The following is a 56,127-nucleotide window of genomic DNA, read 5'->3' as shown; positions in this document are numbered from 1 at the left end:
CTGGGTTGGGTTGGGTTGGGTTGGGCAGGGCAGGGTTGGATTGGGTTGGATTGGGTTGGACTGGGTTGGACTGGGCAGGGCAGGGCAGGGGAGGGCAGGGGAGGGCAGGGGAGGGCAGGGCAGGGTTGGGTTGGCCGTGCCATGTGGCGTCGTGCAATGCCGTGTCGTGTCGTGTCGTGTCGTGTCGTGTCGTGCCGTGCCGTGCCGGGCGTGTCGTGTCGTGTCGTGCCGAGCGTGCCGTGCCGTGCCGAGCCAAGCCGGGCGTGCCGTGCCGAGCCGAGCCGAGCGTGCCGAGCTGTGTCGTGCGAGCGGTGCTATGCCGCCCCCTGTCATTAGAGCAGCATTCCGGGAGATTGGAATTTACTCCTGACCTTGGAAAAATTCGGGACTCTGCGGGTCTCGAATGTCGGTGGTCCCCGGTTGACTGGGGGTATGAACAGCACTGCGGAGCTTCTGGATCGGGTCGTCGCCGACCTCGACGCGGTGCTGTCCGACGACGGGCTGGCGGGGTTGTCGGATGCGGACCGGGTCGCGGTGTTGCAGGGTGCGGGGGCGGCGTTCCGGCGTGCCGAGGCGGTGATCGTGGAGACGATCGCGACGGGGGATCCGGGCGACTTTCCGCATTCGGCGGGCTGCCGGGGGCTGAATGAGCTGTTGCAGCGGACGGTCGGTGTGGATGTGCGGGGTGCGACCCGGGTCGACAGGGTCGTCGATCTGGTGCGGCGGCCGATGAGTCTGGCGGGGGAGAGGATGCCGGCACGGTGGGCGGAGATGCGGCTCGCCCTGCTGGACGGGGTGGTCGGGGTCGCGGGGTTTCTCGCCGCGACGGCGCCGATCGAGAAGGTGTGGGATCGGCTCACGGTCGATCAGCGGTTGGCGGCGGATGTCGCGTTGGCGGGGTGCGCCCGCGGTCACGGCCTCGAGGCGGATACGGATACGGATACGGATGCGGATGTCGATGAGGTCCCGGATGCGGATGACGACACGGCGGGTCCGTCGCCGACGGCGCAGGATCTGAAGGCTCTGGCGGAGGATCTCGCGTCGATGTTCGATCCGGATGGTGAGGAACCGAAAGACGAGGACGCGCGGCGTCGTCGGGGGATCACGATCGGCCGGGTGAAGGACGGCATGCATGCGATCCGCGGCTACCTGACCCCGGACGCCGCGGCCCAGTTGCAGCTCATCCTGGACGCGATCCTCAACCCCAAGGGCGACGGGCCGCCGATGCCCGGGGTGTTCTTCGCCCCGACCGGGGGCACCGATGCCGACACCGATTCTCCCGACGCCGACTCTTCTCCTGGTCCTGGTCCTGGTCCTGGTGCTGGTGCGAGCTCGAACGCTGACACGGATGCGGGGGAGGACCCGTTCAACTCCGACCCGCGGTCTGTGCTCGACGACCGCACCGCGGCCCAGAAACGCCACGACGCCCTGACCGCAGCGCTCGGGATCGCGGCCCGGCACAAGGACATGCCCACCCTCGGCGGTGCATCACCGGTCGTCGTCGTCACCGTCGACGCGAACGACCTCGCCACCCACTCCACTCATGCCCCCGGCCCCACAGGCGCCGCGTTCGGAGGAGCCGCCTTCGGGGGTGCCGCTTCCGAAGGTGTCGCCGCCGGGGGCGCTGGGTCTGGAGCGAGTGGCAATGGTGGGTGGGCGACGATCCCAGGATCCGGCGCCCATGTTCCCGTCTCTGTCGCCGCGCAGATCGCATGCTCAGGAGCGATCCAGCGCGTGCTCATGGACGAGGGGCGGATCATCGGGATCACGACCACGGATCGGATCTTCACCGTGCACCAACGGCGGGCGATCATCGCCCGCGACAAGGAGTGCCTGATCCCCGGATGCCACGTCCCCGCCTCATGGTGCGAGATCCACCACGTCACCGAGCACGCCAGGGGCGGCCCCACGCACACCGATAACGGTGTGCCGTTGTGCTGGTGGCACCACCGCTCCCTCGGCACCTCCGGATGGGAGATCCGGATGAACGACGGCCTCCCACAGGTCCGCGGCCCGGCATGGTGGGACCCCGGCCAGCGATGGCGCACCCCACGACTCAGTGCAGCGCAATTCAAAGTTCCCGCGCGCTTCGCCCGCGCCGGATGACATGGGAGAAATCAACCACACCGCCACGAACGGTCAGAGCACGCCTCAACGGTGCTCCGCCGAGGAGCTACTCGCGCGCCTCCGACGTGTCGGGTCTCAGCGCGTCGTCGGAGCGGCGTCACGCCGCACTGCCGATGCGATGATCTCCCGATGCGATGGTCTCGCCGCAGCGCCGCAGCGCCGCAGCGCCGCAGCGCCGCAGGCCGCAGCGCCGCAGCGCCGCAGTCCGGCAGTCCGGCAGTCCCGCAGTCCTGCACTCGCCGCAGCAGCGTCAGCGGGTCACTGCGTCACCGCCGTGCCCACGCCACCGCATCATCGAACGGTGAGCTCGAACCCGTCAGCGGTCGGAACCACGGCCACCTGCGTGAGATCGTCGACGTGGAAGGTCGGCTGGTGAGACGTCGCGTGAGAGCCCACGCCGACGACTCGCATCCCTGCAGCATGGGCGGCCTGGATACCCGCGCCGGAGTCCTCGAACACGACGCAGTCGGCGGGGTCGATGCCGAGCAGCTTCGCACCCAGCAGGAAGCCTTCAGGGTCCGGCTTCGATGCCGACACGCTCTCTGCGGTCACGGTCAGCGAGGGCACCGTGAGCCCCGCCTGGCCCATGCGGGCGTTCATCAGCGTCACGTCGGCGGACGTCACGATCGCATGCGGATAGGGGCGCAGAGCATCGAGCAGCACGTCGGCGCCCTCGATCGCGATGACGCCATCGACGTCCTTGCTCTCGTTCGCCAGCATCACGGCGTTCTCTCGGATGTTGATCTCGTGATCCCGCTCCGGAAGCATGATCGCCATGCTCTGATGTCCCTGGCGACCGTGCACGACATGCAGCACCGTCGCCGGGTCGATTCCGTGCGGCGCGGCCCACTCCAGCCACAGCCGTTCCACGACGGCGGTCGAATCGACGAGAGTGCCGTCCATGTCGAGCAGGACGGCGCGGGCGCTGATGGTCTCAGTCATCCCCTCAGGCTACTGCGCAGCAGCCGGAGTCCGAGGCGACCGACCATCACCCTCCGAGGTACGCGCGATGCAGCAGTTGCGAGTCCTCTTTCAACTCCTCGGCGGTGCCCTGGAAAGAGACGCGGCCGCCGGCGACCACGACGGCCTCCCGAGCGAGCCCGAGGGCGAGCTGCGTGAACTGTTCCACGAGCAGCACGCCGACGCCGGATTCGGCGATCGACTTCACGATCGGCATGAGCCGCATGAAGACCACCGGCGCGAGCCCGAGCGACATCTCATCGATCAACAGGATCCGGGGCTTCGCGGCGAACGCACGGGCGAGCACCACCATCTGCTGCTCGCCACCGGACAGCAGAGCGGTGGGGGAGTCGATGCGCTTCTCGAGTTCGGGGAACTGCGCGAGCGCAGCATCCAGTTCCGCAGGCGTCCGCGCAGTGAGCGAGATGTTCTCGCGCACCGTCAGCGACGGGAACACGGCTCGCCCCTGCTCGATGTGCACGATGCCGCGGCGCGCCCTCGACACCCGGGACAGCTTGTCGATCGGCTCGCCGTCGAGCATCAGCGACCCCGAGGAGTGCGGGGTCACGCCGGACACCGATTCGATCAGGCTCGTCTTGCCCGCTCCGTTCGGTCCGACCAGGGCCAGCACCTCTCCACCTCTGACCGTCAGGCTCACGTCCGAGATCACGGGTCCTGCGCCGCGACTCACGGTCACCGAATTCAGCACGAGTTCGCTCACTTCAGCAGCTCCGTCTCTCCCATGTAGGCCTTCACGACCTCGGGGTTCGCGAGCACTTCGGCCTGCGGCCCACTCGCGAGCACTCGACCGAAGTCGAGCACGGTGAGCGTCGGGCACACCGAGCGCACCAGATCCAGGTCGTGCTCGATGATGATCAGCGCCACGCCGTAGCGAGCGGGCAGCTCACGCAGTCTCGCGGCGAGAGCGAGGTGCTCATCGTGCGACAGGCCGGCCGCCGGCTCGTCGAGGATCAGCAGTCGCGGCCGCGATATCACGTTCGCCGCCACCTCGACGAGCCGTCTGGTGCCGACATCGACGCTCGAGAGACGCGCACGCGCCGGGGGGCATCCGAAGAACTCCAGCACCTCGTCGATGTCGGAGGCAGCCAGTCGTCGCCGCGCCACGAACCTGACGTATGCGCCGACGGTGAGCGCCGGCGGCACCCTGTCCTGCTGGAAGGTGCGGCGCAGACCGAGTCGTGCGCGACGCGTGGGCGAAAGGCCGGCCAGGTCTCGATCTCCGAGCAGCACCCGCCCTCCGTGCTTCGGCAGGAATCCGCTGATCGCATCCACGAAGGTCGACTTGCCCGCTCCGTTCGGGCCGATGAGTCCCATGATCGACGCCGCGGGCACCTGGAACGACACGTCGTCGAGTGCCTTGAGCGCGCCGAACTGCACCGTGAGCCCCTCGACCGTCAGCACGGGTGCGCCGTCCAGCGCACGCTCGTCGACGGTCGCGGTGGTCGTGGTCGTGATGACCGTGTCGCCCGCCTCGGCATCCGGAGGCAGCGCCGTCAGGGTCGCCGACGCCGTCTTGCGATCCGCGCGTTTCCAGAGGAGGGTGCGGATGCCCTGCCCGAGGTTGGTTCCGCTGGTGATCGCCTGCACGCCGAGCACTCCGAAGACGACGAATGCCCAGTCCTGCGGCACTCCCCAGCGCTTCAGAAGTTCGGGGACCAGCACCCAGAGGATGCCGCCGAGGATCGCCATGTCGATCAGATGCGCTCCCGACATGACGGCGAGCACGTAGAGGGCGAGTGACTGCAGCGGGGTGAAGCTCGATGCGAACGGAAGCTGCACCTGACCGGCGAGCAGCCCGCCGGCGATGCCGCCGAGTGCGGCCGAGACAGCGAACGCGGTGAGCTTCGCGCTCTGCACGCTCTGGCCGGCAGCCGCGGTGCCGCGTTCCGAGAAGGCGACGGCCTTCCAGCTCGAGCCCCAGCGTCCGCGCTGCAGGAAGAACACGCCCAATGCGCAGACGGCGAGCACCACCACCGAGAGGAAGAAGAACTCTCGGTCGTTCGAGAACAACGTGGGGCGCTCGACGGCCGTGCCGTCGGCGGAGCCGGGGAACTGGATCTGCACGAGGGTGACGTCTGCGGCAGCGGCGAAGCCCAGGGTGACGACGGCGAGGTTGACACCGCGCAGCCGCAGCGCCGGAAGACCGACGAGGATGCCGACGAGGCCCGCCGCGATGCCGCCCACCACGAGCCAGACGACGAAACCGCCCGGGGCCTGCATGACGTTCAGCAGGGACACGATCCAGGCGCCCACCGCGGCGAAGGTGAGTTGGCACAGCGCGATCATTCCGGCAGACCCGGTGACGATGCCGAGTCCCAGGATCGCGATGGCCGCGACGACCGCGCTGATCGCGAGGAAGACGAAGTAGCCGGGAAGCGCCGTGCTCAGGACGGCACCCGCCCCGACCGCGACGGCGGCGACGGCGAGAGGCCAGGACAGACGGAACCAGGGATGATCAGCGAGCGGCATCCCACACCTCCTTGCGCTGCGTCCACAGAAGCAGGACGACGATGAACAGGAACGGGAGGAAGTTGCGCACGAGCGCGACCTCGTCGATCTGCGCGACGAGACCGCCGAGCACACCGAGCACGACTCCGCCGACGACGGCGAGATCGAGTCGGCGGAAACCCCCGAGCAGCGCGGCGGCTGCGGCAGGGACGATGAGCATCGCGAGGCTGGTCGCGTCGTTCGACTGCGACGGCGCGACGATCATGATCGCGATCGCGCTGATCACGCCGGTGACGAACCACACGGCGATCGACAGCGGGCGCGATCGGATGCCGAGGAGTTCGGCGGTCGTCGGGCGTTCCGACAGCGCGCGCAGCTGCGTGCCGACCCTCGTTCGGCGCAGGACGATCCGCACCGCGACCGCCGTCACGATCGCCATGACGACTGTGGCGATCGTCACCTGACTGATCACGACCCCGCCGAAGGAGAACGCAGGACCGGCGATGATCGGCGTGAAGGGCTGCGGCTTGTTGCCGAACAGGATGAACGACATCGAGATCAGCAGCAGCAGGGGACCGACGGTCATCGCCGATCGCGTGGTGGTGGAGGCCTCGGAGAGCCAGGTCGCGGCGATCCATCCGATCGCGGCGGAGAGCACCCCGCCGATGAGCACGCCGAGCACGGAGCCGAGCCAGATCGGCAGCCCCAGTTCGCTGACGAACCATACGGCGCTGAAGGCGCCGAACATCCCGGTCGCGGCCTGGGCGAAGTTGACGACACGAACGAGGCGTGACATCAGGGTCAGGCACACTCCGAGGACCGCGTAGAGACCGCCGGCGGCGAGACCGGCGATGGCGCCTTGCAGCATGAGGCGTCCTTTCTGGTGTGAGGGGGAGGAGGACCTGCCGCCGAGAATGCGCTCGGCGGCAGGCGAAGGGCGGCTACTCGCCGATGCGGAGCCAGTCGTCGGCGACCTTCTCCCAGGCGTTCGTGCCGGATTCGAGGATGATCGGCCAGCCGGCGGTGTTCTGCGTGCCGAAGGCATAGGGCGTTCCGACCATGGGGTTCTCGATCGGTTCCATCCCTCGCAGCGCCTCGGTGACGGTCTCGCGTGTGATGTCGCCGTCGATGCCCTCGAGCACCTCGATGAAGTAGGTCGCCGCGAGGTATCCGCCCTGACTGAACGAGGTGAGGGGGATGTCGTTCGCTTCCATCAGCTCTCGCCAGTCGGCGTTGATCTCGTCGTCGTCCGTGAACGGGTAGAACTCGGCGGGGACGTAGATGCCGGCGCCCGCATCGTCGATCGCGTCGGCGAAGTTCTCGCTGTAGACGCTGGTCAGGTAGAGCCAGGTCACGTCGTCCCATCCCTGGGCGTTCGCAGCCTTGACCTGGCCGATCGCGTCGGGTTCGACCGGATTGATCGCGAGTGCCTTGCACCCCTGCTCGCGGGCCTTCACGATGTAGGGCGTGTAGTCCGATGCGCCGTAGGGCACGGTGTCGTCGACGTACTTCGGCTCTTTGCCGGTGATCTCGGTCCATCTGTCGATCGCGGCCTGGTAGGTCGGGCGCGTGGAACCTGCGATCTCCAGCAGGATGCAGATGTCATCGAGCCCGAGCACCTCGGAGCCGTACTGCAGGGTGAGGGTCATGTCGTTGAACGGGCCGACGTTCGCGGGCGAGATGTTGTCGCTGGCGAAGCAGCCGGTGTCCACCCCGATGCCGGGAAGCGACAGGATGTCCTCCTGCTCGTAGTACTTCGCGTTGATCTCGCACTCGATCAGGCTCGCCGATCCGACCAGGGCGACGGCCCCGTCGCTGCCGACGAGCTCGCGGGCGGATGCCGTGGCGGTCGCCGGGTCTCCCTTGTCATCGAGGGTCTTGTACTCGATGGTGCGTCCGTCGAGGCCGCCGGCCTCGTTGAACGCGTCGAACACGGCGGCGGCCGCGAGGGATGCCTCGGGGAACGTCGCCGGGCCGCTGATCGTGTTCACGGAGCCGACGACGATGGGGGAGCCCTCGCCGCCCCCGCTGCCGTCTCCGCCGGCGCAGCCGGCCAGGGTGAGGGCCGCCACGGCGATGAGCGCCGCAGTGCCGGATACTCGCTTGTTCATGTGATTCCTGCCTCTCGTGTGCTTCGGGACTGCTGCGGTCAGTCGCGCAGCGCGCGGTTGACCAGTTCGGTGTCGGTGAACTGCTCGAAAGCGACGACCCTGTGATCGATCAGGCGCCAGACGTGCGCGACGCGGGCGGCGAAGAATCGGCCGGTCGCTCGGTACGTACCCGAGTAGGTGCCGATGCCCACGACCACGTCTCCGCCGTCGATGACCTCGTCGATGGCGACCGTGTAGTCGTCCCACTCGTCTTGGATGCGCTGGAAGACACCCGCAGCCACCGCATCCGGTCCCAGGTATGTGCCGGCGTAGGGGAAGCCGGCGGCCTCGGTCCAGCTCACGTCGTCGGCGAGCGGTGCGAGCATGCCGTCGAGGTCGCCGCGGTCGCTCGCCGCGTAGTGCGCGGTGATGATGTCTGCGTTGCTCATCGGAGTCCTTCCTGAAAGTCGTCGGTCAGACGGGCTGAGCGTCGGGGTACTCGACGGACCCGAGCGGATAGATGTGGCCGCCGCCTCGTGAGTGCTCGGCGTCGCCGTCGCCGTTCAGGCCGAGGAAGATCCCGGTCGTCATCAGCTGGTAGCCGAGGTCGTGCAGCCAGACACTCGCGACCGCGATGCGGAACTCACGGAAGCAGAACAGGTAGAGCCCGTCGGCGAACTTCCAGACCGTCGAGAGGTCCATGTCGCCGTGCCCGCGCTGCACACCCTCCAGGCACTGCCATGCATAGCGGCGGCTCGAGATGTACACGTGCTCGTAGAGGTGGTGCGGGCTGTATCGGTAGACGTTGCGCTTGCCGATGAGGTCTCGGCTCGGCCCGGGCACTGAGCCCGTCGCGGTGCCGCCGTCGGTGGTCGCCGCCCAGAAGTCCTGCCCGACCTGCGGGATGCCCTCGACGGCCTCGGCCGCGATCCGCGACCGCACGACGGTCGCCCGGTGCGTCGTCGTCGAGTACACGACGGTGATGGCCTCGCGCTCGCGGCTCTCGAGCGGGATGTTCACGAACACCACATCGTCGCGCACGGCCACGGCGTCGTACGGGTCGGTGCCGTCTGCTCCCAGGCCCGACCAGGTGACGGCGATCGCGTCGAACGTCAACGAGAGCGTCGAGCCGTCATCGAGGGCGAGCGCCAGCGCGGTGCCCGACAGCGAGGCGTTCGGCAGTCGGAAGGTGTCGATGCCCGCGGCGAACTCGTCGTAGGTGCGCCATTCGTCGACGGCGGAATCGGTCGTGACAGGGGCGATCATGGGGGTCCTGACGTCGCATCCAGCGGAGCATCGTCGCTCCGGGCATCGCGTCATCGCGGTGCGCTTGCCCCATGCTCCGGCCGGGCACGGCATCCGCTCAAGAGAGGCGGCCCCATCGCGCGCCGACAGTCAACCGGCGTGCCCTGCAGAGCAAGGATGAGGCGGGAGTCTGCCGTGCCGTCGTCCTCGCCGCGCTCTCGGCTGTCAGGATGAGGCATGCGAACAGAACCTCGGCCGGCCCTGTCGCCGGCGGTCAAGGCAGTCGCCTGGACGGCATCCGTCTTCTTCGCTCTGCTCCTCTTCGCCGTGGCGTGGGCGTGGTGCGGAATGTCCTACGAGGAGCAGTTCAGCGAGCAGTCCAAGGCCGTCAGCGCCGGGTCGACGATGGAGGGCTGGGGATTCACCGTCGGCCTCGTGCCGGTGCTGGTGTTCCATGCCCTGGTCGCGATCGGAGCGTTCTTCGCCGTCCACGACGGTGGACGGCGCGGAGTGCCGGCAAGTCTGGCGCTGGCGGTGGTGCTCGTCATTGCGGTATCGCTGCCGGGTTTCGTCGCGGTGCAGCTGCTCTACGGAGGCACGATGTTCGCACCGCCGGTCTACGTTCCCTGACAGGCCGTACGCCGAGCGCCGTTCGCCGGGCCGAACGGTGCCGGGTCAGTGCGCGGCGCGGTACTCGCTGGGGGAGATGCCGAAGGCGGTTTTGAATGCGCGACTGAAGTGCGCCGCATCGACGAAGCCCCACCGGGCGGCGATCGCGGCGACGGGACGATCGGCGAGCATCGGGTCGAGCAGATCACGACGGCACTGCTCGAGGCGGCGCGTGCGGATCCACGTCGAGACGGTCACGCCCTGCTCCTGGAACAGTCCGTGCAGGTGGCGGGTCGAGATGAAATGCGCCGACGCGATGGTCGCAGGTCCGAGGTCGGTCGAGGCGAGGTTGCGGTCGATGTACGAGCGGATGCGCTGCACGAGAGCGCGATGAGGATCGGCCGACACTTCGTCGAGGCCGAGCTCGCGGGTGAACACCGTCGTGACGAGGTCCAGCGCGCTGTGCGCCAGCCGGGCTCCCGTCGTTCCGGCGAGCTGATCGAGGTTGCCGGCGAGCTGCGTGAGATAGGGCACGACCATCCCGCCGAGACCGCCCTGACCCGAGATCCGCACAGCGGTGAGCTGCCCGATCATGTCGGAGGGGAGGCTGATCAGATGCTTCGGGAACATGACGACCATCGTGCGGAAGTCGTCGTCGAAGACCAGGGAGTAGGGGCGATCGGTGTCGTACACGGCGAGATCCCCGGCCTGGAGCACGGCTTCCCGTTCGTCCTGGATCAGCATCCCGGTGCCTGCGAGCATGAGGCTGAGCTTGAAGTACGACCGGTCGCTGCGCGCGATGAGCTCGGGCGTCCGCTCCACGACGTGGGACGTGGCGCGCACCTCGTTCACGTGCACCTCATCGACCGACGCGCCGCGGATGATCCCGCGGAAGTGGTCGGGCCCGGCGGTCGAGACCTGCAGCGGCACGAAGGACTCCGAGACGGCGGCGCGGAATTCGCTGATGTTGCGCGCGACGAGCGTCGACACCGATTCGGCGGGGGCGGCGAGTGCACCGTTCATGACTGATCACCTCGGGTGGTGGAACGACGACGTTGTATACGATCCGTGCCGTGATGTTATCACCGGCACCGTCCAGAGGGCGAGGCTTCTATGATGTGGGCGGAGGCCAGCGATGCGATATCTCGGCGACAAGGTCATGCAGGTCCTGCGTCAGCTGCGGGGACCCGACACGGCGGATGCGGTGTTCGAAGCCACCGCGCTGATCGTCGGGGCGGTGTTCTTCGTGCTCGGGTTCGCGATCGGGTGGCCGGTCTTCTGGGGCCAGGAGATGGCGATCAGCGGCACCGGCTCGATCGGAGCGTTCGCAGCCTATGGGGGTGCGATCACCGCGGTGCTCGCCTTCGCGCTCGGCCGCCTCGTCGTCAGGCCCGCGACGATCGCGCCGGACGGCACCCGCGACGGATTCAGCGTCCCGGGGGATCGGTTGCGCTGGTACGACCTGGCCGCGATCGCCTTCGCGCATGCAGCCATCGCCTACCTGGGGTGGCTCGGCATCGCCGAGCTGCTCGAGCGCAGCTTCACCGACGCCCCGGTCTTCGCGTTTCCGGGCGCGGTCCTGGTGGCTGTGGCGTTCGCCCTCACCGCCTATGTGACATTCCTCAGCGCCGTGGCGCTGACGCCGACAGTGCTGTCGCTCGTGCTCGCGGTGTTCCTCGTGGTCGGCGCATTCGCCGCGATGCTCGCCTCCAGCGATGTGCACTGGTGGCAGGACAACCTCTCGGCGCTCGGTATGAGCACCAACAGTGCTTCGGCCGCCTTCAACATCACACTGATCATCGCCGGCGTCATGGTCACGACGATCGCGCGCTACGCCACGGCGGGGCTGCCGGTGGACGACCCGATCGATCGGCGCGGCCGCTTCATCGTGCGCGGCGGTCTGATCCTGATGGGCATCTTCCTCGCGTGCGTCGGGATCTTCCCCGTCGACGAGTTCTTCCTCGTGCACAACACGGTGGCCACCGGCATGGTCGTCGTGTTCGCGGTCGTCGTGGTGGGTCTGCCGTGGTTCCTGCGCACGATCCCTCGGGTCTTCGTGGCGTTCGGCTGGGCCTACGTGCTGGTGATCATCCTGCTCGCGTCGTTCTTCGCCGTCGGCTACTACAACCTCACAGCGGTCGAGCTGATCGCCGCCGTGCTCATCTTCAGCTGGATCATCGTGTTCCTGCGGACGGCTGGATCGGTCGATCCGGAGCGTCGGCACGAGCCGGTTCCGGCCTGAGAGCCGGCTCTTCAGCGCAACGGCTGCGTGGCGTCGGCGGTGCGCTGGAGGGCGTGGATCGTATGCGCATGTCGGCGCTGCGCGACGCCGACGAACAGGCAGTCGACGACGGCGAGCTGCGCGATCCGGCTGACCATCGCCCCGGCGCGGAGTCGCGGCTCGCGGGCACGAGTCAGCAGGGCGTGATCACAGCTCTCGGTGACGGGTGACGATGATCCTCCCGTGACACCGATCGTGACGCCGGCCGCGGCGCGCGCGGTCTGCAGGAAGTGCACGGTCTCGCGGGTCGTCCCCGAGTGCGAGAAGCCGATGGCGACCGTCTTCCTCGCTCCGAGCGATGCGGCGGCGCTCGCCTCGTCAGAGTCGGTGAGCACTATCGCCGCGTGTCCGATGCGGAGCAGCTTGCGGCCGAGGTCGGCTGCTGCCTGCCCGCTCGCTCCGATGCCGAAGAGCAGCACGCGATCGGCGTCGTCGATCGCCTCGACCGCAGCGGCGAGGCTGTCGTAATCGAGGTTCGCGATCGTCTCCTCGATGGCCAGCAGCTCCAGCGCCGCGAGCTTCGCCGTCGCTTCGCGCAGCGTGTCGGCCGCGGAGATCTCGGAACCGAAACCGGATGCCGCAGGGAACTGCACCGACTCGCGGCCGAGCTCGGTGGCCAGCGCCATTCTCAACGCGGCGTAGCCGTTCACCCCGATCGTGCGGCAGAAGCGGACGACCGAGGCCACCGAGGTGTCGCACCTCGCAGCGATCTCGGTGATCGTGCTGTCGACGACGAGGGTGGGATCGTCGGCGATCGTCCGAGCGATGCGCGCCAGCGACGGCGGCAGCTTCTCGGCCGCTGTCGCGATGGTCGTCTGGATGCTCATGGCTCTCCTGGCGGGGGGCGGGTTTCGGTCGTGTGAACAATTCTTTCATGCCGGACAGCTGGTGCGTAGACTATTTCCATGTCTTCTTCGCGAGCCCATGTCGCCGTCGACCTCGGCAAATCGCGATGCCGTGCGGTGATCTCGGGGCCGTGGGGCGCGAACGATCTCCGCCCTCAGCGCCGGCCCGTGTACGACGGCATCGGGGCACCCGGTCTTGCGGCCGCAGACGGCGTCGCTGCAGCACTCGCCGCGATCCTCCCGTTGAGAGAGCGACTCGATGAGCCGATCTCAGACGTCTCGGTGGGCGCTGCGGGAGCCTGGGCGGCCCCCGAGGCCGCATCCGAGCTCGCACACGGGCTCGCCCGAGCGATGCGGGTGCCGGTGTCCGTGACCTCTGACGTCGTGTCCGCCCACGCAGGAGCGCTCGGTGGCGGGGCAGGCGTGCTCCTGATCGCCGGGACCGGCGCAGCGGCCCTCGGCATCGACGGCGAGGTGGCCACCCTCGTCGACGGGTGGGGACCCGAGCTGGGGGATTTCGGCAGCGGATCCTGGTTCGGGCGAGAGGCGCTGCGCGCTGTCCTGCGTGCCTCGGTCGGCCTCGCACCCACGACAGTGCTCACGGATGCCGTGGGCGCGACGATCGGCGGCCCTGCGGCGATCCCCGCCTGGCTCGCGACCGATGGCCCGCTGCCCCGTCGCCTCGCGGCACTCGCGCCGCTGGTGCTCGATGCGGCAGAGAGCGGCGACCCCGTCTCGGTGGAGATCGTCGCCGAGGGCGTCCGTCTCCTGGTCGCATCGGCGGTCGCCGCGTCTGCGGACAGCCGAGATGTCGCCCTCCACGGCGGACTCACCGCACATGTCTGGTTCCGCTCGGCACTCGACCGGGCGCTGGGCGCCGCGGGCCGCGCTGTCGCCGCCTCAGCCGGTGACGCCATCGACGGAGCGCTCCTGCTCGCGGAGCGCACTGATCTTCCCCATGAAAGGTTCGTGCATCGTGCCGAATGAACACGCCAGACTGACCGCCCTCCTCGACGTCCTCTCGACGCTCGGCACGGAGGCGTCGACGACGGAGCGGGGCGATCTCGACCTGCTCGAGACCGCCGAGCTCGTGCGGCGCATGAACGCCGAGGATCACCGTGTCCCGACGGCGGTCGGAGAGCGCAGCGCGGAGATCGCTGCAGCCGTCGACGGCATCACCGAACGCTTCCGCGCCGGCGGGCGCCTCATCTACCTCGGGGCGGGCACCGCGGGACGCGTCGGAGTGCTCGACGCCAGCGAATGCCCGCCGACCTTCGGTACGGACCCCTCGATGGTCGTGGGGTTGATCGCCGGCGGGGAGACGGCTATCCGCGCTGCGGTCGAGAACGCCGAGGACGACGACGAAGCCGCGGCGGCCTCGCTGCAGGAGCTCGGGCTCACCGAGCGCGACACGGTCGTCGGCATCTCGGCGTCCGGTCGCACCCCCTACGTCGTGGGCGGCCTCGAGTTCGCGCGGAAAGTCGGCGCGCTCACCGTCGCGATCGCCTCGAACCCGGCATCCGAGATCGGGGCTGTCGCCGAGATCGCGATCGAGGTCGTCACCGGGCCGGAGTTCATCTCGGGGTCGACGCGTCTGAAGTCGGGAACCGCGCAGAAGCTCGTCGTGAACATGCTCACCACCCTGTCGATGATCAAGCTCGGCAAGACGCACCACGGCGTGATGGTCGACTTGCTGGCCACGAACGAGAAGCTGCACGCGCGCTCGATCCGCACGGTGACCGAGCTCACCGGCGCCGGGGTCGACGAAGCCTCGGCCGCGCTGGACGCGGCCGGCGGCTCCGTCAAGCTGGCGATCCTGATGATCTCCACGGGGGCATCGGCAGATGACTCGGCTCAGGCGCTCGACGAGGCTGACGGAATCCTGCGCGTCGCGATCGCCCGACTCTCTTGAGGGGCACGTTCGCCGCGTGCTTCCGCCAGGGGCTGCCGGATGACGACGACGCGCTGACCTCCGACGACGACGCGCTGACCTACGACAGCGACGCCGAGGGTCAGTGGTCGCAGGTGCAGGATCCGCCGCCTCCGCAGCATCCTGCATCCGCAGAGACGTGCGCCTGAGACGACTCCGGGACGTCCATCGCGGGGTTCTGATCGAGGAACCCGTTGGGCTTGAACCAGAATCCGGCGTAGTCGACGGGCATGATCGGCCAGTCCTCGGGGCGAGGGAAGTGCGTCAGGCCGAACGTGTGCCACAGCACGATGTCCTCGCCGTCGAGCGATCGGTCTCCGGCGGTGTATTCGGGCAGGCCGGAGCCGCCCTGATGCGCGTTCGGATACCGGCCGGCGGGCCAGATCTGCCCCTGCTCGTGCTGCGTCGCCCACAGGTGCCTGGTCGCGAAGGCTGCTCGCGCCGCCACGGATGACTCGGGGTCGGCCATCAGCAGTGCGGTCGGCTGGGGGATCAGGTGATACGCGGTCGGGCGTCCGACGTGGTTCGTGCGCGACGTGCTCTGCACCTCCCAGGCGCGCGCGACGGACGAGTCGGCATCGCGCTGAGCGGCGGACTCGGTGGAGAGCTGAGTCTCCGACCAGGTGAACGCGTTGCCGAACGGGTTGTCGGGCCCCATGGGGATGCGCTGAGCGTCGATCTCGAACAGGCGGTTCTCGTCGCCGTCGATCGCGACGTCGAGTCGAGCGCAGAACAGGTGCTGGTGCACGGGCGCGAACACCCCTGGGGCGAGCTCGGTGGCGTGCTTCTGCCGCACGCCGGGTTCGCCGGCACCTGCGAACACGATTCCCGTCGCCTTGGCCACGACCTCGATCGAGCCGTCGAGATAGAAGTGCCAGTAGAAGCCGTAGTCGTAGTTGCCGATCGTCGAGAAGTACGACACCACGAAGCGTCGCGAGCGGCGCACATCCGAGCGTCCCGCGAGGTCGGTGTGCTTCCAGAGGATGCCGTAGTCCTCCTCGTGCATGCAGACGACGTTGGGGATGCGCACGGGGTGGCCGTGGTCATCGGCGACGTAGCCGTCGAGGTAGCGGATCACGCCCAGGCAGTCGCAACCCAGCTCGAGGTGGTTCGCGTTCTTGCCGAGCAGGTACTCGCCGGCATCGAAGTAGCTGATCCAGAAGCGACCCGGCGCGGTGTCGCCGTAGGGCACGACCATCTCGGGCACGCTCGCTCTGCTGAGCACCGAGCGTCCGTCGAAAGCGACGTCGTGCAGCACGAGCCCCTCGCGCGCGTTGAAGCTGACCCTCATTGACCAGTTCTCCCACTCGACCAGAGATCCGGTGACGGCGAAGCTCGGACCCTCCGGCTGGGTGATCTCGATGGGCTTGAGCGTCGTGCGCGCCGCGCCCTGCACCTCGGGGTAGTAGTTGCCGTGACCCGCGGGCACCGGCACATCGCCCTCGTCGTCGATGCGGATGACGCTGCCCGCGGTCAGATCGATGTGCACCACGAGGCCTTCGACCGGATGCGCCCAGGGGGAGTCGTTCTCGTCGTACTTCAGGAACGTGAGGGAGCGGATGACCCGGCGACCCACCTCGTCGGCACGGCCGGTGTAGCCCGGGGCGAGCGGGCCGCAGAACGCGAGGTCCATGTGATCAGCGAGTCCGCGGCGCGTCATCGCCGCCTGCCACTCGGGCGAGGCCTTCGCGATCGCCTCCGCGCGCTCGTACTCCTCGAAGAGGTACTGCGGCTGGCCGTAAGGGGGCGCGTCGTTGGGAACCCTTTCGTTGCGCAGGACCTCGCCGCGGGTGATTGAGACGACCACCTCGGTGGCGACCCCGGTCGCGGTGTCGAGCAGGGTCGCGTCGACCCGCCGGTCGATGGGGGAGCCGGGCGTCCACGCGGCGAGCTCCTGCTTGGTGGGCTCGTCCGGCAGGAGCATCGGCACGCGAACCGTCTCGCCGAGCAGCCCGGCGGATTCGAGCACGGCGCGGGCTGCGGCGATCTCGGCGCCGGTGAGCGGGTCGAGCGGATGCGGCGTCGTGATCCGGTCGATGGAGACGGGCTGGGGGTGGGACATCGTCGTACCTCACTATTTCGAGCGAGCGCTCAATAAACGGATTGGCTCGATGGTACGACGGTGTGGCGGGGTGCACAAGAGCCTGCTGGCGATCGACTCTGCGCAGGGTGCGAGCGCGAGCGCGAGCGCGGGGTGCGGGGTGGGCGCGAGGGGTTCAGGCGCGCCAGGGCGAGAGGATGCTGTCGAGCACTGCGAGATGCGCCTCGGCGCCGCGGGGCTCGGTGACCTCGAGCACCTGCTGCCCGTACGTGATCGATCGGAGCAGCGACATCACCGCCTGCTTCGGCGTGGCATCCGACAGCTCGCCGTCGACGATCGCCTCATCGATGGCCTCGCTGATGCGGTCCTGCCAGGTCGCGAGCGTGGGGGAGCCGGCGTCCGGGGAGGACGCGAGCGTCGCGAGGCGTCCCCAGAATCCGACGACCACGTACGCCTCGGTGCGTGTCTCCGCCTCGACGGGAAGGACTTCCCGCATCAGGGCGTCGAGTCTGGTCAGCCCGCGGAGCCCCGCGGTCACCGATCGGATGCGCTCGTCCGTGCGCCGGGTGATCTCCGCCGCCGCCGCGCGGATCACGTCGTCGAATCCGTCGAAGTAGTGCCAGAGTGAGCCGGTCGCGACGCCGAGCTCCTTGGCCACGGCGCGAGACGACACCGCCTCGTGCCCGTCGCGGGCGGCCACGGCGAGCAGCGCCTCGGCGATCTGCCGGCGGCGCTCATCGTGGTCTACGACGCGGGGCACACGCCCATCCTGGCGCATCCGACGCAGGTATCGCTATTTTGAGCGGTTGATCAATATGATGCGTGTGTGGATCACCTCCTCCCCGCAGCACCGTGGCTGATGGCGCTCGCCGCCGTCGTCTCGGCCGCGGCGTGCGTCGCGGTCTGGCGGGCCGTGCCGTGGCAGGGGAGGCAGAGCGCGCTGATCATGGCCGGCGCGATGATCGTCATCGCAGTGAGCGGCGGCGACGCGATGGTCGGTCTCGTGCTCGGGATGGTCCTTCTCGCGTCTGCGATGCTCGGCACGGCAGGCGTGCGGGGAACGCCGGCGGCGGCCACCTGCTGCCACCGAGCGCTGGTGTCGCTTGTGATGGCGATCTGCTCGTTCGAGAGCCTGTCGACGGGCGAGGCGCTGGTCGAGTCGGGCGGCCACGGCGGCCACGGTCTCGACGGAGTCCTCTCGGTGCTCGTGGTGGCGGGGGTCATCGGAGTGGTGCTCTGGACGGTCGTCTCCGAGTGGGTGATCGTGCCCGTGCATCAGGGTCGGACCGCCCGCCTGCTCACGGTCGAGTCGTGGGCGATGGCGGCGGGAGTCAGTGTGATGTGCGTGGGGTTCTGAATTCGATCGCCGCCTCGATGAGCAGGGCCGCAGGCGGGACGCGTCAGTGCGATCCCCCGAACTCGATCAGCATGACCCCCAGAGCGATCAGGGCGACGCCGATCGCCATGAGCACCGAGAAGTGGTCCTTGAAGATCACACGGCCGAGGATCGCCGTGATGGCGACGCCGGCCGCTGACCACACGCCGTAGGCGACGCCCACAGGCATGCCCATGGCGAGGATGGTTCCGAGCAGGGTGAAGGCGGCGAGGTAGCCGACGACGATCACGGGGATCCACCGCCTGCGACGGAGACCCTCCGATGCCCGCAAGCTGAGAGTCGCGGTCACCTCGCTCGCGATCGCGAGGGCGAGGAGCAGCCAGGTCATGCTCCGACCTCCGCAGACGTCTCGCGCTTGTGCGACCCGAGCTCGACGAGCAGCACGCCGACCACGATCGCGCCGATTCCGACGATCTGCACCGGCCCGAGCAGCTCGCCGAACAGCACCGTGCCCATCACGGCGGTGAGGACGACGCCGATCGCCGCCCAGATGCCGTATGCCACGCCTACCGGCATCCCTCGATCGAGCACGATCGACAGCAGCCAGAGGGACCCGGTGTAGCCGATGACCACGGGGATGAGCCACAGCGGGTGAGTGAATCCCTCCGCGGCGCGCAGCGACAGTGTGGCCGTCACCTCGAGGACGATGGCGATCAGCAGCGGTGGCCACGCCGACGGGTGGGAGGGGGCGGTCATCTGGAGCCTTTCGACGCGGGGCATGCCGGGGGAGAACGCATCGCATGCTCGCAGGATTCCCTGTCGCGCAGGTGAACGGCGGGCGGAGGCCGCGATTTCTGAACCCCGCAGCGCGGCGCGTACCCTGGAGGCATCCCCCGAAGCTCACCCGGCAATCTCGCGCGCCGGCGACCTCGGCGCGCTCACACATGCAAGGACGCAGATGAACGTAACCGCCGCACCCCATGACGACTGGACGGCGAGAGAAGAGCTGGCCGAGCGGATGATCCCGCTCATCGGCGCACTCAAGCGCGAGCGTGACGTGGTCACCTCGCTCCACGGACACCGACTGCTGGGACTCTCCGCCACCGGCATCGTCGAGGTGCACGACCGAGTGGCGCAGCTCGGGCACGAACGGCTCGCAGTGGATGAGACCCTCGCGGTGCTCGAGGGCGTTCATGACCTCGCCCCGGGTGCATCGTCGCTCGACCTGGCGCGCCTCGTCGCAGGTCACGCCGACAGCGACCTGCCTCTCGACGTCTATCTGGCCGACGCCCTCGCGCCCGCGGTCGGTGCGGTCGCCGCGGCGCCCACCGATGTCGTGCTCTACGGCTTCGGACGCATCGGGCGCCTGCTCGCCCGCATCCTCATCGCGCACAACGGCGGTGGCAGCGGTCTGCGGCTGCGTGCCATCGTCGTGCGCCGAGGCTCGGAGAACGACCTCGTCAAGCGCGCATCGCTGCTGCTGCGCGACTCCGTGCACGGCCGCTTCGCCGGTTCCGTCACGGTCGACGAGGACGCCGACCAGATCATCGCGAACGGCACCCGCATCCAGGTGATCTACTCCGACGACCCCGCGACGATCGACTACACGGCATACGACATCCACGACGCGATCGTCGTCGACAACACCGGGCGCTGGCGCGACGAGGCGGGTCTCAGCCGCCACCTCGAATCCACGGGCGTCGCACGCGTGCTGCTCACCGCCCCGGGCAAGGGCGCACTGAAGAACATCGTGCACGGCATCAACGACGGCACGATCGAGCCCGACGACCGCATCATCACGGCGGCCTCGTGCACGACGAACGCGATCACGCCCGTGCTCAAGGCCGTCGACGAGGCGTACGGGATCGTCCGGGGGCATGTCGAGACGGTGCACTCGTTCACCAACGATCAGAACCTGATCGACAACTTCCACAGCGGTGATCGCCGGGGTCGCTCTGCGGTGCTGAACATGGTGATCACCGAGACCGGAGCAGCGAAAGCCGTCGCACGGGCGCTCCCCGAGCTCGAGGGCAAGCTCACCGGTTCCGCGATCCGGGTGCCTACGCCCGACGTCTCGCTGGCCGTGCTGCACCTGAGCCTCGAGCGCCCTGCAGTCAAGGACGAGCTCAACGACTACCTGCGTCGGGTCTCGCTGCACTCGAAGCTGCGTCAGCAGATCGACTACGTCGAGAGCCCGGAGGTCGTGTCGACGGACTTCGTCGGCTCGCACCGCGCGGGCATCGTCGACGGCCTCGCGACCATCGCCAACGAGACGGACGTCGTCCTCTACGTCTGGTACGACAACGAGTACGGATACTCGTGCCAGGTGATCCGCGTGCTCGAGGTCATGGCCGGCTCGCATCCGATCGTGCTCCCCGAGCGCCGAGAGGTGACGCTGCACGGGTGACGGCGCTGTCGGCGGCACCGGGCATGATGAGGGCATGAAGTCCGCATCCCTTCTGTCCGAGCGTCTGCGCTCGCATCGACTCACGGCTCCCGCGGCCTCGGTGACCGACGCCGCGGCGCACATGCTCGCGGTGCAGAGCCAGGACTTCACCGCCGGACGCTGGGCGCTCGCTGCGCGCACACACAGAGAGCCCACGCTGCACCTGGTCGATCGCGCCTTCGACAGGGGAGACCTGGTGCGTGCGTGGACGATGCGCGGAACCCTGCACATCATCCCGGCCCGCGATCTGCGCTGGGTGCTGTCGGTGACCGGCGACCGACAGCGCCAGCAGGCGGCAGGCAGGCGACGCGATCTCGGGATCGACCGGACGATGGTCGACGCCGCCGTGGCTGCAGTGGTGCCGCGGCTGAGCGACGGCGGCCTCACGCGCGCCGAGATGTTCGAGGTCTTCTCCGGTATCGGCATCGACCCGAGCGGGCAGCGCGGCATCCACCTGCTGAGCGAACTGACCCTCGACGGCCTGATCTGCCAGGGACCGGTCGTCACTCGAGAGCGGGTGAGCCGCGAGCAGCGCTTCGTGCTCGTCGAACAGCACATCCGCGAGCATGCGGCGCCGGACGACCCACTCGCCGAGCTCTTCGTGCGTTACGTCGACGGGCACGGGCCGGTCGGGGTCGCCGACTTCGCGTGGTGGTCGGGGCTCACGCTCGGCCGGTCGCGAGAAGCGCGCGACAGAGCCGCGGGCAGGGTGGTCGAGATCGAGGAGGGCCTGTTCGTGTCGGGCGCTCGCCCCCGTCGCTCGCCCTCTGTCGCCGACGTGCTCGCGCTCGGAGCCTTCGACGAGTACTACATCTCGTATGCCGACCGCACGGCGGTCTGCGCGCCCGAGCATCTCGCGCTGGTCGGACCGGGCAAGAACGGCATGGTGCGGGCGACGATCATCGCTGACGGTCGGGTGATCGGATGCTGGACGCACGCGAGTGCCTCGCTCGGCTCGGCCCCCGAACTCTTCGTGGCGGACGCCGACGACGAAGCGGTGCGCAGCGCTCTCGCGCGATTCACCCGATTCCTCGGCGGCTGATCCGGCCTGCCGTGGCTCAGCTCACTCGCTCGCGTGGCGCCCGAGGAAGTTGTAGACCTCGTTGTCGTCGACGCCGGGGAACGCCCCACGGGGCAGCGGCGAGAACATGTGCGTGTGCACGCGGGCGCTGGGCCAGGCCTTGCCGTTCCACCGGTCGGTGAGGTCGGCGGAGGGGCGGCGGCAGCATGCCTCGTCAGGGCAGGTGGAGACCGCGCGGTCGGCGGTCTCGCGCCCGCGCCACCAGCGGGCGTCATCGAAGGGCACGCCCACCGTGATCGAGAACTCGCCGTCGGTCGATGCGCCGGTCTGCGTCGAGCACCAGAACGTGCCGGAGGGCGTGTCGGTGTACTGGTGGTGCTCGTTCGTGCGGTTCTGCTGCGTGAACGCCGCCCGTGCCTGGAACTTGCGACACACCCGCTGCCCCTCGACGGCGCCGGTGACATCCATCGGCAGGGGCAGATCGTCGTTCTCGTAGACGCGTGTGATCGCGCCGGTGGCATCGACGCGGAGGAAGTGCAGCGACATCCCCAGGTGCTGCGTGAGCAGGTTGGTCATTCGCATCCCGGCGGCTTCATGGGTCACGCCGAACGCATCGCGGAAGTCCTCGACTGCGAGGTTGCGGTCCTTCTTCGCCTGCTGCAGGAAGGCGACCGAGGCCGTCTCGGGCATCAGGCACGAGGCGGCGAAGTAGTTGATCTCGAGCCGCTGCTGCAGGAAGTCGGCGTAGTCGGTCGGCGGCGTGTGGCCGAGCAGGCGGTGCGCCATGGCCTGCAGCGCCATGGAGCGCAGGCCGTGGCCCCCCGGGATCGATGCCGGAGGCAGGTAGATCCGCCCGTTCTCGAGGTCGGTGACCGATCGCGTCGAGTGCGGCAGGTCGTTGACGTAGATCAGCTCGAAGCCGAGCTTCTCGGCCATGATGCTCACCGTGCGGTGGGTGAGGGCCCCCTGCACGTGACCGGCCGACCGCAGCTGCTTCTCAGCGAGCCTCTCGATGTCTGCGAGGTAGTTGTTCTGCGCGCGCATTCGCAGGCGCAGTTCGGTGTTCGCGCGCCTGGCCTCTTCGGGAGTCGCGATCGCCTCGCGCTCTCGGCGCTGCAGCTCGCGGTGCAGGCCGAGCAGCGACTCGATCGTCTCGTCGCTCATCCCCTTGGTGACGCGCACCGGGGCGATGCCGAGCTGCCGGAACACCGGGCTCTCCTGCGCGCGCTCGAGCTCGATCTCGAGAGCGGCGCGTCGGTTCGGCGGCTCGCCGGAGATGAGATCGGTGACCTCGGTGCCCGTGGCCAGCGCGATGGCCTGCAGCAGAGAGAGCTTCGGCTCTCGCTTGCCGTTCTCGATCAGGCTCAGCTGCGATCCCGCGACGCCGACGAGCGCGCCCAGCTCATCGAGCGTGAACCCCTTGTCGAGGCGGTGGTGCCTGATTCGGTGGCCGAGGGTCGCGAGGTGGATGCCGGAAGGAGCCATTCCTTGATCCTATCGAAAGAACTGCGATTCTTATCGCATGAAATGACGAAAAGTCGGGTATGAACCAGAAGAAGATGGAGGAAACGCCCCTCACTTCAAAGGAGTAGTCATGGCGATCGCCGAAGTCTTCACCCCCCGAGCATCATCTGTCGCACCTGTGCGCACCTTCGGGACGGCTCCGACGTATGACACCCCTGCGATGGCTGAGCTCGCCGCCTGGGTCGATGAGATCGCCGCTCTCACACAGCCGGCGTCCATCCACTGGGTCGACGGCTCGCGAGCCGAGAACGACTGGCTGCTGCGGGGGCTCGTCGACGAGGGCAAGCTGATCAAGCTCAACCCCGAGTGGCGTCCCGGTTCGTACCTCGCCCGCTCGCACCCCAGCGACGTCGCGCGCACCGAAGGCCGCACCTACATCTCGTCGGAGAACGAGGAGGATGCCGGTCCGACCAACAACTGGGCGCCTCCTGCGCAGATGCGCGAGAAGATGACCGAGATCTTCGAGGGCTCGATGCGAGGCCGGACGATGTTCGTCGTGCCGTTCTCGATGGGGCCGGTCGGCGGGCCGCTCTCGCACATCGGCGTCCAGGTTACCGACAGCGCCTACGCAGTGGCATCCATCGGCATCATGACTCGCGTCGGTGACGCGGTGACCCGTCAGATCGCCGAGGGCGCGCCCTGGGTCAAGACCGTGCACTCGGTCGGCGCACCGCTCGCCGAGGGAGAGCCCGATGTCGAGTGGCCGTGCAACGACGACAAATACATCGTGCACTTCCCCGAGACGCTCGAGGTCTACTCGTTCGGCTCCGGCTACGGCGGCAATGCGATCCTCGCCAAGAAGTGCTTCGCATTGCGCATCGCCTCGGTCATCGCCCGTGACGAGGGCTGGCTGGCCGAGCACATGCTGCTCATCCGCGTGATCGATCCGGCGGGCAAGGCCTACCACGTGGCTGCGGCGTTCCCGTCGGCGTGCGGCAAGACGAATCTCGCCATGCTGCGCCCGACCATTCCGGGGTGGCGCGTCGAGACCCTCGGAGACGACATCGCGTGGATCCGACCGGGCGAAGACGGTCGCCTCTGGGCGATCAACCCCGAGGCAGGGTTCTTCGGCGTCGCGCCGGGCACGGGTGAGTCGACCAACGTCACGGCCGTCGAGACGCTCTGGGGCAACACGATCTTCACGAACGTCGCGCTCCGCCCCGACGGGGACGTGTGGTGGGAGGGCCTGACCGATCAGGCTCCGCCTCACCTCACCGACTGGGAAGGCAACGCATGGACGCCGGACTCCGGTCGCCCCGCCGCGCACCCGAACTCGCGCTTCACGGTCTCGGCCGCCCAGTGCCCGCAGATCTCGGAGGACTGGGAAGAGGCGGTGCCGCTCGACGTCATCCTCTTCGGCGGACGACGTGCGACCAACGTGCCGCTCGTGGTCGAGGCCACGGACTGGACTCATGGCGTGTTCCTCGGATCCAACATCTCGTCGGAGCGCACGGCGGCCGCCGAGGGCACGGTCGGGGAACTGCGTCGGGATCCGTTCGCGATGCTTCCGTTCTGCGGCTACAACATGGCCGACTACTTCGGCCACTGGCTGAAGGTCGGACGGGGCCTGCGGTTCGACCGCGCACCCCGCATCTTCCAGGTCAACTGGTTCCGTCGCGGTTCGGACGGGCGCTTCCTGTGGCCCGGATTCGGCGACAACTCGCGCGTCGTCGACTGGATCATCCGTCGCGTGTCGGGCGAGGTGTCGACGATCGACAGCCCGATCGGTCGGCTGCCGCTGGTCGAGGACCTCAATCTCGACGGCATCGACGTGCCGGAGGCCGACCTCGAGGAGCTCTTCTCGATCGACACCGAAGCCTGGAAGACCGAGGCCGACCTCACCGAGGAGTTCTACGACACCTTCGGAGACAAGGTGCCTGCCGCGCTGCGCGCCGAGCTCGCCTCGCTGCGCTACCGCCTCGACAGGGCCTGACAGACCGGGCGCCGGTTCGGGGGAGCCGGCGCTCTACACTCCAGATCCCCCTACCCCCAGACCGCGAAGGCGGGATGGCTGAGGCGAACCCATGGCTGAGTGGTCTCTGACATCCCGCCTTCGCGCATGTGTGTGCGCGAGGTGACCCTGGTCAGGCGAGGAGCTGGTGCCGCGCCAGATCGCGGTAGAGCGGCGTCGACTCGATCAGCTCGGCGTGAGTGCCCTGACCGACCACGGCGCCGTCCTGCAGCACCACGATGAGGTCGCTGTCGACGACGGTCGACAGTCGGTGAGCGATGACGATGAGCGTGCGATCGGTCGACACCGCGTCGATGGCTTCGCGCATGCGCTGCTCGTTCACGCCGTCGAGAGACGACGTCGACTCGTCGAGCAGCAGGATCGGCGCATCGGTGAGCAGGGCGCGGGCGATCGCCAGACGCTGACGTTCTCCGCCCGAGAGCATCACGCCGTCTTCCCCGACGGGGGCCTCGAGTCCCAGCGGGTCGCGTTCGAGCACGTCGCCCAGGTTCACGGCGCGAAGCACCTGCTCGCAGTCCTCATCCGAGGCGTTCGGCGAGGCGAGACGCAGGTTGTCGCCGAGGGTCCCGGCGAGCGTGGGGGCATCCTGCTCGACATAGCCGAACTGCGCGCGCAGCTCGTCGCGCGGATAGGTGCGCGAGTCGTGGCCGTAGAGGCGGATCGACCCGCCCGTCGGGTCGTAGAAGCGCTCGACGAGGGAGAGGATGGTGCTCTTGCCTGCACCGCTGGGGCCGACGAGCGCGACGCGAGCACCGCGGGGCACTGCGAACGAGACTCCGCGGAGGACCTCACGCTCTGCCGTGACAGCCGAGTCGTCCGTCGGCTCGAGGTGCGCATCGGCGAGAAGCGTCTGCGCCTCCTTCGCGGCCGCCAGGCGTGCGGCGACCACGTTCTCGGGGTAGCGGAAGCGCACGTCGCGGAACTCGATCGCGGGGGCGAGAGGGTCGGCGGTGTCGCGCGGGAAGGACGCGGCGATCTCCGCATCGTGCTGGGTCTCGATCGGCAGGTTCAGCACTTCCTGGATGCGACCGAGAGCACCGAGCGCCTGGTTCACCGAGGTGATCGCGCCGAACGTGGTCGCGAGCGGCATCACGAGCATGAACAGGAACAGGATGAACGTGATCAGCGACGCGATGGTGATGGTGCCGGCCGCGACCCTGAAGCCGCCGACGCCGAGCACGACGAGCAGTGAGACCTGCAGCGCGACTCCCGCGATCGGAACCACGAGCGAGGAGATCTTGGCGATGCGCACGCCGATGCCGTAGGCCTCGGAGGCGAGGGCCGACACCGTCTCGGTCTCGCGTTCCGTCGCACCGGAGGCGCGCACGGTGCGGATCGAGCCGACCGCGCGCTCGACGCCCGAGGCGAGCTCGCCGACCTTCTCCTGCTGGGCGGTGGATGCCGTGCGGATGCGGCCGCTGAGCGCGGTGACGACGACGACCGAGGCGCCGATCACGACGACGATGAGCAGCAGCAGCACGGGGTCGATCACGAGCATCGCTATGAGAGCGCCGAGGAACAGGATCGCGCTGCCGACGGCATCCGCCAGTCCCTGCGTGAGCACGGCGTAGAGCAGCGTCGTGTCGGTGCCGACGCGCGACACCAGGTCGCCGGTGCGTCGGGCGTCGAACTCGCTGATCGGCAGGTGCAGGATGCGCGAGATCAGCTTGCGCCTGCTGGAGTACACGACCGCGGTGCCGGTGCGCTGCAGCAGGTAGTGCTGGTAGCCGGAGATGATCGAGGACACGATCACGAGACCGACGAGGGCCCAGACCAGGATGCCGAGTCCCTGATCGGACTGCACGGCTTCGATGAGCTGACCCACCAGCAGTGGTTGGGCGAGCGACGTGGCGGCTCCGAAGACGCTGAGCACCGCGACGACGATGAGCGTGCGCTTGTGCTCGAAGAGGAAGGGGAGGAGCTGGCGGAAGGTGGCGCGCGGACCGTCGTGCTGCGCGCCGCGTCCGCGTCGGCGTGATGTCGCCGTGCTGGACATGCGGAACCTCGTTCTGAAAGGGGGTAGTTCGACCGTACTTCGTGCGAGGACGGATTCTGTGGATGGGCTGTATGCGTTTCAGTGCTTGCCGAATCGGCGGTGCGCCGCCTGCTTCGAGACGCCGAGTGAGCTCGCGATCGCCTGCCACGAGTACCCGAGATTGCGCGCGCGTCTCACCTGGGTCTCTTCGGCGCGGGCCAGTTCACTGCGCAGGGCGGCGAGGCGGTGGAGCTCGGACAGTGGCTCGCCGCCGTCATCCTGGGCGATCGCGGTCTTCAGGGTCATCGTGAACCTCCTGCGTCAATATTGGTTGACGGTGCGGCAGATGTCAACATAAATTGACGGATCTCGCGGCGTGTGCGATGCGAGACTGGACCGATGCTGTCTGCATCGAAACCCGTCCCTGGCGACCGAGTCGCCGTCCTGTCGCCCGCCTTCGCTGCTCCTGCGGTCGCCCCTGAGATCCACGAGCAGGCTCTCCGACGACTCGAGCAGCTGACCGGACTGATCCCGGTGGAGTATCCGACCACCAGGCAGCTCGACGCGAGCCCTGAAGCCCGGGCCGCCGACGTCAACGCGGCCTTCGCCGACCCCGGCATCCGCGCGATCCTCGCGACGATCGGGGGCGATGACCAGATCCTGGTGGTGCCGCACCTCGACGCCGCACTCGCGCAGGCCGATCCCAAGCCGTTCCTGGGCTACAGCGACAACACCAACATCCTCAACTGGCTGTGGGGGCTCGGCATCCGCGGCTACTACGGAGGGTCCACGGCGGTGCACCTGGGGCCTGGGCCGGCGGTCGACGACGTACATCTGCGCTCACTGCGGGCTGCGCTGCTCGACGGCGGCACGATCGAGATCACCGAGCCAGGCGAGTCGGAGGACGTGGGACGGCGCTGGACAGACCCCCTATCGCTCACCGAGTACGGCGACCGGATCGCGACCGATGAGTGGGCCTGGGCCGGGCCGGCATCGCGCGTCGAGGGACGCACGTGGGGCGGGTGTCTGGAGAGCATCGACGCGCTCGCGCTCGCAGACCGGCTGCCCACGACATACGACCTGCGCGGCGGCATCCTGCTGCTGGAGACCAGCGAGGAGCGTCCGCCGGCGAGCTGGGTGGCACGCTGGATGCGCGGTTTGGGAGAGCGCGGGATCCTCGATGCCGTCGCGGGCGTGGTCGTCGCGCGTCCGCCGGTGAGCGACTTCGAATTCCTGCCGTCGCCGGCAGAGGCCGATGCGCTGCGCGCGGCGCAGCGAGACGCCGTCATCGAGACGGTCTCGCGGTACAACCCCGACGCGGTCGTCTGCGTGGGCGTACCGTTCGGTCACACACGGCCCCAGTGGATCGTTCCCTACGGGGGGACGATGGCGCTCGACGGGTCGACGCGGACGGTCAGTGCCTCCTACTGAGCCCGACGACCACCCCGAGCACCCGAAAGGGCGGCACCCCCGAGGAGGTGCCGCCCTTTCGCGTGAGGTGACGTGTCAGAGTTCGACGGCTGCCGCGACTCCGAGGTCCTCTTCGTAGTCGTTGTCCTTCGTCTCCTTCGACAGGAGCAGCGCGACGAACGTCAGCACTCCCATCGCCGACAGGTAGAGACCGACGAGCCACGGGGCGCCGTCGCCGAGTTCCCAGAGCCACAGCGCGATGAGCGGGGCCACGGCGGCGCCGAGGATCGAGGAGACGTTGTACGAGATCGCGGAACCCGTGTAGCGGACGTTCGTCGGGAACAGCTCGGGAAGCAGCGCGCCCATCGGACCGAACGTCGCGCCCATGAGCATGAAACCGAACACGAGGAACGCCTGCGCGAGTGCGCCCGTGAACTTCGGGTCCATCGCAGGCAGCAGGAAGGCGTTGAACGTGAAGCCGAACACGATGATGAGCCCGGTGACCCACAGGAGCAGCTTGCGTCGGCCGATCGAATCGGCGATCGGCCCGGAGAGCAGGGTGAAGATGCCGAAGAACACCACGCCGACGATCTGCATCAGCACGAAGTCGGTGTAGGCGAATCCGAGACCCGGATAGAACTGCGCGGCGAAGGCCGACGCGTCGAAGTCCTTGCCCGTCGCCTCGGCAGCGGCCTGCGCGGCGGCGGACGCCGTCTCGAGCGTGGCCGGCTTGGTGCCGTACGCCAGGGTGAAGTTTGTCATCAGGTAGAACAGCACATAGGTCGCCAGCATGATGAACGTGCCGAGGATCAGCTGCTTCCAGTGGTGGCGGAACACGGTCGCGAGGGGCAGCCTGCGGATCGCACCCTTCTTCTCGGCCTTCTTGAAGGTGTCGGACTCGACGAGCTTGAGTCGGACCCACAGGCCGATGATGACCATGACGGCAGAGAAGAGGAACGGGATGCGCCAGCCCCACGACAGGAAGGCTTCGGACTTGAGCGCGGGGTTCTCGGAGTGCGGCAGCAGCCAGTTGATGCCGAGGAAGAGGAAGTTCGCGATGATGAAGCCGAGCGGCGCTCCCAGCTGCGGGAACGTGCCGTACCAGGCGCGCTTGCCCCGGGGTGCGTTCTCGGTGGCGACCAGCGCGGCCCCCGACCACTCGCCGCCGAGCGCGAAACCCTGAGCGAGACGCAGGATGAGCAGCAGGAGAGCCGCCCACCAGCCGATCTGCTGGAACGTGGGCAGAAGCCCGATGATGAACGTCGCGATGCCCATCGTGAGCAGAGAGGCGACAAGAGTGGCCTTGCGGCCGAACTTGTCGCCGAAGTGACCGAAGACCACCGCGCCGATCGGGCGGGCGACCATCGCCGCACCGAACACCGCGAACGACGACAGCAGCGAGGTCGTGTCGTTGCCCGTGGGGAAGAAGAGCACCGGGAACACGAGCACGGCCGCTGTCGCATAGGCGTAGAAGTCGTAGAACTCGATCGTGGTGCCGACGAGGCTCGCCGTGATGACGCGCGAGCGCGGATTCGCGGGCGCTGTGGTCGTACTCATGCTGCTCCTTAGATCCATGGCCCGGTATACCAAGGCACCGAGAGATCCTACGCCTTCCTGAACGTTTGCTGGGTGCGTGTGACGTCCGCGGGGCGCGCGTGCGTAGAGTCGGAGACGGATGCTGATGCCCGGGGCGAGGGGAAGACCGTGACGACGAGACTGCTGCTGATCGCCGACACCCACCTTCCGAAGCGGGCCAAGCGGCTCCCCGACGCGGTGCTGCGGGCGGTCGACGACGCCGACATCGTGATCCACGCGGGGGACTGGGTCGACCTCGCGACGCTGGATCTGCTCGAATCCCGCTCGCGGATCCTGCATGGCGTCTACGGCAACAACGACGGCCCCGAGCTGCGCGGGCGCCTGCCTGAGATCGCTCGCTTCACCGTCGAACAGGTCGACGTCGCGGTGGTGCACGAGACCGGCCAGCGGCAGAAGCGCGAGGAGCGGATGGATGTCGCGTTCCCCGGCGTGGATCTGCTCGTGTTCGGGCATTCGCACATCCCGTGGGACACCGTCGCCCCCTCCGGGATGCGCCTGGTGAATCCCGGGTCGCCGACCGATCGGCGCCGTCAGCCGGTCTGCACCATGATGTGGGTCACGATCGACGAGCGGCGGATCGATGCCACGCTGGTGCCGCTCGCATGAACGCCTCACCTGGCGGAAGCGACGACGCAGAGGTGCCCTCGGCATACCGCGCTCCGATGCGCTCGCGCGACGATGACATGAGCGACGGCCCGGCGGTCGAGCGGGCACTGGAGCTCGGCGTGTGCGGAATGGGCGGCAGACTCGACGACGCACCGCACTCGATCGCCGATGCGCTCGACGCGGTGGACGCGGTCTACGGAGAACGGATGGCACGCCGACTCGAGCGGTTCGCATCGGTCGCCGAGGGCGTGTTCGTCTGGACGCGCGACGCCGATGGCCTCCTCTGGCTGGGACGGATCACAGGACCGTGGCGCTACGACTCCTCAGCCGACGCGCGGGATGTCGACCTCGTGCACGTGCGCGCGTGCGACTGGCTCGATCGTCCGATCGAGGCGGCCGCGGTGCCTCCCGGAGTGCACGAGGCCTTCGCGCGCGGCGGTCGCAACTGGCAGAGCATCACCCGAGCCGACGCCGCTCGTCTCACGGCAGCCGTCTGGAAGTCCCGACGCAGCCGGCAGTGAGCCGTTCAGTAGGCCTGGCGCAGGTCGCGGACGATCGCGTCGTATCGGGTGAGGAACGCCCGTTCGTCGAGTCGCTTGCGTCGCATCCACGACGTGACCTCGTCGTTGCGCTTGCTCGCGTTGCACGACCCGCATGCAGGAACGACGTTCTCGACGGTGTACCGCCCGCCTCGCGAGATCGGCATCACGCAATCGCGTTGCAGTGCGATGTCGCCCGCTCCGCAATACGCGCATCCTCCCCAGGCCTCTCGCAGCGAAGCCCACTGCTCGACGGTGAGGTCGTTGTCGGCCCGCGCCACGCGGCCCTGGCGCCGCTTGGCATAGCGCGCGCGAGCGGCAGGTGAGGGAGTGGAGAACCTTCGACGCGGCACAGACACACGGTACCGGGTCGAGTCGCCCCCGGAGGGCTATTCCTCGGTGTCGCCGAGGTCGAGCGACGGGACGAAATCGGCGGTCGCGTCGAGCAGGTGCTCGAGTTCGAGGACGACGAGTCGGTTCGCTCCTGTCTTCGTGGCGGGCGCGGGCACGAAAAGGGTGCGCTGCGGGCCGTTTCGCCAGTATCGACCGAGGAAGAAGCCGTTGACGAACGCGTAGCCCTTGCTCCAGGCGGCGGTGTCGAGGAACAGGTCTGCGGGGGAGTCGAGGTCGAAGTCCGCCACCCATGCCGACGGACCGGTCGTCGCCGCGGCGGACGCCTCTGCGGCGCGGGAGCCGATCTCCGCAGCCAGCGCCGCGACGTCGAGCGGTGTCGAGTGCCAGCCGGTCAGCGCGACACCGTCGAGTGCAGGAGCGCCGATGAGGCCCTTCTGCTCGCCGAGCCGGTGGTCGTAGTTCACCCTGCCGCCCTCTTCGACGAGGATGCTGAGCGTACGCCCCGCGGGGATCCGCAGAGAACGGTCGTGACGGGTGCGCGAGAGGGTGCCGACGGGCTGGCCGTCGACGCTCACCCAGGCGAGGTCGCGAACCTCCTCGAGGACGAGCTGCCCGCCCCGGCCCTCGGGCAGGGAGACGTCGTAGCGGACCAGGGCGCTCAGGTGCTCCAGCTCGTCGAACGTGACGGGCTCTGACGACGAGGGAGCGCTCGCCGCAGCATCCGTCCATGCACCGGCCGCGCTCAGCGGCACCGAGAAGACCGGCGCGGGCTCGGCGGCGGCCGGAAGCTCATCCGGCACCGGGGCGTACTTCGCGATGACGTCGCGGAATGCGAAGAACTTCGCGGTCGGGTTCCCGGCCTCGTCCAGAGGCGCGTCATAGTCGTACGACGTGACGATGGGCAGGTAGCGGCCCTTGTGGTTGGCGCCGTTCGTGAGGCCGAAGTTCGTGCCGCCGTGGAACATGTAGATGTTGACCGACGCGCCGGCAGCGAGCAGCTCGTCGAGGTCGGCGGCGGCGGCGGTGACCTCGGTGGTGTGATGCACGCCGCCCCACCAGTCGAACCATCCGTCCCAGAACTCCGAGCACATCAGCGGACCCGTGGGCTGGTGGCTGCGCAGGGTCGCGAGGCGCTCCGCGCTGCGCGAGCCGAACGAACCGGTCTTGTGCAGCTCGGGAAGGCTGCCGTCGTCGAGCATCTGATCGGTGGGCTGGTCGACGGTGGTGAGGGGGACCGTGATGCCCGACTCGCGGGTCAGCGCGACGAGCGCCTGCAGGTACGCCTTGTCGGAGCCGTACGCGCCGTACTCGTTCTCGATCTGCACGAGCACGACCGAGCCGCCGCGGTCGATCTGCCGCGGAGCGACGATCTCGTAGACCCGACGGAGGTACTCGCTCACATCGGCCAGGAAGGTGGGCTCGGACGAGCGCAGCTCGCGCTCGCCCGCGGTGAGCCAGTTCGGCAGACCGCCGTTGTGCCATTCGGCGCAGATGTAGGGGCCGGGGCGGACGATCGCGTCCATGCCCTCGGCCTGGATGAGGTCGAGGAAGCGCCCCAGGTCGTTCCACCCCGTGGCATCCCACTCGCCTCGGCGGGGTTCGTGGGCGTTCCAGGCCACGTACGTCTCGATCGTGTTGAGCCCCATCAGGCGGGCCTTGCGGATGCGGTCCTGCCACTGGTCGGGGTGCACCCGGAAGTAGTGGATGGCGCCGGCGATCACCTGGTGGGGGAGCCCCGCGCGGAGGAAGTCGGTCTCGCCGATGGAGAAGGAGGTCACGATGTGGTGCTTTCGATGGGAGGGCCGGACGGGGAGGGAGTCCCCGTCCGCCCCGGACGTGCGATTACTTGTTGACGGCGAAGCCCTGCGAGTTGCCGTACTCGACCAGCGCGTCCTGCCAGGTCGTCAGCCCCTCGTTCAGGTCGGTGCCGTTCTGGTATGACTGGCCCACGGTGTCACCGAAGATGCTGTTGCCGTAGACCTGGTAGGGCAGGTAGCTCCAGCCTTCGACGACGTCGTCGGCCGCGGCCGCGAGGACCTCGTTGATCTTCTGGCCGCCGAAGTACTCGGGAGCGTCGGCGAGGAATTCCTCGCTCGAGAGCTCCGCGGTGGTCGACGGGAAGCCGCCCGACTCGAGGAAGGTCGAGATGCTGTCCTCCGAGTTGTTCAGCCACCACAGGAATCCGGCTGCGAGCTCCGGGTTCTTGCTCTGCGTCGTCACGGCCTGGCCGCCGCCGCCGTTCTCCGCCGTCGCAGGGGTGCCGTCGTAGGTCGGCATCGGCGCGACGCGCCAGTCTCCGGCTCCGTCGGGAGCGCCGGTGATCAGGTTGCCGGGCATCCAGGCGCCGATCACGAGGGTGGCGAGGCTGCCGTCGCCGAGGGCGCGGAACCACTCGTCGCTCCAGCTGCCGTAGGGGGCGAGCAGATCCTCCTCGACGAGGCGGTTCCAGTTCTCGGTCCACTTCTTCGAGCCGTCGTCCTGCAGGTCGATCGTGACATCCGTGCCGGAGGTCTCGAACGGCTTGCCGCCGGCCTGCCAGATCATCGACGTCGCGAAGCCGGCGTCGCCGGTGTCGTTCGTGATGTAGGCGTTCGGGTTCGCGGCGTGGATCGCCTTCGCGGCCTCGTAGTACTCGTCCCAGGTGGTGGGCACAGTGACGCCCGCGGCGTCGAACACGGCCTTGTTGTAGAACAGCGCCATGGGGCCGGAGTCCTGCGGCAGCCCGTAGATGGCGTCGCCGTCGGTGACGGAGTTCCACGTCGACGCGGTGTAGTCGTCCTCGAAGTCGGCGAAGCCGTACTGCGAGAGGTCGACGAACGCATCGGTGAGGGCGAACTGGGGGAAGGCGTAGTACTCGATCTGCACGACGTCGGGGGCGCCGGAGCCCGCCTTGATCGCATTCTGCAGCTTGGTGTACTCCTCGTTGTTGGTGCCCGCGTTGACCACGTTCACCGTGACGTTGGGGTACTCCTTCTCGAAGGCCTCGACCTGGGCTTCGGCCGAAGGGGTCCACGACCAGTACGTGATCTCGCCGCCCTTCTCGAGCGCCGCCTCCACGGAGTCGAACGAGCCGTCGCCGGCAGCGCTGCCGCCTGAGCCGGTGTCGCCGGTGCTGCAGCCGGCCAGCGCGAGCGCTGCCACGGTTCCGGCCGCGAGCACCGTGAGGGTGCGCCGTGCGGCGGGTGAGGGAAGGTGCTTCATTGCTGTGTCCTTTCGGGGGTGCGGTCCAGCATCGGACCGACGTGTGCGGTGCGGAGGGATGCCGGGGGCTACTGCTTGACGCTTCCGGCGGTGAGACCTGACTGCCAGAACCTCTGCAGCAGCAGGAAGGCGATGACGATCGGGATGATGGTGAGGAGCGAACCCATGATCACGAGGTTGTAGATCGGCTGCGACCCCGCGCCGATCGCCTGGTTGCTCCACTGGTTGAGGCCGACCGTGAGCGGGTACCAGTCGGGGTCGGACAGCATGATCAGCGGCAGGAAGTAGTTGTTCCAGGTCGCGACCACGGTGAAGAGGGTGACCGTCACGATTCCGGGTGCGAGCAGTCGCATCGAGATCGTGAAGAAGGTGCGGAACTCGCCGGCACCGTCGATGCGCGCCGCCTCGAGCAGCTCGGTCGGCACCGAATCCGAGGCGAAGACCCAGATCAGGTACAGGCCGAACGGGCTGATCAGCGAGGGGATGATCACGGCCCACGGCGTGTTCGTGAGGCCGAGCTCGCTGAAGAGCAGGAAGGTCGGCACGGCCAGTGCGGTGCCGGGCACGGCGACCGCACCGAGCACGACGGCGAACACGGCGCGGCGACCGGGGAAGCGGTACTTCGCGAGTCCGTAGCCGGCCATGGTCGCCAGCAGGGTCGCGCCGCCGGCTCCGACGACCACGTACAGCAGCGTGTTGCCGAGCCAGCGCAGGAAGATGCCGTCCTGGTACGAGAACGTGGCCACGAGGTTGTCGAAGAACGCGAAGTCGTCGGAGAACCACAGACCGAACGAGCTGAAGAGTCCCGACTGCGTCTTCGTCGAGCTGAACAGCAGCCAGACGAGCGGCACGAGCGTGTACAGCGCGTACGCGACCATCACGATCAGCAGGATCTTCGACTTGCGCGGATTCATCAGATCGTGGCGCTTCTGCGAGGGGCGGGCGAGGGGGAGTGCCATGTCAGCGCACCTCCGACTTCGAGCCGCGCAGTTGCACGACGTAGGCGATCACTGCGGTGATGACGCCCATGATGATGGCGATCGTCGCGGCGTAGTTGAACTGCTGTCCGGCGAACGAGAGGTTGTACGCGTACATGTTGGGTGTGAAGTACGTCGTGATCACGTTCGGTGCCAGAGGCCGCAGGATGTTGGGCTCGTTGAAGAGCTGGAAGCTGCCGATGATCGAGAAGATCGTCGCGATCACGAGGGCGCCGCGGACGTTGGGGATCTTGATCGAGAAGATCGTGCGCCAGGCGCCGGCTCCGTCGAGCGATGCCGCCTCGTACATGTCGGTCGGGATCGTCTTCAGCGAGGAGTAGAAGATCAGCATGTTGTAGCCGACGAACTGCCACGTCACGATGTTGCCGATCGAGACCAGGATCCACTCCCGGGCGAAGGGGGTGATGAGGTCGCTGCCGAGCAGGTCGTTGAAGTTCGACGTCAGTCCGAACTGGTCGCCGTAGATGTAGCCCCACATGAGCACCGCCACGACGGCGGGCACCGCATAGGGCAGGAAGATCAGGATGCGGAAGAAGGATGCTCCGCGCAGTCGCGCGCTGTCGAGTGCCAGTGCCGCGGCGAGGGCCAGGACCAGCATGATCGGCACCTGCACGACGAGGAACAGCACGACGCGGCCGAACGCCTCCCAGAACTGCGGGTCGGTGAGGGCGCGCACGTAGTTGTCGAACCCGACGAACGCGGTGCCGCCGATCAGCTTCTCCTGGAAGAAGCTGAGGTACAGCGCATAGGCGAGCGGTGTGAGGAACACCAGGGCGAACACGACCATGAACGGGCCGACGAAGGCCCATCCCTTCCAGTCGCGTTTTTCACGCCGGCGGATGCCGTGGTCCGCCAGGGCTGCGGAGTCTTGAGTCGTCATTGACGAGAACCTTCTTAGAGATCGGGCGCTCACGGCGCCGTGTGTCAACGTCAACATATTCGATGCGCTGCTAGTGTGTCAACGTCAACACATGAATGGATGAGTGCTCGTGACCTCGGAACAGTCGGCAGAGCCGCCGCAGCGGCGGCGAGACCCCTCCATGGAGGACGTGGCGCGAGAGGCTGGCGTCTCCGGGCAGACCGTCTCGAGGGTCGTGAACGCGCGCGGGTACGTCGGCGCCGCCACCAGGGAGCGCGTCGAAGACGCCATGCAACGGCTCGGCTATCGGCCCAACAGCGCGGCCCGCGCCCTGCGCTCGGGCCGATTCCGCGCGATCGGTGTGATCATGTTCTCCTTCAGCTCATACGGCAATCAGCGCACGCTCGATGCGATCGCGGTGCGCGCGTCGCAGATGGGATACGCGTTGACTCTGATCCCCGTGGAGTCCAGCGCTCGTGACACCGTGGCAGGCGCCTTCCGCCGCCTCGAGGAGCATGCGGTCGACGGCATCATCATCGTGATCGAGGCGCACCAGCTCGATGAGGCCGAGGTCGAGATCCCCGACGGGCTGCCCGTCGTGCTGGTCGACTCCAACCGTGGAGCGAGTCATCCCTTCGTCGACACCGACCAGGCGCAGGGCGCGCGGCTCGCGACCGAGCATCTGCTCGACCTCGGACACCGGACCGTCTGGCATATCGCGGGTCCGGCGAAGTCGTACTCCGCCGAACGTCGTCGCGAATCCTGGCGGCGCACCCTCGAATCCCGCGGGGTCGTCGCGCCCGAGCCGCTGCAGGGCGACTGGTCCGCCGAGTCGGGCTACCGTGCGGGGCTCCGGCTGCGTGACGACGTCGCCGTCACTGCGGTCTTCGCCGCGAACGACCAGATGGCGATCGGCGTCGTGCGGGCCTTCCGTGAGGCCGGCCGTGATATTCCGAGCGACGTCAGCGTGGTCGGCTTCGATGGCCTGCCGGATGCCGCGCAGCTGTGGCCGCCCTTGACCACCGTGCAGCAGCATCCTGAGAAGGTCGGCGCGCTCGCGGTCGACGCGCTGCTCGCCGAGCTCGACGGGGGAGAGCGCATCCAGACCCCGCTCGTCGGCACGGAGCTCGTCGTCCGCGAGAGCACGGCGCCGCCTCGCGTCTGACCGCAGGCAGCGGGTGCGCCGGCGGTCAGGACCTCTCGGCCGCGCCGGCGCTTTCTCTTCGCCGGATCGACACGTGCGCCGGGATGCCGCGTGAGAACAGGATCGACAGCAGGCTGATCAGGATCAGTCCCACGAACGACACGCGCAGCGACGAGAGCTGCGACTCTCGGTAGATGTCGGCGAGTGCGCTCGAGTCGTCGTCGCTGAGGCCGGCCGCCTCGCTGATCCCGGCGACGTCCGCCGCGGGCACCACCGTGACGCCGCGGTCCGTCGCAGCGCTCACGGTCTCGCGCACGTCGCTCGGAAGATCGCTCACGGCGACGCCGGACGCGAACGAGGTCGACAGCGCTCCGATCAGCAGCGATCCGATCAGCGCGGTTCCGAGCGATGAGCCCAGATTCTGGAAGACGCCCTGCAGCCCGCCGACCTCGCTCGTGTCCTTCTCACTGACGCTCGACATGTTGACATTGCCGAGCTGCGAGGCGAGGAGCCCCAGGGCGCTGCCGGCGAGGAACATGCCGGCCGCGAACAGAACGCCGCGAAGGTCCTCGGTCACCGCACCGAGCAGCAGCACGGCGCTGAGCACGAGGGTCGACTGCCCGACTCTCACGATGCGGCGAGGGGACCACCTGCGGGACAGCGCGGTGCCGACGATCGAGAAGAGGATCAGCGAGACCGAGAGCGGGAAGATCTTGAGGCCCGTCTCGAGCGCGTCGTATCCGAGCGTCATCTGCAGGTACACCGGGACCATGAAGAACAGCCCGGCCGTCACGGCGTACTGGGCGCCGAGCACCGAGAGCCCGCTGCGCAGAGTCGTGATGGAGAACAGATCCGGCTGCATGAGAGGAGAGCGGCCGTCGCGTATCAGCCGTCGCTGCCAGCTGATGAAGAGCGCGATCAGAGCGGCTCCGAGCGCGATGCACCAGGTCGTCAGAGAGACTCCGAGGGGCGCGATGGGGACGCCCGCGATCTCCGGCGTGTACAGGGGGACCACCCATCCCCAGGTCTTGCTCTGCAGCATGCCGAAGACGATCAGGACGAGGCCGGCCGAAGACAGCAGGACGCTGCCGATATCGATGCGGATGCTCTGCCGTGGGGTGGAGTCGGTGATGATGCGAGCGCACAGGACGACGCCCAGCATGATCACCACCTCGGCGACGAAGACGAACCGCCAGCTGGAGTACGTGGTCACCGCCCCGCCGATGAGCGGACCGGCCGCGACCGCCGCACCCGACACGGCGCCGATGACGGCGAAGGCGGTGACGCGCTCAGCACCTCGGTAGTTGTCGGCGACGAGTGCGGCGATCGCGGGGATCACCAGCACCGCGCCCAGCCCCTCGATGATCGACCAGCCGAGGAAGAGGAACCCCACGGACGGACTCAGCGCGGTGATGAGGGAGCCTGCGGCGTAGACGCAGGAGCCGATCACGAAGGCGCGGCGTCGTCCCCACACATCGCCGAGCTTGGCGCCGAGGAGCATGAACGCCGCCATCGTCAGGGTGTAGAACGTGATCGCCGCCTGCATCGCCGTCACGGACGTGTCGAGATCGCTCACGACCGTCGAGATCGATACGTTCATGACCGTTCCGTCGAGCACCATGACGAACTGCGCGGAGCCGAGGACGATGACGACGTTCCACTTCTTCACGAGGTCTCCTCGGATGCGGGTGCAGGTGCAGGTGCAGGTGCGGGTGCAGGTGCGGGAGCTGTCTCGTACGCGGGCCGGCGGTTGCCGCGCATGATCCGCGCCACGGCCGTGATCAGGAACAGCTGACCGGTGATCGCCTCGGCGACGGCGATCCCCTGCACGGTGGGGCTCGCCGGCACGATGTTGCCGTAGCCGGTGGTCGTGAGGGTGGTGAACGAGAAGAACAGCTGGCTCGAGAGCGAGTCGACGACCGTCGGGCCGAAGGTCGGCGCGACGGTCAGAAGTGCGACGAGGTTGTAGACCAGGGCGAAGAACATGCCCACCAGGGCGTACGCCGAGATCGCGGCGAGCAGAGCCTCGGCGTCCAGGCCCCGGCGCCGCACCTGGTGTCGGATGATCGCGACCGGCGCGATGAGGAAGGCGAGCATCGAAGCGGCGGACAGCGAGATGTCGAGGGCGTGTCCCTTGAGGTCGAACACCGACACCACGACCGCGGCGATGCCTGCCGCCGCGAGCACGATCCAGGCGATGCGCTGCACCCGAGTATGCGCCTCGGTCACTCGAAGCACGACGGCGACGGTGACCAGCTGCAGCACGAACGCCGGTGGGCTCGGGTCGGTCGTCCCCTGAGCGGCGCACAGCACATAGCTGAGCACGAGGAGTGCGAGCACGAGCCAGTACCCGGACGGCCGGCCGACCACCTGTCTCGCGACGTGTGAGCCGAGGGGCGAGGGCTCACGCATCGTGTCTCCGGATTCCATGGAGGCGCCTCACACGGTTCCGTGCTCGTTCGGCAGACGCCCCGACGCCAGAGCTGCCTTCAGCGCCAGGAAGTCACTGTGGTTCTGATCCGCGTAGGCGACGGCGAAGTCCGCGATCGCCTCCTCGAACGTGTCGCTCCGCCCCAGATACCCCGCGATCTGCACCCGGTCTCCGGATCGGGAGTGGGCTCGCGCCAGCGTCTCGCCGCAGATCCGCGCATACAGGGTCGCACCCCGCACGGTCATCGTCTCCGGATCGATGCCTCCTTTCCCGTCCTGCAGCTGCCGGATGTAGAAGTCACGGTGCTGCCCGTCGAGGCCGACCACGGATTGCCACCCGAGGAAGATGTCGCTGGATGCCTGCATCAGTCGCTGCCCCCGCACGACGCGCTCTGCGTGGTCGTCGAACTCGCTCGGACCGAGGAAACGCTCGAGGACGGACGCCTGCGCCTCCTTGGCCTGAAGGAGCAGCGGGTCGTCGTCGTCGCGCCCGCTGAAGAGGATCACCCAGGCTCGCGTCCCGACGCTTCCGACACCGACCACCTTTCGCGCCATATGACGGTACCGGTACTCGGCGAACGGATGCCGTTCGCCGACGAGCGTCGTCCGATACGCGCCGAGCACCTGATGCATGACATCCGCTTCGTCTGCGGCACGCCCCGCTTCGCGGATGAGATCCTCGACGGGGACGATCAACGGCGGCGCCGCGACGATGCGCAGGCGGCCGTCGACGATGCGCACCAACTTCTTGAAGGCCTTCCGATGATCGCGTCTTCGCGCCTTCTCGATCGTCGCGTCCAGCCGACGCACCTCCTCGTCTCCCACCAGCTGGTCGAGCTGCGCCTGGCGGATCGACGCTCTCGCACGCTCTGCGTCGAGTCGGTCGTACCAGGCATCGATCACTCTCGACGTCGCTGCCCTCCTCATCGCCATCCGGTAGCCGTGCGCCGCGGCCACGATGCAGGCGCGCTCCTCCTCGGCGCTGAATCCGCGTTGCCTGCCGGCCACCGCGAAGCTCGCGGCGAGCCGTTTCACATCCCATTCGAACGGGCCGGGAAGCGTCTCGTCGAAGTCGTTGATATCGAAGATCAGGTGCCGCTCCGGGGTGCTGAACAGGCCGAAGTTCGACAGGTGCGCGTCTCCGCAGAGCTGCGCGATGATCCCGGTGTGCTCGGAGGAGGCGAGATCCGATGCCATGAGCAGCGCCGCGCCGCGGTAGAAGGCGAGCGGCGACACCGCCATCCGTGCGTACCGCACCGGCGTGAGCTCCTGAACCCGTGACCGTCCCTGCTCCTCCAGCAGCGCGACGGGGTCCGGGCGGTCCGGGGCAGGTGACCACGCACCGAGATGCGCCCGAGGCACCCGCGATCGAGCGGCGCGTCCTCTCTCGCGTCGCTCTGCGAACGGCTTCGCGACCTCAGCCGGCCGGGTCATGAGCTGGCCGGACCAAGGGGGTCGGCGGAGGCGAGGGCCGCCTTCTCACCCGCGACGTCGTGGAGCGCGTGGTCCTCGGACGGCACGACATCGATGACATCGGCATCGGCATCGGCATCGGCATCGGCATCATCCGACGGCGGACGTTCGACCACCTCCAGTATCAGTACGGCGAGGAGCGACAGTGCCAGTGTCCACAGCACGAGCGCGGGGCTGAGCGGCCGCACGAGCAACACGACCGCCGCACCCGCCACGATGATCACGCCCCTCAAAAGAGAGCGTCGCGAGTGCAGCCACGCGCCGACGCGCCCGGTGCTCAGACCGCGCCGCTCCAGGGTGCCGCGCAGCGAGGCGGCACCACCGTGGACGACGGCCCGAAGTCGTCGAGGAACGTCGAAGGGGCCTGCGAACCACGCGACCACGGCCGTGACGAGCGCGAGCACGAGCACGGCCACGGCGGTGTCGCGCATGGCGCCGCCGACCAGTTCGTAGATCGCGCCGCCGGCATCCGCCGGGATGCCGTTGCTGCGCAGGGCCGCGTCGAAGAACACCCTGCCGACGGCGAGGCCAGCGAGCACGATCAGCATCACGAGACCGAGGGAGAGCGCTGCGGTCACCAGCGCGACCGAGCGTCGTCGCGCGACGACCACCCCGGCGGCGAGGAAGAGGAGCGCCACCCAGGGCAGCCACAGCCCGGCCGCCACCACCAGCTCGTAGGCGAGCTGGACGGAGGCGAGGGAGTCGACCTGCGCGACGGTGATGGTGCGATCGTCCGTCGGGATCGATGCCGCGAACCCGACGCCCTGGTCGACGAGCACGTCCTTCGCGGCGTCGATGATCGGCGCCAGCTGGATCCCGATCGTGCCGTCGGACCCGAGTGCGATGGCCGCATCGGGATCGTTCTGCAGCGCGGACACCACCTGCGAGTGGCTGATGCGAAGCGCGGATGCCCAGACGTTCGCGAACGCCTCGGACTCGACGAAGCGCTCGACCACGGTGCCCACGAGCGATTGGAGTCCCTGTGCGGCTGGGCCCTTGAGCAGCTCCAGCGCACGAGTCGCCGCGGGGCCGGTGCCGAGCTCGATGACGCCGTCGATCACGTCCGTGGTGAGGGTCGGTATGTCCACCTGCCCCTCGATCGCCTCGACCACCTGATCGGTGACCGCGGACTGCACCGCAGGATCGCTCGCGAGCACGGAGTAGCTCGCGACGAACCGGTCGGTGTCGGTGAGCTGCACGTTGCCCCAGGCGGCCACCAGGGCGACGGGTGCGATGAGCGCACCCAGCACGATGAGAACGGTCGCCGAGAGGGTGCGTCCCCACCCGCGGGATCGGCGGCGCGACTCGACCGCACCGGGCGTCGGGGCGGGGGTGGCCGCCGGGATGCCGCCGCGGAGCGCGCTGTTCTCGGCTTCGAGGGCAGCGAGGCGCCGCTGCAGCTCCTGGACCGTGGACCGTGCCATGAGGGTTCTCCTTCCTCAGACTTTTCGCGTTCTGACGGGGATATGGACCTGCGTGATGACCAGCAGGATCGCTGCGGTGATCGGGATCGACACCAGGGCGCCGAGCAGGGCCTCGCCGATGAGCGCCCCGATGATGAGGGGTGACTCCTCAAGCACGTTCGCATGGCTCACGGTGCCACTCTCGGGCTCAGCGCGTACGGCCGCGTCACCCTTTCAGGGCGATATACCGCGGCGTCAGATCAGCCCGAGATCCTGAGCGCGCGCGACGGCGGAGTTGCGGTTGGGAACCGCCAGCTTTCGGTAGATGTGAGCCATGTGGGTCTTGATCGTGTTGGGCGACACGTAGCAGCGGGCGGCGAGCTCGATGTTGGTCATCCGGGTCGGCAGGTACGCGAGGATCTCGAGTTCGCGATCCGTGAGCTGCTCGGCCAGCTCGGGCGAGGATGCGCGGGCGCGACGGAGCAGGCTCGTCCGTTCCAGCACGGTGGCGCGGAACGGCGTCGGGGTGCCGGGGAGGTCGGAGATCAGACGCGTGACCTCGGGGCCCGCGCGCAAGAAAGCGGCGACCAGATCGTGCTGCGAGGCTAGGTCGAGGGCCCTGTGCATGGCGTCCGCGCCCGCGCCCGCGCCGCCCTCGCGGGCGTCGAGCCAGGAGCGGAGGATGAGCTGCTCCACGCCGGCGCGAGGCACCGACTCAGACGGCTCCGGGGAGACAGCATCGAGGTGGGCGCGAGCGAGATCGAGACGGTTGCGGGTGAGTGCGGCGGCGGTCGCCTCGAACACCAGAGGCGACCAGCGTCCTGCCGACGGATGACGCAATCCACCGTTCGACGAATGCGCGAGGCGCAGCGTGCGAGCCTCCTCGGCCTCGAGCGCCGCCGCGACGATCGGCGGCGGCGTCGACGGAAGCGGATCGACCGGGTCGACGACGTCTCCCTCGCTGAGAACCCTCGTGAGGTGCGCGATCCACATGAGCTGAGTGCGGTGGTTCGCGGAGGCGCGGAGTGCGCCCTCGTGCAGGGGCGTGGCGGCGGCGGACGGGGTGCCCCGCTCGATCGCTGCGAGCGCCGCGGCAAGGAAGGCTTCTGCCGGTGACGGATGTGCGAGCAGGCGGGTCTCGGCTGCGAGGTCCAGTGCCTCCTGCGAGATCGCCGCGGCAAGACGCAGCCGTCCGGCCCACGCCTCCAGCAGCGCGAGCGAGCCGAGGAGATGGATGCGGTACAGGCTGTACTGGGCCCCTGGCTCGGCCAGCGCCTCGTCGAATCGTCGTCGCGCGGCGCCGAGATCACCGGCGAGGAAGAGCGCGCGGCCCGCCGAGGTCAGCGAACTCGCGCGCAGCAGGTGCGGGTGCGTGAGACCCAGCAGCTCGGGCGTGCGCAGATCCGGATTCTCGCCGAGCAGCGTCACCGCTGATTCGGCGGCCTGCAGGGCGACGCGGGGATCAGGCCGGAACTGCACCCGCGCGGCGAGATACGTGTGGATGATCGCCGATCGGCCCGGTGTGAGGGTCGGCCGATCGGCCTGTTCGCGGAGCACGTCCTCGGCTCGGGCCGCATCCCCGTTCATCATCATCAGCATCCCGCGCAGGATCTCGACGTCAGGACGGGTCGCACGGAACTCTCCCGGCAGCGCATCCAGCCACCGGCTGACCGACACGGTGTCGTTGCGTTCGAGCATCTCGCGGCCGCATCCGGAGATGACGGTCGCCGCGCGCTCCCACGAGCCGGCTTCGAGAAGGTAGTCGATGGCCGACGACGCGTCGCCCCGTGCGATATGCCAGTCGGCCGCGGCCGTGAGGATCTCGGTCGCCGCTCCGGGGTGCTCTGCCTTCAAGCGGTAGCGCAGGAGCTCTCGGAACATCGGGTGGAAGCGGAACCACTCCCGTCTCCGATCGAGGGCGACGAGGAACATCGACTCTCTCTCGAGCTCCTCGAAGAGCGACGTCGCGTCGTCGACGGAGAGGATCGACTCGACGAGTTCTGCGGACATCCGGTCGAGGACCGAGAGGCGCAGCAGCAGTGATCGGCGCTCGGGAGGCTGTTGGGCCAGAGCCTGTTCGCTCAGATACTCGGAGATGAGGCGATCGGTGCCGCGCAGCTCCCTCGCGAACTGCTCCGGATCGGCTTCGCTGCGCAGACCGAGACCGGTCAGCACCACGCCGGCGGCCCACCCCTCGGTGCGCTCCATGACTGCTGAGAGAGTGCGGGGGCTGACGGGAGCGCCGATGATCCGTTCGAGCAGCGTCGCACTCGCGGCCTCATCGAGCGCAAGGTCGCTCTGTCGCAGCTCGATCAGCGAGTGGCTCAGCCGGTGACGCCCCCAGCCGAGGCCGTAGTCGATACGTGACGAGAAGATGAGGTGGGTGTGCTCGGGAACGTTGTCGGCGAGCCACCAGAGGTCTGGCAGCAGCGGCGATCCGGCGAGGTGCTGCAGGTCGTCGAGCACGAGCACGACCGGGGGATGCTCGCGGAAGACTCCGACGAGAGACTCGAGGACGGGGCGCCCGAAGGCTCGCGCGGTGACTGCGTGCGGTCGTCCGAGATCCGTCGTCCCATGGCCGGGAGGCAGCACCGCGCTCAGGAGATGGTCGAGGAGACGGCGCGGATCGCTGTCCGCCTGCTCCAGCCCGATCCAGTTGACACGCACGTCGGGGTGCGATGCCGCCCACTGCGACAGCAGCACCGTCTTGCCAGAGCCGGCCGGGGCCACGACGACGCTGAGGGGCGCGTTCAGCGTCGCGTCGAGTCGGCTACGCAATCGTGGTCGCTCGACGGCGTGGGCCGGCGGAGGAGGTATGGCTGTCATCGGCGATTCCGCTGTCAGTATGGCAGGGCGCGGTCGCATCATCCACAGCCGGTTCAGATCATCCGCAGAGGATGAGGACGGCCGTGATCCGCGCGTGCATCATGGGACGATCGCGCTCGCGCCGATGTTGCTCGCGCTCCAGAGAGGCTGCCGTCATGACCCGGGTCTTCGAAGTGCTCGTCCGAGGACGGATGAGCCCGCAGCTCGCACAGGCGCTGGACGGCTTCACGGTGCAGGACCGACCAGGCGGACTCACGAGCATCCTCGGACCGGTCGACGATCAGCCGCGCCTGCTGGGTCTTCTCGGAGCCTTCGACGACCTCCACATCGAGGTCATCTCGGTGAATCCCGTCCCCGCGGTGCAGGACGGGTCACCCGGGCAGGGTGACGCGGGCGCATCCTCACGTGGCTAGCTTCGGAGCTGGTACTCACCACCTCCGACCGAAAGGCATCGCGCATGTCCATCTGGGATCTCGTGGCCTGGTTCTTCTGGGCCTTCGTCTTCATCTCGTACCTCATGGTCGTCTTCACGATCATCGGCGACATCTTCCGAGACAGCTCTCTCAACGGGTGGCTGAAGGCGGTGTGGATCATCTTCCTCGTCTTCCTCCCGTTCCTGACATCACTCGTGTATCTCATCGCCCGCGGGCAGGGGATGGCGCAGCGGCGCGGCGAGCAGATCGCCGAACTGCAAGCGGCTCAGACCGCCTACATCCGGGAGACCGCAGGCTCTTCGCCGGCGGACGACATCACGAAGGCGCGGGGTCTGCTCGACTCGGGCGTGATCACCCAGGCCGAGTTCGAGACGCTCAAGGCGAAGGCGCTCGCGTCCTAGCCGATCCGGGGAGCGGCCGACGGGCGGAGGACGTCCGTCGACCACCTGGACGGGCGAGCCGCGTCACCCGAGAAGTGTGATGACCCCGTCGGGAGTCCGAGGCAGGCTGGAGGCCGACGAAGGGCGGGAGGCCGGGCATGACCGAACTGACCATAGGCACGATGACGGATGATGCGGGAACGTCTGTGCAGCTGGACGCACGCCGCTTCAACCGACATACGTTCTGGTGCGGCCAGAGCGGCAGCGGGAAGACATACGCGCTCGGCGTCGTGCTCGAGCAGCTCCTGCTGCACACCGAACTGCCGATGCTCATCCTCGATCCGAATGCCGACTTCGTGAGGCTGGCAGAGACGAGAGCAGGCGCTTCGACCGAGCATGCGGCCGCCATCGCGCAGACCGACATCCGCGTGTTCCGATCGGGTCACGGAGAGGGAGACAAGCTGCACGCCCGATACATCGATCTGTCTCCGGCCGCCAAGGCCGCGGTTCTGCAGATCGACCCGATCGCCGATGCCGAGGAGTACAACGTCCTGCTCCACTGGCCCGTCAGCACCACGGACTTCGACGCCGACGACATGCTGAGACAGTTCCGCGCGACAGGAGACCCGGCGCATATCCGGCTCGCGAATCGCATGGAGAACCTGCAGGTGCTCGAGTGGGACCTCTGGTCCAGAGGAGCCGGATCCGTAGTCGATGTGATCGCTGAAAGGCCGAGGGCCACCGTCCTCGACCTCGGGGGATTCGACCACCCCGCGGAGCCGAAGGTGGCGGCGCTCGCCGTGCTCGAGGCGCTGTGGATGCAGCGAGAGAGCCGTCGGCCGCTCCTCATCGTGATCGACGAGGCGCACAACCTCTGCTCACCCGAGCCGCGCACCGCCGTCGAGAAGGCTGTCACCGAGAGGCTCGTTCAGATCGCGGCCGAGGGACGCAAGTTCGGCCTCTGGCTCTTCCTGTCGACGCAGCGCCCGACCAAGATCCACCCCAACGTGCTCTCGCAGTGCGACAACCTCGGCCTCATGCGCGTGAACGCCCCGCGGGACATCGCCGAACTGGCGGACGTGTTCGGCTTCGTCGGGGAGGACGACATCCGCCGGGCCCAGGGATTCGCTCAGGGACAGGCGCTGTTCGCCGGTGGGTTCATCGCGCAGCCGACGTTCGCGCAGATGGGGGAGCGGCTGACCGAGGAAGCGGGCGCAGACGTGCGAGTACCGCTGCGCTCGTGACCGAGTGATCCGCGGTTCAGCGCCAGATGACCGCGATGCCTGCGTTGAGCGCCGTCAGGATGCCGACGAGCCAGAACATCGCGACGGGCACGGATCCGGATTTGCGCTGCTTCGAGGTGCCGATGCCGAGGAGCGCACCGATCACGAGGAGCACGACGAGCTTCGTGCCGATCTTGGCGTAGTTCATCTCGACGCCCTCGGGGAGACCCCACGGTGCTGCGAGTGCGAGGCCCGCGACCGCGGCGATCGTCATGCCGATGCTCATCAGACGGGTGAACTCGCGCTTGCCGCGAAGGCCTGCACCGCCCAGGCGCCGAAGAGCACGGCGAAGCCGATCAGGTGGACGAACAGAACGACATGACGCAGAGTCTCCATACCCTCACGCTAGGAGCACGCGAGGTGCTCGCGCCAGCAAGGGCAGGCTGACCTGTCAGCCCCGCAGTGCGCGCACGAGGAGCGCGGTGCGCAGCGCGGCATCCGCAGCCTCCGCGCCCTTGTCCTCCTTCGAGCCCTCGAGACCGGCGCGGTCGAGGCCCTGCTTCTCGTCGTCGAGCGTCAGCACGCCGAAGCCGACGGGCTTGCCCGCATCGAGCGAGACGCGGGTCAGTCCGTCGGTCGTCGCGGCCGAGACGTACTCGAAGTGCGGGGTTCCGCCGCGGATGATCACGCCGAGGGCGACGACGGCGTCCGCCCCGCCCGCGAACGCGGCCTGCGCGGCGAGAGCGAGCTCGAACGAACCCGGCACGCGCACGAGCCGGTATGCGGCGTCGGCCTCGTCGAGGACGCGCTGCGCACCGGCGATCAGGCCGTCGGTGATCACGTCATGCCACGTGCCGGCCACGATGACGACCTTCAGTCCGCGTCCGTCGATCTTCTCGGTCTTGGGTGCTCCTGCGCCGCTCATGCGTCGTCCTTCCGTCCGTCGGCAAGAGCCTCTGCGAGCTCCGCCTCTCCGATGATGTGACCCATCCGGTCACGCTTGGTCTCGAGGTACTGGTGGTTGTTGGGTCCGACGCCGACGATCAGCGGCACCTGCTCGACGACATCGAGTCCGAGGCCGCGCAGCTGATTCACCTTGTCGGTGTTGTTCGTCAGCAGGCGCACCTTCGACACACCGAGGTCGGCGAGGATTCCCGCCGCAGCCGCGTAGTCGCGGGCGTCGGCCGGGAGCCCCAGCGCGAGGTTCGCGTCGACCGTGTCGAGGCCCTCCTCCTGCAGGCTGTACGCGCGGAGCTTGTTGATCAGCCCGATGCCCCGGCCCTCATGGCCCCGCATGTAGATGACGACGCCGCCGTCCTGCTCGATCGCGTCGAGAGCGGCGTCGAGCTGGGGGCCGCACTCGCACTTGAGCGACCCGAACGCCTCGCCCGTCAGGCACTCCGAGTGCACCCGCACGAGAGCGGTCTCGCTCAGCTCGCCCGACACGACGGCGATGTGATCGGTGCCGGTCACCCTGTCTTTGTACGCCAGGAAGCGGAACGTGCCGTGCGTGGTGGGCACGGTCGCATCCGCGCGCAGGCTCACGCGCCTGCTGGCTCGTTCGGGAGACCAGCCGGTGGGGTCGGTCTCGTTGAGATGCGCGATGAGCTGCTCGATCGTGATGACCGGCACGCCGTCGCGCGCACCCAGCTCGATGAGCCCGGGAAGCCGCATCATGCTGCCGTCCTCGGCGACGACCTCGGCGATCGCGCCGACCGGGCGCAGACCCGCGAGCTTCATCAGGTCGACAGCGGCCTCGGTGTGACCGCTGCGCTCGCGCACGCCGCCGTCGACCGCGCGGAGAGGAAGCACATGTCCGGGGCGGATGATGCTCGTCGCGGTCGACTCGGGGTTGGCCAGGACGTTCAGCGTGTGGGCGCGGTCGTGAGCGCTGATGCCGGTGGTCACGCCCTCTGCCGCGTCGACGCTCACCGTGTAGGCGGTCGAGCGTGCGTCCTCGGATGCCGCGACCATCGGCTGCAGGTTGAGGTTGTCGGCGAGGTCGGCGGGCATCGGCGCGCAGATGAAGCCGGATGACCAGCGAACCGTCCAGGCGACCCATTCGGGCGTGGCGAGCTCTGCCGAGAGGATGACGTCGCCCTCGTTCTCGCGGTTCTCGTCGTCTGCGACGAGGACCGGTCGCCCGGCGCGGAGGGCCTCGAGGGCCTCGGGGATGGTGGAAAGGCTCATCGCGAGCCTCCTTCCGGTGCTGCCCTGAACGCCAGCAGACGTTCGACGTGCCGGGCGAGGATGTCGGTCTCGAGGTTCACGCGGTCGCCGACCGCACGCGAGCCGAGGGTGGTGGCGGCGAGAGTCTCGGGAATGAGCGAGATCTCGAACCAGTGGACATCGACGTCGACGGGGCTGACCGCGCTCACCGTGAGCGAGGTGCCGTCGACCGAGATGGAGCCCTTGTCGACGACGAGTGGCGCGAGGTCGTCTGGCAGCGAGATGCGCAGCACGCTCCACTGCTCGCCGGGGCGCACCTCGAGCACGCTGCCGACACCGTCGACGTGACCCTGCACGATGTGACCGCCGAGGCGGGCGCCGACCGGCATCGCCTTCTCGATGTTCACGCGAGTGCCGACGGTCGCTCCGCCGAGGGCGGCGACGTCGAGGGTCTGCTTCATCACGTCGGCGTCGAACGTGTCGGCTGTCGAATCGACGACCGTGAGGCAGACGCCGGAGACCGCGATGGATTCGCCGTGCACGGCGTCGGACACAGCTCTGGGGGCCCTGACCGTCAGACGCCACCCGTCTCCGGCGGGCGCGATCGCGGTGATCTCGCCGATCTCCTCGATGATTCCGGTGAACATCAGGCGGCTCCTTCTTCGGTGGTGAGCACGGGGTGTGCGACGGCGAGCAGGTCTGCACCGAGGGGCAGCCACTCCTCGATCGTCAGGCGTCGGGCGGCGTCGATGGTGTCGACGCCGATGTCGGTGAGCGCCAGTCGATCGCCGCCGAGCAGCACGGGAGCGACGTAGGCGAGCACGCGGTCGGCGAGTCCGGCTGCGATGAACGCGCTCGCCAGGGTCGGACCCCCTTCGACGAACACGCTCTGGACGCCGCGTGAATGCAGGTCGGCGAGCACGGCGCTCAGGTCGTGCGTGTCGAAGAAGAGCGGTGTCTTCGGGTGCCGACGGATCGACGCGTCGTCGGGGGTCGAGCGCGAGCCGATCACGACCGGAATCGGCTGCCGGTCGTAGAGCAGGTCGCCGTCGCGGGCCGTCAGCGAGGGGTCGTCAGAGAGCACGGTGCCGGTTCCGACGACGATCGCATCCGCAGCGGCTCGACGTCGATGGACGTCGGCCCTGGCCTGCGGTCCGGTGATCCACTGGCTGCTGCCGTCGGATGCCGCAGCCCGACCGTCGAGGGACTGGGCCCACTTCACCGTGACGTGCGGGCGCCCCAGACGCTGAGCGGTGAGCCAGTCCCCGATGATCGCGTGCGCGGCATCGGCCTGTTCGCCCGAGTCGACGCTCACCCCCGCGGCGCGGAGACGCTCGCCGCCGCCGCCCGAGACCTCGCCCGGGTCGTCGAGTGCGTAGACGACGCGCGAGACGCCCGCGTCGATGAGCGCGACGGCGCACGGGCCGGTTCGCCCTGTGTGGTTGCAGGGTTCGAGGGTGACGACAGCGGTCGCGCCGTCGGCCGCGCCGGGTGCGAGCTTCGAGAGCGCATCGACCTCGGCGTGCGGCGTGCCTGCGCCGTGGTGCCAGCCTTCGGCGATGATCTCGCCCTCGGGGGAGAGGATGACGGCACCGACCTGAGGGTTCACGCCCCGTGGGCCGAGCGTCGCGAGCTCGAGCGCACGGGTCATCGCCCGCCGTTCCGCCTCGTTCACTGCCATCCGTGGTCCTCTCTGAGGCTCCGGGGATTCTCCTCGGGAGGAGACGTCGACAGAACGCGCGCGCGGCGGCGCACCGTGCTGCCTCCCTTCCGGACTAGCGAGGCTGGGCCTCGCACCACCGTCGGTCCCGGAATTCCACCGGATCGGCACCTCGGAGAACCGAGACGCTCGCGGACTGTCACCGCCGGTTCGGATTCTCACCGACCCCGGAGCACGTTGATGCTCTGAGTGTACTCAACACATCCGACTGCGTTTCATTCCGCGTCGAAGTGCTACTTGAGCAGCCGCGACAGGCGGCGATCGGCGAGCGGCTTGCCCCCGGTCTGGCAGGTCGGGCAGTACTCCATCGAGCGGTCGGCGAAGAAGACGCTGCGCACGGTGTCGCCGCACACCGGACACGCCTCGCCGCGACGGGCGTGCACCTGCATACCCCGGCGCTTCGCGTCTTTGAGGTCGGCCGGCGGCTTGCCGGAGGCCTCGGCCACGGCATCCGTCAGCGTCGTCCGCATGGCGGCGTACAGCCGATCGATCTCGTCGCCGCTCAGCGTGGCGGCGATCGCGTACGGCGACATGCGCGCGGCGTGCAGGATCTCGTCGGAGTAGGCGTTGCCGATCCCGGCGATCACGCTCTGGTCGCGCAGCAGCCCTTTGATCTGCGTCCGCCGGCCGTCGAGCAGCCCGGCGAACACATCACGCGTGAAGGTCTCCTCGAGTGGATCCGGGCCGAGGCGGGCGATGCCGGGCACCTCTTCCGGGTCGCGGACGACATAGACGGCGAGCGACTTCTTCGTGCCCGCCTCGGTGAGGTCGAAGCCGCTCTCGTCGTCGAGGCCCACCCGCACGGCGATGGGTGACTTGCCGGGCTTGATGAGCGTCGTCGGCAGTGTCTCGTACCACCGCAGCCAGCCTGCCTTGGCGAGATGGAACACGAGGTGCAGGTCGTCGCCGCACGAGAGCACGATGAACTTGCCTCGGCGAGATGCTGCGGTGATCTCTGCCCCGTGCAGAGCCGTGTTGGGCGGGTCGTAGGTCTTCAGAGCAGCTATCGCGCCCACGCTCGTCCGGACGATCGTGCGCCCCACCGTGCGTTCGGCGAGAAAGGCGGTCAGGCCCTGGACCTCCGGCATCTCAGGCATGCGCTCATCCTGCCACCGACGTCGGACACGCGGCTAGGGCGCTTCCTCAGAGGATCGGCCAGTCCACCGGGGTGCGATCGTCGGTCGCGAGGAGCCCGCCGAACCATCCGTCATCACGCCCGCGGTCGCTCGTGAGCGCTTGTCGCCCCAGACCCTCATACCGGAACCCGAGGGCGCGGGCGGCTCGGGCCGACGGGACGTTGCCCGCGACCGCACGCCAGCCGAGGCGGGCGAGGCCGAGCTCGTCGAACGCCCAGTCGACGACGGCGCGCGCAGCCTCGACGAGGTAGCCGTTGCCGCGGGCGGATGCCGTGACCCAGTAGCCGATCTCGGCGTCCCCGCCGGTCGAGTGCTCGACGATGCGGTGCAGTCCGATCGAGGCCACCAGCTCGTCGTCGCGATAGGTGCACCAGATCGCCTGACTGCCATCGGCCCACCACTCGCCGATCAGGCGGACGTACCCTTCGCCGTGCTCGCGCGTGTACGGGCTCGGCACGGTGGTCCATCGAGGGATCTCCGGATCCTGACAGGCCGCGGTGATCGCGTCGATGTCGGACTCGTCCGGCACGTGCAGGACGAGGCGCTCGGTGGTGAGAGTGACCGGTTCCATCCCGGCATCCTACGGGTCTCGCAGCGCGGGTCCGGGACGATCCCGATGCCGGTGTCTGCGGCCGCGGCTAGGCTTGTCCGGTGACTGTGCCGGGGATTCTGCGCGCCTTGGAAGAGGCATCTCTTTTTCGTGACGCCCTGACGTGGGCCCAGACCGATGCCGATCTCGGCCTGGTCGACGGACTCGACGCTCCGGCGCTCGCGGGTCTGCTCGAGAAGCGCCGGGCAGCGGGGCATCCCGCCGCGCTCCTGACCGTCGTCCCGACGGGCAGGCGGGCCGAGAGTCTCGCTGCCGCGCTCACCGCGTACATCCCCGATGCCGAGGTCGTGACCTTCCCCGCGTGGGAGACGCTGCCGCACGAGCGACTCAGCCCCAGCACCGACACGGTGGGTCAGAGACTGCAGACCCTGCGTCGCATCGCGGAATGGTCGGGCGATCACCCCCTCGTCGTCGTGGCCTCCGTGCGAGCCGCCCTCCAGCCGATCGCTGGCAACCTCGGTGAGATCGCGCCTCTCGAGCTGCGCACCGCGAGCCGCGGTCACGAACTCGACCACGTCGTCGAGCAGCTGGTCGAGCGCGCCTATTCGCGCGTCGACATGGTGTCGCGCCGAGGCGAGTTCGCCGTCCGAGGCGGCATCCTCGATGTGTTCCCCCCGATCTCGGAGCATCCGTTCCGCGTCGAGTTCTTCGGCGACGAGATCGACCAGATCCGCTCGTTCTCCGTCGCTGATCAGCGCTCGCTCCCGGGCGACGTCGACGGCGTCGATCTGCCGCCGAGCCGCGAGCTGCTGCTGACTCCTGACGTTCGCGATCGCGCGCGAGCGCTGATCGGCGGGTTCCCGGCGATCGCGGGGATGCTCGAGAAGATGGCCGAGGGAATCCCGGTCGAGGGCATGGAGTCTCTTCTTCCGGCGGTCTCCGGTCCGCTGAAGTCGCTCGCGGAGTACCTGCCCGAGGGTGTCGCGACGGCCGTCGTCGACCCCGAGCGGTCGAGCGCCCGTGCGATCACACTGGGCGAGACCAACCGCGAGTTCCTCGACGCGGCCTGGAGCGCGGCGACCTCCGGCGCGTCGGCCCCCATCGATCTCGGCGCCGGCGACTTCCTCACCATCGCCCGGCTGCGCGAGGTCGTCCGCGATCGCGGTGGCGTCTGGTGGCGACTGAGCCCGTTCTCGATGGGCGGCGAGGACGCCGAGACCATCGACGCCTCGGTCATCCCGTCGTTCCACGGCAACGTCGACGGCGCGATCTCGTTCGTCGAGGCGAAGGTCGCAGACGGCTGGCGGGTCGTCGTGATCGCCGCCGGAGCGGGCCTCGTCGACCGTGCCCGCGACGTGCTGTCCGACCGAGGGATCGCCGCCCGCATCGTGTCCGAGCTGACCGACGCGCCCGACACCGGCGTTGCGACTCTCGTCACCGGCTCGGTCGAGGCCGGATTCCAGATCCCCGAGGCCAAGCTCGCCGTCCTCACCGACAACGAGTTCTACGGGCGCACGATCGGCGGAGACCAGCGCGTCGTCAAGAAGCTCGCGTCGCGTCGCAAGAACGTCGTCGATCCGCTGCAGCTCAAGCAGGGCGACTACGTCGTGCACAACACGCACGGCATCGGCCGATTCGTCGAGATGACGCAGCGCGAGGTGTCGACCGGCGGGCGCAACGCGACGAAGTCCGTGCGCGACTATCTCGTGCTCGAGTACGCCCCGTCGAAGCGCGGTTATCCCGGCGACAAGCTCTACGTGCCCACCGATCAGCTCGACCTGCTCTCGAAGTACGTCGGCGGCGAGGGGCCGACCCTGTCGAAGATGGGCGGCAGCGACTGGTCGCAGGCGAAGGGCAAGGCTCGCAAGGCCGTGCGCGACATCGCCGTCGAGCTGGTCAAGCTGTATTCGGCGCGGATGAGCGCGAAGGGTCACGCGTTCGGCCCGGACACGCCCTGGCAGCGCGAGCTCGAAGAGGCGTTCCCGTTCGCCGAGACCCTCGATCAGCTGCAGACCATCGACGAGATCAAGGCCGACATGGAGCGGCCGATCCCGATGGACAGGCTGCTGTCGGGCGACGTCGGCTTCGGTAAGACCGAGGTCGCCGTGCGCGCGGCGTTCAAGGCGATCCAGGACGGCAAGCAGGTCGCGATGCTCGTGCCGACGACGCTGCTCGTCAAGCAGCACCTCGAGACGTTCACCGAGCGCTTCGCCGGATTCCCCGTCAAGGTGCGTCCGCTGTCGCGCTTCCAGACCGACAAGGAGGCGCGTCTCACTCTCGACGGCCTGCTCGACGGCACGGTCGACATGGTGATCGGCACCCACCGCATCCTCACCGATCAGGTCATGTTCAAAGACCTCGGCCTGATGATCATCGACGAGGAGCAGCGCTTCGGCGTCGAGCACAAGGACACCCTCAAGAAGATGAAGACGAATGTCGACATCCTCGCGATGAGCGCGACGCCCATCCCGCGCACGCTCGAGATGGCTGTCACGGGCATCCGCGAGATGTCGACGCTCGCGACGCCGCCGGAGGACCGGCATCCGATCCTCTCGTTCGTCGGACCCCGCAGCGACAAGCAGATGGCGGCGGCGATCCGTCGAGAGATCCTGCGCGAGGGTCAGGTGTTCTTCGTGCACAACCGCGTGCAGTCGATCCAGCGCGTCGCTGCCCAGCTCGCCGAGCTCGTGCCCGAGGCGCGCATCGCCGTGGCGCACGGTCAGATGGGCGAGCACGCGCTCGAGCAGGTCGTCGACGACTTCTGGGAGCGCAAGTTCGACGTGCTCGTCTCGACCACGATCATCG

General features: G+C 68.6%; 51 protein-coding genes, 1 pseudogene and 1 riboswitch (1 of these 53 running past the window's edge). Of the genes and pseudogenes, 17 read left to right on the top strand and 35 right to left on the bottom strand.

The features are described from left to right. The first annotated feature begins 432 nt into the window (after positions 1–432). Positions 433–2,106 carry an HNH endonuclease signature motif containing protein gene (locus tag OPU70_RS08090; RefSeq protein ID WP_498557498.1) on the top strand — a complete coding sequence of 558 codons (1,674 nt, stop codon included), beginning with the start codon at positions 433–435 and terminating at the stop codon, positions 2,104–2,106. A 312-nt stretch (positions 2,107–2,418) separates the two neighbouring features. Here OPU70_RS08090 and OPU70_RS08085 read toward each other — a convergent pair whose 3' ends face one another. The 7 genes from OPU70_RS08085 to OPU70_RS08055 form a co-directional block, all read right to left on the bottom strand. Continuing rightward, positions 2,419–3,069 carry an HAD-IA family hydrolase gene (locus tag OPU70_RS08085; protein ID WP_042542125.1) on the bottom strand — a complete coding sequence of 217 codons (651 nt, stop codon included), beginning with the start codon at positions 3,067–3,069 and terminating at the stop codon, positions 2,419–2,421. A 46-nt stretch (positions 3,070–3,115) separates the two neighbouring features. Next, positions 3,116–3,808, bottom strand: coding sequence for an ABC transporter ATP-binding protein (locus OPU70_RS08080; protein WP_042542124.1), 693 nt, complete (start codon positions 3,806–3,808; stop codon positions 3,116–3,118). Further along, on the bottom strand, positions 3,805–5,577 hold the full coding sequence (locus OPU70_RS08075; protein ID WP_498557497.1) for a branched-chain amino acid ABC transporter ATP-binding protein/permease: 1,773 nt from the start codon (positions 5,575–5,577) through the stop codon (positions 3,805–3,807). The genes OPU70_RS08080 and OPU70_RS08075 overlap by 4 nt, the downstream gene beginning before the upstream one ends. Beyond that, positions 5,564–6,424, bottom strand: coding sequence for a branched-chain amino acid ABC transporter permease (locus OPU70_RS08070; protein ID WP_042542122.1), 861 nt, complete (start codon positions 6,422–6,424; stop codon positions 5,564–5,566). The genes OPU70_RS08075 and OPU70_RS08070 overlap by 14 nt, the downstream gene beginning before the upstream one ends. Positions 6,425–6,497: 73 nt before the next feature. Next, positions 6,498–7,667 carry an ABC transporter substrate-binding protein gene (locus OPU70_RS08065; protein ID WP_498557496.1) on the bottom strand — a complete coding sequence of 390 codons (1,170 nt, stop codon included), beginning with the start codon at positions 7,665–7,667 and terminating at the stop codon, positions 6,498–6,500. Positions 7,668–7,705: 38 nt separating this feature from the next. Continuing rightward, positions 7,706–8,095 (bottom strand): nuclear transport factor 2 family protein, encoded by a 390-nt coding sequence (locus OPU70_RS08060; protein WP_079112455.1) that lies wholly within the window; start codon positions 8,093–8,095, stop codon positions 7,706–7,708. Between the two features lie 25 nt (positions 8,096–8,120). Further along, entirely contained in the window at positions 8,121–8,912 is a 792-nt protein-coding gene (locus OPU70_RS08055) for a MoaF C-terminal domain-containing protein (RefSeq protein ID WP_498557495.1), read from the bottom strand. A gap of 216 nt (positions 8,913–9,128) precedes the next feature. Here OPU70_RS08055 and OPU70_RS08050 point away from each other — a divergent pair, with 216 nt between their 5' ends. Further along, on the top strand, positions 9,129–9,521 hold the full coding sequence (locus OPU70_RS08050) for a hypothetical protein (protein ID WP_498557494.1): 393 nt from the start codon (positions 9,129–9,131) through the stop codon (positions 9,519–9,521). Between the two features lie 45 nt (positions 9,522–9,566). On the opposite strand, the gene OPU70_RS08045 is transcribed toward OPU70_RS08050, so the two are convergent. Further along, positions 9,567–10,523 (bottom strand): AraC-like ligand-binding domain-containing protein, encoded by a 957-nt coding sequence (locus tag OPU70_RS08045; protein ID WP_498557493.1) that lies wholly within the window; start codon positions 10,521–10,523, stop codon positions 9,567–9,569. Positions 10,524–10,635: 112 nt separating this feature from the next. Here OPU70_RS08045 and OPU70_RS08040 point away from each other — a divergent pair, with 112 nt between their 5' ends. Next, on the top strand, positions 10,636–11,742 hold the full coding sequence (locus tag OPU70_RS08040) for a DUF998 domain-containing protein (RefSeq protein WP_042542117.1): 1,107 nt from the start codon (positions 10,636–10,638) through the stop codon (positions 11,740–11,742). 11 nt (positions 11,743–11,753) lie between these two features. Here OPU70_RS08040 and OPU70_RS08035 read toward each other — a convergent pair whose 3' ends face one another. Continuing rightward, on the bottom strand, positions 11,754–12,608 hold the full coding sequence (locus OPU70_RS08035; protein WP_498557492.1) for a MurR/RpiR family transcriptional regulator: 855 nt from the start codon (positions 12,606–12,608) through the stop codon (positions 11,754–11,756). A 78-nt stretch (positions 12,609–12,686) separates the two neighbouring features. On the opposite strand from OPU70_RS08035, the gene OPU70_RS08030 reads away from it, so the two are divergent. Both OPU70_RS08030 and murQ read left to right on the top strand, forming a co-directional pair. After that, complete coding sequence (locus OPU70_RS08030; RefSeq protein WP_311879545.1) at positions 12,687–13,613, top strand: BadF/BadG/BcrA/BcrD ATPase family protein; 927 nt, start codon at positions 12,687–12,689, stop codon at positions 13,611–13,613. Further along, positions 13,603–14,538 carry an N-acetylmuramic acid 6-phosphate etherase gene (gene murQ, locus OPU70_RS08025; protein ID WP_042542114.1) on the top strand — a complete coding sequence of 312 codons (936 nt, stop codon included), beginning with the start codon at positions 13,603–13,605 and terminating at the stop codon, positions 14,536–14,538. The genes OPU70_RS08030 and murQ overlap by 11 nt, the downstream gene beginning before the upstream one ends. Positions 14,539–14,638: 100 nt before the next feature. On the opposite strand, the gene OPU70_RS08020 is transcribed toward murQ, so the two are convergent. Further along, positions 14,639–16,618, bottom strand: a complete 1,980-nt coding sequence (locus OPU70_RS08020) for a primary-amine oxidase (RefSeq protein ID WP_498557491.1) — start codon at positions 16,616–16,618, stop codon at positions 14,639–14,641. Between the two features lie 154 nt (positions 16,619–16,772). Then, the gene (locus OPU70_RS08015; RefSeq protein ID WP_042542112.1) at positions 16,773–17,357 is read right to left on the bottom strand and encodes a TetR/AcrR family transcriptional regulator; all 585 of its coding nucleotides are present in this window, start codon (positions 17,355–17,357) and stop codon (positions 16,773–16,775) included. A gap of 66 nt (positions 17,358–17,423) precedes the next feature. On the opposite strand from OPU70_RS08015, the gene OPU70_RS08010 reads away from it, so the two are divergent. Then, the gene (locus tag OPU70_RS08010) at positions 17,424–17,954 is read left to right on the top strand and encodes a hypothetical protein (protein WP_498557490.1); all 531 of its coding nucleotides are present in this window, start codon (positions 17,424–17,426) and stop codon (positions 17,952–17,954) included. Between the two features lie 43 nt (positions 17,955–17,997). Here the strand turns inward: OPU70_RS08010 and OPU70_RS08005 are convergent, their stop codons facing one another. After that, on the bottom strand, positions 17,998–18,321 hold the full coding sequence (locus tag OPU70_RS08005; protein ID WP_498557489.1) for a DMT family transporter: 324 nt from the start codon (positions 18,319–18,321) through the stop codon (positions 17,998–18,000). Further along, positions 18,318–18,689, bottom strand: coding sequence for a DMT family transporter (locus OPU70_RS08000; protein ID WP_498557488.1), 372 nt, complete (start codon positions 18,687–18,689; stop codon positions 18,318–18,320). The genes OPU70_RS08005 and OPU70_RS08000 overlap by 4 nt, the downstream gene beginning before the upstream one ends. 202 nt (positions 18,690–18,891) lie before the next feature. On the opposite strand from OPU70_RS08000, the gene OPU70_RS07995 reads away from it, so the two are divergent. Next, complete coding sequence (locus OPU70_RS07995) at positions 18,892–20,340, top strand: glyceraldehyde-3-phosphate dehydrogenase (protein WP_042542109.1); 1,449 nt, start codon at positions 18,892–18,894, stop codon at positions 20,338–20,340. A 34-nt stretch (positions 20,341–20,374) separates the two neighbouring features. Then, positions 20,375–21,421, top strand: coding sequence for a winged helix DNA-binding domain-containing protein (locus OPU70_RS07990; RefSeq protein ID WP_311879540.1), 1,047 nt, complete (start codon positions 20,375–20,377; stop codon positions 21,419–21,421). Positions 21,422–21,442: 21 nt separating this feature from the next. On the opposite strand, the gene OPU70_RS07985 is transcribed toward OPU70_RS07990, so the two are convergent. Beyond that, positions 21,443–22,885 (bottom strand): XRE family transcriptional regulator, encoded by a 1,443-nt coding sequence (locus OPU70_RS07985; protein ID WP_079112465.1) that lies wholly within the window; start codon positions 22,883–22,885, stop codon positions 21,443–21,445. Positions 22,886–22,994: 109 nt separating this feature from the next. On the opposite strand from OPU70_RS07985, the gene OPU70_RS07980 reads away from it, so the two are divergent. Next, positions 22,995–24,857, top strand: a complete 1,863-nt coding sequence (locus OPU70_RS07980; RefSeq protein ID WP_498557487.1) for a phosphoenolpyruvate carboxykinase (GTP) — start codon at positions 22,995–22,997, stop codon at positions 24,855–24,857. 151 nt (positions 24,858–25,008) lie between these two features. On the opposite strand, the gene OPU70_RS07975 is transcribed toward OPU70_RS07980, so the two are convergent. Both OPU70_RS07975 and OPU70_RS07970 read right to left on the bottom strand, forming a co-directional pair. Continuing rightward, entirely contained in the window at positions 25,009–26,892 is a 1,884-nt protein-coding gene (locus OPU70_RS07975; RefSeq protein ID WP_079112467.1) for an ABC transporter ATP-binding protein, read from the bottom strand. Between the two features lie 78 nt (positions 26,893–26,970). Continuing rightward, positions 26,971–27,177: an AsnC family protein gene (locus OPU70_RS07970; protein WP_498557486.1), complete on the bottom strand. Its 207-nt coding sequence runs from the start codon at positions 27,175–27,177 to the stop codon at positions 26,971–26,973. 93 nt (positions 27,178–27,270) lie between these two features. On the opposite strand from OPU70_RS07970, the gene OPU70_RS07965 reads away from it, so the two are divergent. After that, the gene (locus OPU70_RS07965; protein WP_498557485.1) at positions 27,271–28,302 is read left to right on the top strand and encodes a S66 family peptidase; all 1,032 of its coding nucleotides are present in this window, start codon (positions 27,271–27,273) and stop codon (positions 28,300–28,302) included. A gap of 75 nt (positions 28,303–28,377) precedes the next feature. Here OPU70_RS07965 and OPU70_RS07960 read toward each other — a convergent pair whose 3' ends face one another. Next, positions 28,378–29,838, bottom strand: a complete 1,461-nt coding sequence (locus OPU70_RS07960; protein ID WP_498557484.1) for an MFS transporter — start codon at positions 29,836–29,838, stop codon at positions 28,378–28,380. A 147-nt stretch (positions 29,839–29,985) separates the two neighbouring features. Between OPU70_RS07960 and OPU70_RS07955 the strand changes: the two genes are divergently transcribed. Then, positions 29,986–30,483 (top strand): metallophosphoesterase family protein, encoded by a 498-nt coding sequence (locus tag OPU70_RS07955; protein ID WP_498557483.1) that lies wholly within the window; start codon positions 29,986–29,988, stop codon positions 30,481–30,483. Then, on the top strand, positions 30,480–31,004 hold the full coding sequence (locus OPU70_RS07950; protein ID WP_498557482.1) for a GAF domain-containing protein: 525 nt from the start codon (positions 30,480–30,482) through the stop codon (positions 31,002–31,004). The genes OPU70_RS07955 and OPU70_RS07950 overlap by 4 nt, the downstream gene beginning before the upstream one ends. Positions 31,005–31,009: 5 nt before the next feature. Here OPU70_RS07950 and OPU70_RS07945 read toward each other — a convergent pair whose 3' ends face one another. The 5 genes from OPU70_RS07945 to OPU70_RS07925 all read right to left on the bottom strand — a co-directional run bounded on the left by OPU70_RS07945 (position 31,010) and on the right by OPU70_RS07925 (position 36,455). Continuing rightward, the gene (locus tag OPU70_RS07945) at positions 31,010–31,375 is read right to left on the bottom strand and encodes an HNH endonuclease (protein WP_498557481.1); all 366 of its coding nucleotides are present in this window, start codon (positions 31,373–31,375) and stop codon (positions 31,010–31,012) included. A 36-nt stretch (positions 31,376–31,411) separates the two neighbouring features. Next, the gene (locus tag OPU70_RS07940) at positions 31,412–33,154 is read right to left on the bottom strand and encodes a glycoside hydrolase family 35 protein (RefSeq protein WP_498557480.1); all 1,743 of its coding nucleotides are present in this window, start codon (positions 33,152–33,154) and stop codon (positions 31,412–31,414) included. A gap of 64 nt (positions 33,155–33,218) precedes the next feature. Next, positions 33,219–34,577, bottom strand: coding sequence for an ABC transporter substrate-binding protein (locus OPU70_RS07935; protein ID WP_475123531.1), 1,359 nt, complete (start codon positions 34,575–34,577; stop codon positions 33,219–33,221). A 68-nt stretch (positions 34,578–34,645) separates the two neighbouring features. After that, the gene (locus tag OPU70_RS07930) at positions 34,646–35,491 is read right to left on the bottom strand and encodes a carbohydrate ABC transporter permease (protein WP_042542215.1); all 846 of its coding nucleotides are present in this window, start codon (positions 35,489–35,491) and stop codon (positions 34,646–34,648) included. A gap of 46 nt (positions 35,492–35,537) precedes the next feature. Next, a complete protein-coding gene (locus OPU70_RS07925) occupies positions 35,538–36,455 on the bottom strand; it encodes a carbohydrate ABC transporter permease (RefSeq protein WP_309686878.1) in 918 nt (305 codons plus the stop codon). Between the two features lie 160 nt (positions 36,456–36,615). Between OPU70_RS07925 and OPU70_RS07920 the strand changes: the two genes are divergently transcribed. Further along, on the top strand, positions 36,616–37,599 hold the full coding sequence (locus tag OPU70_RS07920) for a LacI family DNA-binding transcriptional regulator (protein WP_376708836.1): 984 nt from the start codon (positions 36,616–36,618) through the stop codon (positions 37,597–37,599). A 25-nt stretch (positions 37,600–37,624) separates the two neighbouring features. On the opposite strand, the gene OPU70_RS07915 is transcribed toward OPU70_RS07920, so the two are convergent. The 6 genes from OPU70_RS07915 to OPU70_RS07890 all read right to left on the bottom strand — a co-directional run bounded on the left by OPU70_RS07915 (position 37,625) and on the right by OPU70_RS07890 (position 45,662). After that, entirely contained in the window at positions 37,625–39,247 is a 1,623-nt protein-coding gene (locus tag OPU70_RS07915) for an MFS transporter (RefSeq protein ID WP_311879531.1), read from the bottom strand. Continuing rightward, entirely contained in the window at positions 39,244–40,008 is a 765-nt protein-coding gene (locus OPU70_RS07910) for an ion channel (RefSeq protein ID WP_498557479.1), read from the bottom strand. The genes OPU70_RS07915 and OPU70_RS07910 overlap by 4 nt, the downstream gene beginning before the upstream one ends. A gap of 9 nt (positions 40,009–40,017) precedes the next feature. After that, a complete protein-coding gene (locus tag OPU70_RS07905; protein WP_498557478.1) occupies positions 40,018–41,442 on the bottom strand; it encodes a DUF2252 domain-containing protein in 1,425 nt (474 codons plus the stop codon). Further along, positions 41,439–42,905 (bottom strand): hypothetical protein, encoded by a 1,467-nt coding sequence (locus OPU70_RS07900; RefSeq protein WP_498557477.1) that lies wholly within the window; start codon positions 42,903–42,905, stop codon positions 41,439–41,441. The genes OPU70_RS07905 and OPU70_RS07900 overlap by 4 nt, the downstream gene beginning before the upstream one ends. A gap of 15 nt (positions 42,906–42,920) precedes the next feature. Continuing rightward, positions 42,921–43,076, bottom strand: a complete 156-nt coding sequence (locus OPU70_RS07895) for a hypothetical protein (protein ID WP_498557476.1) — start codon at positions 43,074–43,076, stop codon at positions 42,921–42,923. Between the two features lie 63 nt (positions 43,077–43,139). Next, the gene (locus OPU70_RS07890) at positions 43,140–45,662 is read right to left on the bottom strand and encodes a winged helix-turn-helix domain-containing protein (protein ID WP_498557475.1); all 2,523 of its coding nucleotides are present in this window, start codon (positions 45,660–45,662) and stop codon (positions 43,140–43,142) included. Between the two features lie 203 nt (positions 45,663–45,865). On the opposite strand from OPU70_RS07890, the gene OPU70_RS07885 reads away from it, so the two are divergent. The 3 genes from OPU70_RS07885 (at position 45,866) to OPU70_RS07875 (ending at position 47,768) form a co-directional block, all read left to right on the top strand. Then, a complete protein-coding gene (locus OPU70_RS07885; protein WP_498557474.1) occupies positions 45,866–46,123 on the top strand; it encodes a DUF8691 family protein in 258 nt (85 codons plus the stop codon). Between the two features lie 44 nt (positions 46,124–46,167). Further along, on the top strand, positions 46,168–46,545 hold the full coding sequence (locus OPU70_RS07880) for an SHOCT domain-containing protein (RefSeq protein ID WP_042542094.1): 378 nt from the start codon (positions 46,168–46,170) through the stop codon (positions 46,543–46,545). 137 nt (positions 46,546–46,682) lie between these two features. Continuing rightward, positions 46,683–47,768, top strand: a complete 1,086-nt coding sequence (locus OPU70_RS07875) for an ATP-binding protein (RefSeq protein ID WP_498557473.1) — start codon at positions 46,683–46,685, stop codon at positions 47,766–47,768. Positions 47,769–47,784: 16 nt separating this feature from the next. On the opposite strand, the pseudogene OPU70_RS07870 reads toward OPU70_RS07875, so the two are convergent. The 7 genes and pseudogenes from OPU70_RS07870 to OPU70_RS07840 form a co-directional block, all read right to left on the bottom strand. Further along, positions 47,785–48,143, bottom strand: a pseudogene (locus OPU70_RS07870) (Fe-S protein). 55 nt (positions 48,144–48,198) lie between these two features. Continuing rightward, entirely contained in the window at positions 48,199–48,672 is a 474-nt protein-coding gene (ribH, locus tag OPU70_RS07865; RefSeq protein WP_056376023.1) for a 6,7-dimethyl-8-ribityllumazine synthase, read from the bottom strand. Next, the gene (locus OPU70_RS07860; protein WP_042542090.1) at positions 48,669–49,937 is read right to left on the bottom strand and encodes a bifunctional 3,4-dihydroxy-2-butanone-4-phosphate synthase/GTP cyclohydrolase II; all 1,269 of its coding nucleotides are present in this window, start codon (positions 49,935–49,937) and stop codon (positions 48,669–48,671) included. The genes ribH and OPU70_RS07860 overlap by 4 nt, the downstream gene beginning before the upstream one ends. Further along, complete coding sequence (locus OPU70_RS07855) at positions 49,934–50,563, bottom strand: riboflavin synthase (RefSeq protein WP_042542089.1); 630 nt, start codon at positions 50,561–50,563, stop codon at positions 49,934–49,936. Before OPU70_RS07855 ends, OPU70_RS07860 begins: the two co-directional genes overlap by 4 nt. Then, positions 50,563–51,597 (bottom strand): bifunctional diaminohydroxyphosphoribosylaminopyrimidine deaminase/5-amino-6-(5-phosphoribosylamino)uracil reductase RibD, encoded by a 1,035-nt coding sequence (ribD, locus tag OPU70_RS07850; protein ID WP_498557472.1) that lies wholly within the window; start codon positions 51,595–51,597, stop codon positions 50,563–50,565. The genes OPU70_RS07855 and ribD overlap by 1 nt, the downstream gene beginning before the upstream one ends. Positions 51,598–51,669: 72 nt before the next feature. Beyond that, positions 51,670–51,815, bottom strand: a riboswitch (FMN riboswitch). Between the two features lie 54 nt (positions 51,816–51,869). Continuing rightward, the gene (locus tag OPU70_RS07845) at positions 51,870–52,733 is read right to left on the bottom strand and encodes an Fpg/Nei family DNA glycosylase (RefSeq protein WP_079112483.1); all 864 of its coding nucleotides are present in this window, start codon (positions 52,731–52,733) and stop codon (positions 51,870–51,872) included. A gap of 46 nt (positions 52,734–52,779) precedes the next feature. Then, positions 52,780–53,343: a GNAT family N-acetyltransferase gene (locus OPU70_RS07840; protein ID WP_498557471.1), complete on the bottom strand. Its 564-nt coding sequence runs from the start codon at positions 53,341–53,343 to the stop codon at positions 52,780–52,782. An 80-nt stretch (positions 53,344–53,423) separates the two neighbouring features. Here OPU70_RS07840 and mfd point away from each other — a divergent pair, with 80 nt between their 5' ends. Then, a protein-coding gene (gene mfd, locus OPU70_RS07835) for a transcription-repair coupling factor (RefSeq protein WP_498557470.1) crosses the window boundary here: on the top strand, positions 53,424–56,127 show its 5' portion. It continues 860 nt past the right edge of the window; the window shows 2,704 of its 3,564 coding nt (coding positions 1–2,704); the start codon lies at positions 53,424–53,426; its stop codon lies beyond the right edge, outside the window.

Source organism: Microbacterium sp. SWDP-B6 (assembly GCF_059803615.1).
This window is presented reverse-complemented; position numbering and strand designations above follow the sequence as displayed.

Bases quoted from the DNA above. Each gene is read 5' to 3' on its own strand.
- OPU70_RS08090 (WP_498557498.1), top strand. From the start codon at position 433: ATGAACAGCACTGCGGAGCTTCTGGATCGGGTCGTCGCCGACCTCGAC.
- OPU70_RS08085 (WP_042542125.1), bottom strand. From the start codon at position 3,069: ATGACTGAGACCATCAGCGCCCGCGCCGTCCTGCTCGACATGGACGGC.
- OPU70_RS08075 (WP_498557497.1), bottom strand. From the start codon at position 5,577: ATGCCGCTCGCTGATCATCCCTGGTTCCGTCTGTCCTGGCCTCTCGCC.
- OPU70_RS08070 (WP_042542122.1), bottom strand. From the start codon at position 6,424: ATGCTGCAAGGCGCCATCGCCGGTCTCGCCGCCGGCGGTCTCTACGCG.
- OPU70_RS08065 (WP_498557496.1), bottom strand. From the start codon at position 7,667: ATGAACAAGCGAGTATCCGGCACTGCGGCGCTCATCGCCGTGGCGGCC.
- OPU70_RS08060 (WP_079112455.1), bottom strand. From the start codon at position 8,095: ATGAGCAACGCAGACATCATCACCGCGCACTACGCGGCGAGCGACCGC.
- OPU70_RS08055 (WP_498557495.1), bottom strand. From the start codon at position 8,912: ATGATCGCCCCTGTCACGACCGATTCCGCCGTCGACGAATGGCGCACC.
- OPU70_RS08050 (WP_498557494.1), top strand. From the start codon at position 9,129: ATGCGAACAGAACCTCGGCCGGCCCTGTCGCCGGCGGTCAAGGCAGTC.
- OPU70_RS08045 (WP_498557493.1), bottom strand. From the start codon at position 10,523: ATGAACGGTGCACTCGCCGCCCCCGCCGAATCGGTGTCGACGCTCGTC.
- OPU70_RS08040 (WP_042542117.1), top strand. From the start codon at position 10,636: ATGCGATATCTCGGCGACAAGGTCATGCAGGTCCTGCGTCAGCTGCGG.
- OPU70_RS08035 (WP_498557492.1), bottom strand. From the start codon at position 12,608: ATGAGCATCCAGACGACCATCGCGACAGCGGCCGAGAAGCTGCCGCCG.
- OPU70_RS08030 (WP_311879545.1), top strand. From the start codon at position 12,687: ATGTCTTCTTCGCGAGCCCATGTCGCCGTCGACCTCGGCAAATCGCGA.
- OPU70_RS08020 (WP_498557491.1), bottom strand. From the start codon at position 16,618: ATGTCCCACCCCCAGCCCGTCTCCATCGACCGGATCACGACGCCGCAT.
- OPU70_RS08005 (WP_498557489.1), bottom strand. From the start codon at position 18,321: ATGACCTGGCTGCTCCTCGCCCTCGCGATCGCGAGCGAGGTGACCGCG.
- OPU70_RS08000 (WP_498557488.1), bottom strand. From the start codon at position 18,689: ATGACCGCCCCCTCCCACCCGTCGGCGTGGCCACCGCTGCTGATCGCC.
- OPU70_RS07995 (WP_042542109.1), top strand. From the start codon at position 18,892: ATGAACGTAACCGCCGCACCCCATGACGACTGGACGGCGAGAGAAGAG.
- OPU70_RS07990 (WP_311879540.1), top strand. From the start codon at position 20,375: ATGAAGTCCGCATCCCTTCTGTCCGAGCGTCTGCGCTCGCATCGACTC.
- OPU70_RS07985 (WP_079112465.1), bottom strand. From the start codon at position 22,885: ATGGCTCCTTCCGGCATCCACCTCGCGACCCTCGGCCACCGAATCAGG.
- OPU70_RS07980 (WP_498557487.1), top strand. From the start codon at position 22,995: ATGGCGATCGCCGAAGTCTTCACCCCCCGAGCATCATCTGTCGCACCT.
- OPU70_RS07975 (WP_079112467.1), bottom strand. From the start codon at position 26,892: ATGTCCAGCACGGCGACATCACGCCGACGCGGACGCGGCGCGCAGCAC.
- OPU70_RS07970 (WP_498557486.1), bottom strand. From the start codon at position 27,177: ATGACCCTGAAGACCGCGATCGCCCAGGATGACGGCGGCGAGCCACTG.
- OPU70_RS07965 (WP_498557485.1), top strand. From the start codon at position 27,271: ATGCTGTCTGCATCGAAACCCGTCCCTGGCGACCGAGTCGCCGTCCTG.
- OPU70_RS07960 (WP_498557484.1), bottom strand. From the start codon at position 29,838: ATGAGTACGACCACAGCGCCCGCGAATCCGCGCTCGCGCGTCATCACG.
- OPU70_RS07950 (WP_498557482.1), top strand. From the start codon at position 30,480: ATGAACGCCTCACCTGGCGGAAGCGACGACGCAGAGGTGCCCTCGGCA.
- OPU70_RS07935 (WP_475123531.1), bottom strand. From the start codon at position 34,577: ATGAAGCACCTTCCCTCACCCGCCGCACGGCGCACCCTCACGGTGCTC.
- OPU70_RS07930 (WP_042542215.1), bottom strand. From the start codon at position 35,491: ATGAATCCGCGCAAGTCGAAGATCCTGCTGATCGTGATGGTCGCGTAC.
- OPU70_RS07925 (WP_309686878.1), bottom strand. From the start codon at position 36,455: ATGACGACTCAAGACTCCGCAGCCCTGGCGGACCACGGCATCCGCCGG.
- OPU70_RS07920 (WP_376708836.1), top strand. From the start codon at position 36,616: ATGGAGGACGTGGCGCGAGAGGCTGGCGTCTCCGGGCAGACCGTCTCG.
- OPU70_RS07910 (WP_498557479.1), bottom strand. From the start codon at position 40,008: ATGGAATCCGGAGACACGATGCGTGAGCCCTCGCCCCTCGGCTCACAC.
- OPU70_RS07905 (WP_498557478.1), bottom strand. From the start codon at position 41,442: ATGACCCGGCCGGCTGAGGTCGCGAAGCCGTTCGCAGAGCGACGCGAG.
- OPU70_RS07900 (WP_498557477.1), bottom strand. From the start codon at position 42,905: ATGGCACGGTCCACGGTCCAGGAGCTGCAGCGGCGCCTCGCTGCCCTC.
- OPU70_RS07885 (WP_498557474.1), top strand. From the start codon at position 45,866: ATGACCCGGGTCTTCGAAGTGCTCGTCCGAGGACGGATGAGCCCGCAG.
- OPU70_RS07880 (WP_042542094.1), top strand. From the start codon at position 46,168: ATGTCCATCTGGGATCTCGTGGCCTGGTTCTTCTGGGCCTTCGTCTTC.
- OPU70_RS07875 (WP_498557473.1), top strand. From the start codon at position 46,683: ATGACCGAACTGACCATAGGCACGATGACGGATGATGCGGGAACGTCT.
- ribH (WP_056376023.1), bottom strand. From the start codon at position 48,672: ATGAGCGGCGCAGGAGCACCCAAGACCGAGAAGATCGACGGACGCGGA.
- OPU70_RS07860 (WP_042542090.1), bottom strand. From the start codon at position 49,937: ATGAGCCTTTCCACCATCCCCGAGGCCCTCGAGGCCCTCCGCGCCGGG.
- OPU70_RS07855 (WP_042542089.1), bottom strand. From the start codon at position 50,563: ATGTTCACCGGAATCATCGAGGAGATCGGCGAGATCACCGCGATCGCG.
- ribD (WP_498557472.1), bottom strand. From the start codon at position 51,597: ATGGCAGTGAACGAGGCGGAACGGCGGGCGATGACCCGTGCGCTCGAG.
- OPU70_RS07845 (WP_079112483.1), bottom strand. From the start codon at position 52,733: ATGCCTGAGATGCCGGAGGTCCAGGGCCTGACCGCCTTTCTCGCCGAA.
- OPU70_RS07840 (WP_498557471.1), bottom strand. From the start codon at position 53,343: ATGGAACCGGTCACTCTCACCACCGAGCGCCTCGTCCTGCACGTGCCG.